The organism is Ktedonospora formicarum (assembly GCF_016587355.1).
GTDB lineage: Bacteria > Chloroflexota > Ktedonobacteria > Ktedonobacterales > Ktedonobacteraceae > Ktedonobacter > Ktedonobacter formicarum.
In genome coordinates this window covers 2,182,501-2,240,171 of sequence record NZ_BNJF01000001.1, presented here as the reverse complement: position 1 = coordinate 2,240,171, position 57,671 = coordinate 2,182,501, and the positions used below count along the sequence as shown (strand labels likewise).

Here is a 57,671-nt window from a genome sequence, read left to right as displayed (position 1 = left end):
ACCAGCATTGGTATCCGCGCGTATCAGAGCGGACGCATCCTCTACCAGCCCCGGTTATCTATGCGAGATCGCACACGCGCGTTTATTGATATCGAAGGTGATATCCATTCAAATATTGCGATTCCGGTAGGGGGCGAGGATGGCAATCCCCTGGCTTTGCTTTACGTGGCTTCGGATTATGAAGATGCCTTTTCACTGGCAGATCGTCAATTGCTCAGAATCATTGCTCGCTTTATTGAGAACATTATTATGACGTATAAGGTTCGCCTGCGTGCGACTAATGACCTTAAGAGCTTGATGCATATGCCTGATGTTGTGGATACACTCTATGGTGAGTTTCGTTCCGAAAGCGATTTTATGCGTGACGTGGAAATGCTGGTTACCGACGCTCGTTCATGGGGGGAAGAGAGCGAGCGATATGATGAAGAGAACACAAGTTATGATAACTTCCGAGAGAGGGCAACATGGGGCGGAAGCGACATCGTTTCTTTTATTGCACTTGATATTGATAACCAGATTCACCTTGCAAAGCAATATGGCGATCAAACCATGCGCCAGCTCAACAAAGCAATAGGCTTGCGCATCCAGGAGTTAATGGCATCTCTGACGACCAGGGCATCTCAATGCCAACTGTACTATATGTATGCGGATCGATTCTATATGCTGCTACGTGGCTATACACGTGACCAGGCGTGCGAAAAGGCTGAGCAAATCAGATTGAGCCTGGAAGGGAGTATCGCTATCCAGCAATCCGAGGCTGTAGATAGCACGCTTGTGATACCGGGCATCTCCGCGCATCTCGCCGTGACCTCTTATTCGCGCTCGAAATTGAGTGAGCTTTTAGAGGAGTATACATCTACAACCGAAATAAGTTCTATCATAAATCATACTCTGGATGTCATTCTTAAGTTGGGGGTAGATGAAGGCGGAAATGTGATTATGGCCTGGAACTCGCATGTAGGAAGTATCGGTGGGTATGCGCGCTGGCCTCATGCCGCATCACCTACGGCATAGCTTTCTCTTTACTAAAAACGATCTCATAACAAGAGTAGTATTCCGACTATTCTGCTCATAAGAAGTCACCCAAGAGGAGCAAAACAGGCTTTGTTGCATAAAGCCTGTTTTGCTCCTCTTGGGTGACTTCTTAGTGTTTAAGTACTATGTTCTCTCTAATTGATTTGTGATATTAAACTGCAACCTCGCGGCGTAGGCGTTTATAGGCAATGCTGAGTAGAGCGGCGTGTCGGTTTTTCTCCCCTGGCTCGGTTGGTAGAGGGTGATGATAATCTTTGAGTTCTACACCCGCCTCTGAGAGAGAGCGTTCGAGCAGAGTTGGGTTCTCGCCGAAATCAGTAATATTAGCGAGGTCGATAAGCAGGGCTGAGCGTTGTCCTGGCGGAAACTTGGCAAGGATGCGGGCCGCCAAAGCGATGATATTGGTGAGCATCATATGATCGACCGCAACTTGTGATGGATCAATCTTGCCCAGAGGTGAGACGCTTTCCAGATAGCTTTCGGGATGATCACTCTCTTGCGACGGACGAACAAGATTCCAGTCCTTCTTTCGCCGATCTCGAAAGTAGTTCTGCGCGATCGTCTGTCCGAGTGATTTTAAGGAGCCTATCGGACGAACTTCACCTTGCGCGGCTCGTTGACTGTAACGGAAGGTACGTAGAACCGCCTCCTGAGTGATATCTTCTGAGACTTCCCGTTGCTGTCCATACCAGGCATTGATATTGGCGTTGCGTACCCACTTTTCAACACGGGGAAAGAGCCAGGTATGGAGGTCATGCCAGGTGGCTTCATCATCGGGACAATAGCGAAGAGCGATGGTTTCGTCGGTTTGTGCCTTCACGTTCAATCTCCTCCCTGAGAAGGAATGGATGCCAATGTCCTTACATAAACCAGCCCTATGAGCGTATCTTACAGAGATTGTAGAGATGGATGCGTCGACTTAATAATCAACAAGAATTTGTTGATTCAAGGAGCATTTCTGCTCTTTCTTAAGTAAATACTACCTAAAAGGATGACATTTGTCAACACACTTAAGATTGTGATTTTATTGGTGATAAGAAAGTTAAGTGATATTGTATGGTTAGAGCGTAATTTTATATCTAGAATCTTGAGATTACGTATTGGTTCGTATAAGGCGTGCTTAAGAAAGTTCGGATTTTGTTTTGCTTATGAAGAAAGTTCGGATTTTGCTGGTGCACGTACTATACAAAAGGAGTTCTATATGGTACTATTACATAAGGTGAGAAATAATAAGTCAGGGTAATTGGCAGGGAAGAGGCAGGAGATGGAAATAATTCCTGACTGAAAGATGCTTGAATAGGACTCCCTGCATGGATGAGAGAACCCTGCATCGTATAAAAGAGCACCTTCGACTTGAAGAGGCACAACAGCGTATTCAACGCTCCATGGAGAAAGGTCACGCCGAAGCGACTGTAACCATTAGCCGCGCCGCTGAACTCTTCAACCTGAGTGAGAATCGCCTCCGCGATTGGGAAGAATATGGCCTACTCGCTCCTCTGAGACCTACCGGCCCTAAAGGCCGACGCCTCTACACCCCTTCCGAACTTGATAAGCTGGCAGTCATCCGAGAACTGATCGAGGCTGGCTATGCTCCCAGTGATATACCTCCTACTATCGACTTGCTCTGGAACTCTCTCCGTGTAGTTGGTTCTCCATCACCATCTCCTTCCTGGTCTACCCAACCTGTTTCCATACCTAGTGATTTACCTGTAAATCAGCGTGTGGAGCAGGCTCATGATGCTGGCTTCTGGCGTTTTTTCGCCTCAAATACCCTGCGTCTGGTACTGATGTTGATCTGTGAGGATCTGCCGCATACTAATGCCTGCCTGATTCTTCCCCTAAAACCAGGAGTAGATACAACATCTGAAGAAATGCGGCGCGTAGAGAATTTGGAACGTATGGGGGAAGCGCTGGTTGGCTTTCTCGATCAAAGCTATATGTCACATACATTGTGGACAGCGGCCCCTTGCTTTGAGTATGCTTCGGATTATCGGGCTTTACCCCTGGCGGTCATGATCGATGATAAAGTGGAGGGATGCCCACGCGATCAAACGCTTATCCTGCTCGATAGGCGTTCGCGCAAACTCACGTTAAGCGCTCCTCTTGTGGAGACCATCTCACGCCTACTTGCCCCACTTTATGAGGAGGCTGCGCGCTTCCGTGATTGCTTTGGTTTGGGGGCGCGTGATGTTATTGATTTTTCGACCGATCTGGATAATATGCTATTAGATGAAGATAGCAACCTCCATGGCGTGAATGAAATGGTTGTACGTCTGGGAGGGGTTACTGACGAAGGTAAGCCCCGCTGGCGTTATAGCTGCCTCTTCTTGCCCAACTATCCTACCTCCGTTCTCTCTTTACAGCAGCGCTCGTTGCTGTTGCGCTCACAGAGCGAACACGCTCCCTTTAAGATAGGAGTGACACGTTTTGGCCCACAACAGCTTTCTACCTCTCCCCTGGTACGTGCTTTCCAGGTTGGGCATATTCTTCAGCAACCGCTGATATCAGTCTCCGATGATCCAAATTTGCATATCCACGAAGGTGGAGAGGTTGTTCGTTCGGCAATCTCAATTCCCATTATGGGTCGCGATGCTATCCCTGTTGGTGTTCTTTATGTTGCCTCACTTGAAGCAGATGCGTTCAATGAGGCTGATTTGCGCGTGCTTCGAGTAATTGAGAATATGCTCGGTGTGTTGTTGGAGACCTATTATGCACGCCTTATGCCCTTGAGAGGTCTGCGCGACGCGATTGCCTTTCCTTCTGTGGTTGATCCACTCTTCCGCGATTTTTATTCAGAGAACGAGTTCGCGCTTCAGGTAGAGACGATGTTACGCGAGATCCAGCGCCGTGTTGACTTTGGGGCACGGGATATCGTTTCCTTTATTGCCCTGGACATCGACAATATGAGTAGCCTGGCGAATAAGTATGGTGATCGTATGGCGCGTGATCTGAGTCGGGCTGTGGGTATGCGTATTCAGGGCCAGTTGCGTGCCTTTAAAGATGATGCCCAGTGCGAACTTTATCGTATCAGTGCTGATCGCTTCTATATTATGCTTCAGGGGATGCCTCTGGAGCAGGCTCAGGCCAAGGCTGAACTTCTGCGGACCGTTCTCAGTGGCTCTTATCAGATTGATCCACAACGTGTTCCCTCCGGACAACCCACCTTGCCCGCGAATATGGTTACCTTAGGCTCGATTACTGTCCGCTTAGGAGTCTCCTTTTATGCATATAGTAAGTTGCGCGAGATCTTACAACGTTATGCTACACAGGATGCCCTGGTAGAGGTTCGCCTGCTGCTAGAGCGCTTCTTAGATGAGGTGCTCGATATCGGTAAGCGTGAAGGCGGTAATGTTGTGATGAGTTGGGACCCCCACCAGCGCAGTTATGCGCGTCTGACCCCTTCTGCTGGCACCTCTGCCCCGTCCGTTTCTACTACCAACGCCAAATAACTCTGATGCGAAACTTAAGCTCTAAAGCATTCTTCATTGCATAGTTTATAGAAGCGTGAGCAGCGCTTGCTTGTAGTATCTACATAGCCATTTTAGGTACAGTATTTGTCATCCAAGCATGCTTTGCTATGTGCCTTCTGTATACTTAACTTTAATACAAAGCTAACGAACATACCTCTCCGTATAAGAATTGCCTTTGAACGATTTTACCAGTTTGTAGATTTTACATGAAAACGAGCTCTCTCAAGAGGGCGCGGCGTTGTCGTCGCTAACACATTGGACTAGCAATCTTTCAGGCAATTAGCGGATGATAGGCATAGGGAATATGTCCGTTGTGGACGCTCCTTCTCTCTTCGGCCAAAGGGCTGGCATGGGCGTGGATGTAGAGTATCTTTTTACTACTCCACGTCCATCTCTCTTATTTGGAAGATTACATTCGGGAGCGAAAAATGCTAGGAGTGGACGTTAGCTACGGAAGGTGTTATATATGAGCGTAAAGGTATTTGTCCTGGGGCGTCCGGGCAGTGGAAAATCGACCGGAGCGCGTTACATCAGGCACCTGGTCCAGCAGGCAGGCTGGAATAGTCTCCATTGCAACGACTATCCTATCTTGAAAGAGATGTTTCTGGCTGATAGAGAACATAAGAAGTTTCGCCCTACAGAACATAACGGTTTCGATGCTATTGACTTGTCCGTTCTTGATAGTGCCTTACAGGAGTTAGAATCTACTGTCAACAGGTTGAGTGCGACAGCTGATATGGTGACCATTGAGTTCGCACGTGACGACTACCGGACAGCCTTGCAGCAATTTAGTCCGGCCTTCCTGCATGATGCTCATATCCTGTTCTTGCATGCTGACCTGGATACCTGCCTGCAACGTGTACATGAGCGTGTCGCCTGTTCTCTCTCGTCTGATGATCACCCTTCGTTCTCCGACGCCATTTTTAAGCGTTACTATGCTAATGATGCCAGTAGCTATATTGCCAATTCCTTGCGCGAAGAGTTTGGTATCTCGCGAGAGGTGTGTGTCATTAACAACATGGGGGCGTTGAACCAGTTTCAGTATGAACTAGAACAATTTATACAGGGTGTCCTCTTACATAACGAAGCCCTCTCGTTGACTGCATAAAATTAAGGTGTGATGGTTGTCTGCGTTTACATCTGTGGCACCAGGGTAAGGGGACTGATTTTCAGATACACCCCTTACCTTACTAGTCCGTGTAGCGGATAGAGGCAACCATCTGTATCTAGCTCACAGATAATAGCACTCTGGCTTTCTCATCCATTGACTCATGTGATACAGTTATGTTTAGATAACCTCCTGATGCGAAATCAGCTAGACCTGGCTGGTTCCCATCACTGATACTCGCTTCTAGGATCTTCTTGCCATTTGTACTATAATCTTATGCGAAAACCAATCCTCACCCGAGGGCACGGTGCCCCCAGCGCGGTTAGCGTTGACGTGCTCTGGTTTTCGGATAGGTAGTATTAGGAGGTCGAGATTTAGTGGCTTCTATACGTAACACCTTCGAGAAGCTCACACCAGTTCACCCACATCGTCGCATCACGCTAGAGACGGATGCGAAGCCCATCGCATCACGCGTGATAGATTTGCTGGTACCGCTAGGTTTTGGACAGCGCGCGCTTATCGTCGCGCCACCTCAGGCCGGTAAAACGACTATTCTGCGCCACGTGTCGACCGCCCTGTTGCAGAATTACCCCCAGGCTCGCCTCTTTCTATGCCTGGTTGACGAGCGTCCCGAAGAGGTGACTGAGTGGCGCTCGGATATTCGAGGCCCTCAGGTTAAACTCTATGCTTCTAGCTTCGATCAGCGTGCGAGTAAGCATGGCTATGTCGTTGAGCAAGCTTTGTTTGATGCTAAACGCGCGGTTGAGCAGGGTGATGATGTCATCATGATCCTGGATTCATTGACCCGCCTGGCTCGTGCGCACAATATGAACTCAGATATGTGGCGGCATGGACGTGGGGGGAATCGCACTCTCTCTGGTGGCATTGATGCTCAGGCCCTTGAGATCGGGCGTAGAGTCTTCGGAGCCGCGCGTGCTACCGAGGAGGGCGGTAGTCTGACCATTGTGGCAAGCTGCCTGGTGGAGACAGGGAGTCGTCTGGATGATGTGGTGTATGAGGAATTTAAGAGCACGGGCAACCTGGAGGTTCGCCTTTCGCGTGAGATGGCGGATCGGCGTATCTTCCCAGCCATAGATATTGCCTCCTCAAGCACACGTCAGGAAGAGCGCCTCTTGAATGAAGAGGAACTCAAGGCTGCGGCGTTTATTCGCAGGCGCATGGCGGACCTACCTCGCCGTGATGGTAATGAGCAAGCTATTCGTCTCTTCGAGAAGACAAATTCGAATTCTCAACTTGTGGGCGCGATTCTGAAGCAGTCCTGATTTGACTCCGTTGGCATTATTGCGTCTATCCAGGTAGATATTGTTGTATCCCGGCTCCTCTACTATGGCCTTATACGAAAACCTAACGCCGCTATCGTGGCTAGCGTTGAGACACTCAAGTTTTCGCATAGAGGTATATTCGACAAAAGGAAACTGGAGGAATCAGTATGCGTTGCCCATATTGTGGCGAACGAAATCCTGATACGATGCATTATTGTGTCCGCTGTGGCCGTGATTTGCGCATTGGTACTCAGGCCCGGCAAGGTCAGCGCCCGTTTCAACCTACTCAGGGCACACCAGTCCCCACTAATATGAGGCCACCTCAGCCTCCTCGTTATGTCAATGCGCCACCACCTCCACCACAGCAGCGACCCGCTCCCCAGAAGCAGCCTGCGCCAGCGCGTAATTCATCCAGGCGTCGTGTTCCATCCGCCAATAATGCCATGCCTGAGGCGATTCTTCCTCCTGCCGTTGCTGTGCGCGAGGGACCTGAGCCGCCTATTCCTTTTCCACCGCAGACGCTCGTGGAAATGAAGTCTTTGGAGAAAGAGGGGCTAGATTATACTGTTGTGCATGATGACCTGGGATATGGTCGCAAGAAGGTCGTTAAGATTTCTTTCACACTTAGCGTACCCTGGCTCCAAGTCGCGACTCTGCTTAAAGCATTGAGTGCGTATCGCTCGCCAGAATTTGATACAATTGTGATACAGGGAACCTCTTCGCAGGCCCCTGATGTTTATGACTTTACTAATGGACAACTACAATACGATCATCATACACGTCTGGGAAGCCAGTTAGTAGATCGCTATCTTATCGATAGCGGTACTGGTCTGGAGAGCGACGCTGTGCGCATCGTCTTCACCGAGCGCAGCTAGCCAGCATCAAACTTTTTGTATATCGCTTTCCCAGGCTCAATTATGATATTTATCATCTGGGGGGTGTATGCAAGCAGTTGAATTGATACGTAAGAAGCGGGACGGAGGAGTCCTGAGCACAGAAGAGATTGACTGGTTTATTGCTGGATATACGCGTGGTGAGATTCCTGATTATCAGGTGGCGTCCTGGCTGATGGCGGTCTGCTGGCGTGGTATGGATGCGCGGGAGACGCGTGATCTGACTCTGGCAATGGTCCATTCCGGCGCGCAATTGCGTATCAACGAGGTCGTTGCACCAGTTATTGATAAGCATAGTACAGGTGGTGTAGGCGACAAGGTTACATTAGCGGTGGCTCCCCTTGCTGCCGCCTGCGGAATCTCGGTTGGCAAGATGTCTGGTCGTGGCCTGGGCCATACTGGTGGAACAATTGATAAACTTGAATCTATTCAGGGCTTTCGTTCCGAACTGACGAGCGATGAGTTTGTGCGTGTGCTAGAGAGTGAAGGGCTGGTACTGGCTGGTCAATCAGCGGAACTTGCGCCCGCCGACGGCAAGATGTATGCCTTACGCAATGTCACCGGAACTGTTGAGAGTATTCCTCTGATCGCCGCCAGTATCATGAGTAAGAAGCTTGCCATTGGCTGCTCGCATCTCCTTCTTGATGTCAAATTTGGCGGTGGCGCGTTTATGAAGACGGTTGAACGGGCGCGCGAACTGGCGCAGACCATGGTTGATATCGGACGCCTCGCGGGTATGCACACCGTGGCGGCCCTGACCTCAATGGAGCAGCCTCTTGGACGTGCTGTTGGCAATGCCCTGGAGATGGCGGAGGCTATCGCCATCTTGCGCGGTGAGGGGCCTGAAGATGTGAGCGAACTCTGTTACCATGAGGTCGCGGAACTGCTCCTGATGACGGGAGTTGTTTCAACACAGGAGGTCGCTCAGGAGAGAGTGCGTGAAGCGGTGCGAAACGGCGCGGGAGTGGCGAAACTGGCGGCTGTCATCGCCGCGCAGGGCGGTGATCCTCGCCAGATTGAAGAACCTGAGCTATTGCCACGGGCCCCCTATCGCGCTATATTGAATGCGCCTCGTGACGGCTATATTTCCGCCATCGATGCTGAAGCCATTGGTCTTGCCAGTATGCATCTCGGTGCGGGTCGTTTCAAAAAGGGCGATCCTATCGATCACAGTACTGGCCTGGTGTTGCAAGCCAAGGTTGGCGATCATCTCCGGTCAGGTGAACCTCTGGTGGAGGTTCACGCGCGTGATCACGCAGAGGCTGAAGCGCTCTTCGCCGCGCTTCTTGCCTGCTATCAGTGGAGCGATGATTCTGTCACCACCGGCCCTCTAATCCACGAAATTATTCACCCTTAGTGTGAATCCCATGAGTATAAATATGACCCAGGTTGTTGGCATCGCCTTACAACCTGGGTCATATTTTATTTCCCAACTGGGATCGGTGTGGCAGTTGCCTGCTGTCCTGGTTGGGATGGTGGCGAACCCTGTCCCGATCCAGTCCCCGAGCCCGAAGAACTTCCAGAAGAGGAACCGGAGCTTTGCCCTGAGCCCGAAGAGCCTCCAGTCGACGAGCTTGAGCCCTGTCCCGAAGAGCTGCCAGAGCTAGATGGGTTTCCTGAAGAGGAGCCTTGCTCCCCAGTAGATGAAGGAGATGAGCCCTGTCCCGAAGAGGCCTGCGTTTCTTGTTGCTTTGGGGCTGTCGTGGGTGTTGTCTGCTGATTGGATGGTGTGGAAGTTGCTTTGCTGCCGGGTGTGGACTGAGCAACAGCGTCTGGTGTGCTAGTTTCTTGCGGAAGCTTGAGCGAGAGCTGGAGGAAGTCTGAAGTGGGCGTACCAGGCTCACGTGTACCGCGTAGCAAAAACGCATGGCCCTGAGCGTCGCATGCCGCCGCGCCAAGGAGTGATCCCCCTCCTGGAATATCTGGGAGCGCATGTGTGCTTAGCGTATTTATATCGAAGAGCCAAGCATGGGCCAGGCTGGCATTCTTCGCGGGATTGAAGCCACCGAAGATAGCGAGTTGGCCTTTTGTAGGTGAGCAACTCGCTGCTCCACTGAGTGGTATGGGGAGTGTGGCCTTCTCTTTACGCCAACTATCATGCGCGCTGTCATAGCGGTAGATGGCATTTGAGGGATGCTTCTGGGCAGCGTCGGTCGACCCGCCAAGCAGTAGGATGTCATTGTTCGAGTTGCGTGCGAGCATCACATAGCCCAGTCCCTGGGGCAGTGACGCCCGTGCCTGCCATTGCCCAGTCGCGGCATTATAGCGATACCAGCCCGTGCCTGCCAGAGCTAGCCCATCTCCCGCCTTGCTATATCCCTCCGTCGCGTAAATATTGCCTTGCTGATCGCTAATCATAGCCAGCCCGAAACCAGGAATGATACCTTGCGAGAGCGTCTGCTTATTCAGGCTACCATCGTCAAGGTGGTATTTGTGTATTTCAGGCGCTACAGTAAAGCTATCGGTCGAGTAGCCAGTCGCGAAGAGCAGGTTTCCTTTTGTATCGCTTGCGATGGCGTTGTTAAGCATTCCCGGAAAGGTGCTATTGTCTGTGGGAGCTGTCTCCCAGCGTGAAGTTACAATATCATAGCGGTACAGGTTATGGTCATATTTCGGATCTTGCGTCTCCCCTCGATACCCCCCTGTCATATAGATATACGAGCGCCCTTTTGATTCAGCGAATATGGCTGCGTTATCGGCTACCGGAACAGTGGGTGAGGTAAGCTGATGCCAGGTGGCGTCATGGGTTAGATCAACGTTTTCAGGTTCTGATAAGGTGCTATTGTCTATCGGAGCAAATGTAAAGGGCGAGATGTGAAAGTATGTCAGGCTGGCGGTCAGCAGCATAAATAGGAGTAGGACCAGAGCCAGGACGGTAAGAATGCGTAGCCCCTTATGCGCTTCCTTCGTATATGGATCTGCGACCGTGTACGAGAGCACCGCTGGAATGATATCAGGAATAGGGGATCGTGGTGCTGTTTGCGTGGGCGCTGGACTCACTGGCTGTGGGAGTGGCGTCGCCTGACAGTGGAGCTTTTGCAATTGATGACGTGTCTGGCGTCGTGTATCCATTACCTGTGAGAGCAGGGATTCAGATGGGAGCGCGCTCGCGAGTGAGAGGGGGGCAAGTGAGGAACTTACGCCATCTTCTTTCTGGTTGAGATCCTGGCGCGGACTCTCCTCACGAATTGTCGTATGTCCTGGTAGAGGTGTCGCTGTGGCCTTGATCGTGCTCAAGCGCTGCTCATAGGCCGCGCGCTCCTCAATCGCATAGACCCTTTCAAGTGCTTGGGCGAAGAGGGTCGCGTTTTGATAGCGGTGCGCTGGCTCCGGGCGTGTCACGAGATTGATGAGTCCCTTGAGTGCTGAGGAGGTCTTGTTCGAGATGGGGCGCGTCTCGTCCCTCATGAGTGCGGAGGGATTGAGGCGTAAGCCTGTAAGCATTTCGTGCAGGATCACGCCCAGGCTGAAAAGATCCGAGCGTCCATCTGTCTGTGAGCCGCCACTATACTGCTCAGGTGAGGCGTAGCCTGGTGAGCCAAAATCCGTCGTATCATTGCGCTGTTCTTCTTTATAATAGCGGGCGATTCCATAATCAATTAGCATCACGATTCCGTTGGGCATAAGCATGATGTTGGATGGCTTAAGGTCTCGGTAGATCACGGGTGGCTGCTGTTGATGGAGATAGGCGAGCACATCGCAGATCTGAATAGTATAGTTTAGAGCTTCGAGTGGTTGAAGGGGAGCATTCTGGTTCAAGTAGGCATTTAGAGGCGTGCCGGGCACAAAATCCATTACCAGATGCCAGTAACCATCCTCAAGGAAGTAGTCGTAGAGTGTTGGGATGGCGGGATGGTGCAGTCGTGCCAGGAGTAGTGCTTCGCGTATGAAGCGATCAGTATGCTCACCTCCACTGAGTGGGAAATGGCCTGGAGCAACCGCCTCTTGTAAATCGGTTGTCTCAATGTCATTGAGATGGAGCACTTGCTCAAGTTCGGCGACCACGCTCTCAGGCAGTGGACTATCCGCGATGGCGAGTTTGATGGCGAAGAGCGTGCCGAGAGTTGTATGTGTTGCGAGAAGCACCTGCCCCATGCCTCCCCGTCCAAGGATGCGCTGAACCTGGTACTCTCCATTATGCAAGGTTTTTGCGAGTGGTATCTGCGAGGGTGTGCGTAGATTTGAACTGCCTGGCATTGCTATGTACTTCTCCCTTCCAACTGTCGTCCACCAATAGACAGGCTAGAGTTGGTACCAAGCCGATACCTTCACCTCAATTCCTGTCACTCCGTACACTCTCTACATTGTAGCATACTGCCCGCCAATAAACACCGAGGCAGCAGCGTAGGTTTACATGGATCGCAAAAGTCATCATTCTCAATCTAAGCATGCGTAAGTGTGAGGGATCGCTGCATTGTGGGATGGATAGCGCTGAGTATTAGCCAGCGCCTACATATGAGATAGGTGTAGGGTTTGAGAGGTGTGAGAGATTGTTGCACTGGCTGCTTATGATTGTATAACTGGTTATACCTTATTCCTGGTTATCTGCTCTAACATTGTATGGCGGAGGTGGGAGTTGAAGGAGGAACGTAGTGTGCGGAGACCTGGGAGCAGAGCTGCGATTCTGCGTAAGAGTTTGTGAGTGTTCTGATAGAGCGTGAGGGTTATGGATTGGCGTCCTAGTTGGAGCCAGGCTGTAATCCAGCCAAGAATCTCAGTTGGTGTGAGGGTAGCAAGGGTTAGTTTATAGATCTGCGGATAGTATTTTGGTGTGTTCAGCACCAGGCGCGTGTAGTCAAGCCAGCCCACGCGGTCTTTGAAGAAGTCGTTTGTGATGCGTGGCCCAAGGTCGGCGAGGGCGCGGCAGAAGATGTTGAGTGTCTCATTGACCTGCCAAGGCTTGTCACTCTGGTTGGGTTGGGCGATCATGAATTTGCTAAAGGCACGTGCTACAGCTGGGATGGCCTCCGAGGCACGTATGCGATTAAGGTCGGAGGCATTGAGCAAGTTGTGCTCCAGCGCGTAAGCTAGAAGTGAGGTGATGCGGCGTAGATTGCGCACATAGGAACCAAAGCCGCAGAACGTCAGTGGTGATTGGAAGGCTGCGGCATCACCCAGTGAGATGACACGATCATAGGCCAGAACCTTCCGTTCTTTCTGCCAGGGCAGGGTAATATTATAGCCCGCAGGAATAAAGCCGTAGACAGGTCGTATGATCTCCACATTGCTCGTGTCCTTGTAACTGAGTAGGAGCGCGAAGAAGTCATCGAAGAGTTCCAGCAGGTCTACGGGCTGACCTGTTTCCGCATAATGAAAGAGATAGATTGCCACCTGATCATCATGCCCCGGGAAGGCTTCCCAGATAAGCTGGCGACCATTACGTGCATCTTCAGTCGTGACGAGAATTTCACCAAGTTCAGGATCGATGGCATCAGGCGTCGTTCCCACTTTGTAACCGTGTGCCACTGTTCCCACTGTTGGGCATACCAGTGAGAAAGGGCGACCGCAATTAAGCTGGCAAGCGATGGGTGAAGTTGAGCCCATGCCGTCCACCAGGAGCCGCGCGGCATACATGTATGCCTCTCCTTCCGTCGTTACCGAGACGTTGACGTTCTGTTGAGGCGCGACCTTACAGTGTTCAAAGCTGGTCCTATGCAGAATGCGATTAGGGAGCCCGCTACGCGGTTGATGGGCCTTGATTTTCTGCACACAGAGTTGAGTCAGGCGCTCGGCATCGACCGCTACATTCAGGACATCCTTGAGATGTAGTTCAGCGGGCGGTACCTGGATGTGGGCAGAGGCGAAGCACACCAGCCCGTCGGTATATTCACGCTGGATAACCTGTTCAAGTTCGTCTGGGGTGAGCAGTCCTACCGTTAGCAGTTCATTGAGCTCATCGCGTGAGATATTCCATTCTCGGTGGACCGCACCGACCGTAAAGCGGTCAAAGACGAGCACGCGCAGGCCATAGCATATCGTCATTACCGCCGCATTCAGAAGATTGAGGCCCCACCGGCATAAATGATGTCAAAAGTATCGGTCGCGGGGAGCTCTTGTGTGCTCTCACTCACAACCACTTCTGCGTACTTGCGAGTAGCACCTGAGCGTAGTATTCCCTGCCAGGACACATTAAGATCTTGAATGCGGCGTAAATGCTCTTCCGCCTGTGGTACATACGCGAAGGCTGCCGCCAGATGCGGATAATGTAGGGTAAGCTGATGCAGGTGCATCTCTTGCATGTAGGCTTCCTATAGTTCCTTTAAGAAGTGGTCCGCATGATGCATATAGTCATCGAAACGTTCGCGGCGGATGTTATGTCCAGCCTGCTCGATATTGATGATCTGGCAACGCGGATTCGCCTTTAAAATCTCGGAGATGGTCGCCTCACCCACAATCGCGCCTCGTTTCTGATCGGCGGTCACAATCAATGTGGGGCAAATAATGCGCGCTACGATGTCTATCCAGGGGGTCTGTCGCCAGGGAAGATATGAGCTATCGGGAATATGGGCGAAGATAGCCATGTCAAATTGATCCTGAGCACTCATCCAGGGGCCAAGGTCATCCGTTGACCAGAGTGGTTGCGCGAACTCTGCCTCATCCAGGCGCTCGGCATGAGAAAGTTCTTTCTGATTCGTGAGAAAAGCTTGCAGATATTGCAGCTCCATCTTATCTCGCTCTGGATCTTTCTCAGCGTTGGTTGGAGACCAGGCAGGTTCTTCGAGTACAAGCGCGCGAACCAGGTCAGGACGTTCAGCCGCGACAACTGCCGCAGTGTTCGCGCCCATTGAGTGTCCCATCAGGATTGGCTGATTGAGCTTTAGTTCCTCAATTAGTGCTATGGTGTCATTTGCCAGATCGGAGTAGGTAAAGGTTGCCTCGTCTGGTGTATGTGTCAGGCCATGAAAGCGCGCGTCAGGCAGGATGACGTCGTAGCTCGTCGCCAGAGCCTCTGCTACGCGTCGCCAGCAGAGGCCATTATCGTAGAAGCCATGAAGTAGTATGATAGGCGGCTTATCGCCACCTGTACGCAGGTAGTGTATTGTTAGGCCATGTGCTTCGATATATGCGGAAGGCCAGTGTACCATGAGTGAGTTCTCCTTCTCTATTACTGTTCTTTCTCCCCCATTGTAAGATACACTTCCCAACGGCGGCTACGAACGCGTTCTGAACGACGGCGTAAGTGGAAACGTTCTAATGGTATGAGGCGTCCGAAGTGCGCATCGGGTACTTCTTCGGTCACCAATTCTTCGCTCTCGGGTATACTCTCGCGCTTGCGCATCTCACGTAAACCTCGAGGACTATAGACAAAGATCTGGAGCAAGACGAGCAAGGGCTGTAGCAAGCCCACAGGTAACAGGTTCGCACCCTCTATGACGATCAGACGACCGCCAGGGCGGAGGACGCGCGAGACCTCCGCGATAGTGTTGGGATCATGAATATATTCGCTTGGAAAGGTGCTGACCACAGTATCGAACGAGGCATCGCTAAAGGGGAGGGCCTGGGATGTGCCTTGAATTACCAGGCTCTCCGAACCCACATGGCGTTTGCGTAAGGTGTCGCGGGCCGCAGCAACCATTTCGGGTGAGTGCTCGACCGCATGGCAAGCGTACCCTACCTCTAGCATATCAGCCAGCAGGTCGCCTAGTCCGCAACCAAGTTCCAGCACGTCATGTCCCTGGATGCGCGAGATTATCAGGCGTTGCCAGATGCGCCACTGCCCTGCGAAAGGAACTGTACTGGCGAAGCGGTAGAGATAGCGGTTTCGGTAGAGGGTCTCAAAGAGGGCTTTTTGTAAAGGTGCTCTCATGCTGTCACTCCTGTAAAGGTGTCTAATAGTTCACTCAGGCTGGAGATGACCAAATCAGGCTGAAGATATGTATTGTCGGGCTCCGTCAGATATTTTACTTTTCGGTAGTGCTCGATAGCAAAGGCGATGAGGTCAGCGTTAGTAAGCGAAGTTGCAGGCTCTTCTTGTGAGTTCGAGAGTTCCTGGCGAGCTAAGGCACGCAAGCGAGCGGTAGGCATCCAGACCGAATGCATCCCCAGCCGCTTCGCCCCCCTTACATCCGCAAGGAGTGAGTCACCAATCATTGCCGTTTCCTCTGGCGTCATTCCCAGACCATCGAGCGCGAAGCGAAAGATGCCTTCGGCTGGCTTACGTATGCCAAGATCAGCTGAAATCGCGATATGAGCTGGATCAAAATAGGTAAACAGGCCTAGTTCGCGTAAATTGTCCAGGAAGATTGGACCTCCATGTATCCGATTGGTGACCACACCAAGTGTATAGCCGCGTGCCTGTAGGGTTTCCAGCGTAGACAACGCATCCTCGAAGAGCATGCGCGAGCCTGGAATTTGTATGCGTAGGGCCTCCGCGATCTCAGTGCCTAGTTCTGGAGGAAGGCCTGGTAGACCCAGATCTGCGCAAGCTAGCACCACAGCTTGTCCCAGGTCTGGTTCATGTTCCCGGTCTTGCTGCATGAGTGTTCTGACGTGGGCGTGGAAGCGAGTGTGTAGGTGGGTTAGCACCTCCTCTTCAGAGAGCAACGCTACCTGCTGCGATGTCAGGTGCTTGCGTAGTAGTGCTTGTGCTCGCCGAGAAGCCCGTGCTACTCCTTCTTGCTCGTAAACTTGCATATTGAGTGCCCACAAGGTATCCCCTAGATCGAAGAGCAGGCAACGAACATGACGAAATGATGAATCTGACATGACATTCTCCCCTTTAAAAGATCAGTGTGAGAGGCACCAATTGTGTGAGTCCGAGAGAAAGAAACGCCGCACAGTCCTTCTGTGCGGCGTTGTTTGCTATGTTCCAAAGATTGGACCTGGCGCGAAGAGAATTACTCCTCATGTGAGGGGGTAAGTACCTCGTCGACCAGACCGTATTCAGCCGCTTGCTGCGCGCTGAGGTAGTAGTTGCGGTCCGAATCCTGCATGATGCGCTCGGTTGTCTGCCCGGTGTGCTTGGCGAGGATCTCATAGAGGCTGCGGCGCAAGCGTAGGATCTCGCGTGCTGTAATCTCGATATCGGCGGCCTGACCTTCCGCGCCACCAAGAGGCTGGTGGATCAGCACGGTGGAGTTAGGAAGGGCATAGCGCTTGCCCTTCTGGCCTGCGGCGAGTAGAACCGCACCCATGCTCATTGCCATACCCATGCAGAAGGTGGAAACTTCGGGGCGTAGGTACTGCATCGTGTCATAGATGGCGAGACCGGCATAGATCACTCCACCCGGGGAGTTGATGTACATCTGGATATCTTTGGTAGCATCCTCGCTCTGGAGGTACAGCAACTGCGCTACAACGCTATTGGCTACCTGGTCATCGATAGGCGTACCAACGAAGATGATGCGCTCTTTCAGCAGGCGGGAGTACAGGTCCCAACTGCGCTCGCCTCGCGGAGTTGACTCGACGACGGCGGGAATGATGCCGACCGGCTCCAGAAATTCACGGGACTCCTTGACCCATTTTGGATCGCGTGGATTGAAAACACTACCCATGTTAACTCCTCACTTATCTATCACGGTCGCTCTTTTCTTAAGAAGAGAGCGGATAACCTGTTACAAGAACTTCTGTGTGCGGAAGAAGCCCGCAATGCGGGGACGTTTACAGTTATGATAGCACCTGGATGTGTCAAACGCAAGGACAAAAATTACAGGCGCGAAAGTCACTCTTTCAGCACAAATGCGCGACGTAGAGAGGCTATTATCTCAACTGCTCCCGGCGATAGATAGGGAGTTGGAATGGTGTAATAAGCTCTTATGTTATTACACCATCCCCGCTATAGGGTTAGAAGCACGGTGTGGTCAGAACTCTGAGCCTACATATGCAGTGCTTAAGATTGCTTGTAGGCCTGAGCTATTCCTCATGACCTGGATGATTGGGACGATAATCACGTGCCTGATTCATATGTACTCTGCGTACAAGGCTGATGTCGCTCAAGCGTGAGCGAATGCGTTCATCCAGATCTTGCAGCCCGCGTGGGTTAGCTGTAATGACTGTGGGCATGCTCATATTGTAGCGGTAGTTGAGAAGCTCAAAGAGTTTCTCTTTGGCCCAGGGGGAGCTTTGTTCCGCGCCCAGGTCATCTAGAATAAGCACTCCTGCTTCGCACATCTTGGAGAAAAGCTGATCGTAGACCTCGGTGGCATTAGGCGCGAAGGTTGCTCTCAGGTGGCGTAGTAGATCGATCACCACGGAGAAGAGCACGACATCTCCAGCTTCGAGGCGATAATGCGCGATGGCGAGCGCCAGGTGCGTTTTGCCGCAGCCATTGGGTCCAACGAGCAGCAGCCAGCCTTGCGGATCTTCCGCGAAACCAAGGGCAGACTCAAAGGCTTCCCTCACGCCTTGGATATGAGACTTAAAGTTCTGGAACTTGCGATCCTGGTAGGCGTCCAGATTTGACAGCTCACGAAGCTGTGTGCGTCTCTTATCCTTCATCTCTGCTACTTTGCAGGAGCAGGGAATGGGCTTGCCAAAGTTGGGATGCCCGAAGTTGACATTGGCGCGCAGATAGCCAGCGCCTTTGCATCTGGGGCAGGTGGAGCGTACTGGGTGGTGTTCGTATTGGGCTTCTGGCTGCGGTAAGCGTGGGCGCAGAGCTATCTCTCGTGAGATGGATGCTTGATATGCCTCCGCTTCCAGACGCTTCTGACGCAGGTCATCAAGATTGCGTGGATCAAGTGGCTGGGTTGCACGAGAGCTACTCAGACGCGCAGTAGAAGTCTGGGGCGCAGGTGGCAATTGTGGATGATGGTTTCGCGCGGGCGGCAACTGTGGAGTTTGCCGCGTAGGTTGAACACGCTGCTGGTCGCTTGTTATATGAGCCGGGCGCGTATGCATGGGCGCGGGCATGCTCTGCTGTGGGGCATTTGGAGCCGGGTATGGCAGGCGCTGTGTATGATAATTGTGGTAAACAGGCGTGTTACGTGGTGTTTCTACACCGGGGCGTGTCGTATAGGAATAGTTCTCCCCCTCATCCTCATCGAGATAGCCTCCATAGACGAGGCCAGGACCATCCTCGTACTCTTCGCTGATTTCCTCTTCAATTACGTCAGCATGGAAGGTTTGCCCATAGTCGTCATGATGGTAGGGATACGTAGTACGTTGTGGCAAGGAGTAGGTGTCCTTGGGAGCTACGGGCGGCTGTGTATTACGCTGTGAGTGTGGATAATGTGTGACACTATTGAGTGGTGGATGAACCCCCGAAGCGCGTGGACGCAAGGGAGCGTCATATTCTCCCTGTTGATTATAGTCCTCGTAGTCTTCGGTATAGTTTACTTGTGGATCTTCCTGCTCATAGAGATAGCGCGTCTGAGGGATAGTCGGCATCTGTGGGCGCTGACCCTGAAAGTTTGATGGCATCCCTGCTGCGCGATTCTCGGGCTGAATTTTCTGATTGGGCAACGGATAACGTGGATACCCTGTCTGCGTTTGTGGTGCAGATTGATTGGTATCCGGGCGACGATTGCGGTTATCCGCGAATGGCCGACGTCTGACGATAATACGATTCAGGCTTTCCATTGTTGCCTGCCTTCCGTTTCCCAGCGCTTAAGAATAGCGCGAATATAGCTCCAACTGCGTTTATTATTCTCTACAGCTTCCCGGAATGCGTCTTCAATCCATTCAGGAGGTAAGCGTTCGGCGTATTCCTGCAACTGTTGCGCGATCATTGGTCCGAGAAGTCCGATGTTTTGCTCATAGAGCGCGAAAATGTTTGGGCGCTCAACCTGTACCTGTACGTATGAGCGCTCCTGGGCGGATGTCGGTGGTGCATGCCCTCTTGAAGAAGGATACTCTCCCGCGGCAATTACCTGCTTCTGTTCTAAGCTCTCATGTTCTTCCTCAATTTGGAGGAGGTGCCCAGGCATCATCTCGCCTCCCTCAATGGCAGCCACCAGCTTTCGACTGCGTGCCGTATTAAAGAAGTACCATGCGATCATATCGTTTCCCTCATTAACGAGGCGGAGATGAACGCAGAGTAGCGTACCACGTGCGACAGATTGCTCAAGCCCCTGGTGCAAGCGCTCTTCGGGCGCGCGTGGATCACCTCTGCGCCGTAGGCTATGCAGTAGTACCTGATCTTGTAAGAGTTGCCGATCACTTACGCAGCGCGGGTTGCCTTGCATCTTTGCCAGAGCCCAAAAGAGATGCAACGTCACTTTGATCTCGGCGCTGTCCTCGATTTCTGGCAGCAGTTGCGTAAAGAAGACCTCTGGAATGGGTACGTATGGATTATTTTTTCCAGCAGGGAAGCCTGCAAATGCAGTCATAGCAGTCGTCCTCCACCCTTATTCTTCCACACTAGATGAAACGTCAACCTCTAGATCAGCAAAGCGCGTCTGGCTCGCCTGGAAGAAGAGGCTTACTTCTCCTACAGGACCATTTCTATGCTTGGCAATAATGATATCTGCAATATTCTTGCGTTCGGTATCCGGGTTATATACTTCATCACGATAAATGAACATAACTATATCCGCATCTTGCTCGATAGATCCCGACTCTCTCAGGTCGGAGAGTTGGGGGACCTTGGATTGGCGGCTCTCAACGGTTCGCGAGAGCTGGGCTAGCGCGAGCACGGGCACATCGAGTTCGCGGGCCAGCCCTTTAAGATTGCGGCTGATCTCCGACACCTCCTGTACACGGTTCTCGCTGCGTTTGCCGCCAACCTGCGATTGCATAAGCTGAAGGTAATCAACAATAATCAGGTCGAGGCCTTGCTCGCTTGCCAGGCGGCGTGTTTTGCTACGCATCTCCATGGTGGAGATGCCAGCTGTATCGTCGATGTAGATCTTGGCCTGCGAGAGACGACTCATCGCCTCTTCGATGTTGGTCCAGTCCTCGTCCTCAATCCAACCAGTGCGTAGGCGCTGCTGGTCGATGCTAGCTTCCATAGAGAGAAAACGCTGAACAAGTTGCTCTTTACTCATTTCCAAGCTAAAGACAGCGACACTGCTCTGGTGGCGCACTGAGGCATTACGAGCCAGGCTGAGGGCGAATGATGTCTTGCCCACGGCTGGACGCGCGGCCAGAATAATCAGATCGGAGCGTTGAAGCCCGCCAGTCAGACGATCCAGATCCGTGAAGCCTGTGGGGACACCTACAATTGTGCCCCGGCGCTCGTGAAGTTGTTCTAGTTTGAGGAAGTAGTTTGTTAGAACGTCATTGATGGCGGAGAAGTCGGAGCGGGCATGGCCCTGGCTAATCTCGAAGATTAACTGTTCGGCCTTGTCCAGGGCCACATCTGAGTCGCTCTCGTCATAGGCCACAGCCGCGATCTGACCGGCGGCGTGGATGAGGCGGCGCAGGATGGCTGTTCGTGAGACGATGCGCCCATAGTGCTCAACATTCGCGCTGGTTGGAACAAGATTGACGAGAGAGGTAATATAGTCTGCTCCGCCAACTTCTTCTAGCTTGTTGCGGTGTTCCAGTTCATCGCAAATGGTGATAAAGTCCGCAGGCTCATGCTGCTCATAAAGCTGGACAATGACTTCGTAGATGATGCGGTGCGCGTCCCGGTAAAAGTCCTCAGCATGGAGAAAGTCCGCGACCTGAACGATAGCTTCAGGATCGATGATAATACTCCCAAGGACGCCACATTCGGCCTCAACATTTTGTGGTAATAGTTTTTCCACGTCGTCAACTCCAGCATCAGCGAGCAGTAATAGATATTAAGTGTGCCATGACAAACGATCAGGAAGTATCTGTTGGGTCTTCGTAGCAGATACACCTGGCAAAAGCATTATGGAATAAGGTATTTTGTCTTCAACCAGTAAAAACACGACGGCTCATATGCTATAGCGGAGCGACCGTTAACGAGTGTTTCTAATCGCGTGTTAACGGTATGTTGGCATTATAGCATACCATTCGAACAGGTGTCCGAAGTCTGGCTTGTGAACGCGCACCAGCCGTCGCTGCCATGCCCCGAATAGTGTTGGCGAATGCCTTTGGCTGCAAATTCAATTTCTAAAAAGCATTCGCCAACGCCGCCGCTCAGGCGGCGAAACTGGCCACCACACCACTTGTATTCAGGCTGAGTAGCTGTTGCGCGACATCTGAGCGTCGCAGGTGGCAACGCTCAGGCGAATGAAAGGCTTGCCATAGGTAAAGGCATGCGCGTCGAAAAAAGTGTGTGTTCAAAGTGTAACGAATCTTGCGCCCGAAATCAAATAGGTATATTACAAGGCTCTGTGGAAATGTGGATATCTCGGTGGCAAATTGGGTGATTTGGGCGGGCAAAAAGGCACTTATCCACCAGAGTAGGTGAGTTATCCCCAGTGAAAATGAGTTATCCCCGAAGTTTTCCACATAGTTATCCACAAAAATTGGCATGATTGTGGATAACTATGAATAGGAGAGATGGAGAGGAGAAGGGGGAAAGCTCTCCTATAACCATGCAATGAATATGTGGATATGTGAAAACGAGGAGCAAGGGAATAGAGAAAAAGGTTGAGGTAACGAGGGCTTGACCCAACCATGCAGGAGGGTTATTATAACACACAGAATTGCGCAAATAAGAAATCCTCGCGTAAGAAAAAAGGAGCATCGCTAAGAATTCATGCCGAAGACGACAAAACGTACAGAAACGAAACGGGCGGCGCGCATAGCGAAAGCGCACGCTACAGATCTGCCGAAGGTTGACAGAAAAGCGGCTCAGCAGTCACAGCAGCGTCCGCCCAGGCAGCAGCGGCCCGCGAGTGGCCTTGCGCGCTATCCATGGCTCACCGTACTTATTATATTTGTCATCGCAGCCAGTGTTGGGTTGCTATATGTGAACCATGTAGGCCCCTTTGCCCCGCCTCCGACCAAGTCCGCAAAGCCTGGCGTAACTCCTACCGCCACAGTATCTAATGAAGCCAAAGCCACGGCGACCGCAATTATAGGAGCGATGCCAACAGATCATCAGCAGGCGTTTACCAAGTCAAACTGCCTGAAGGATGATATCTTGAAGAAGATTACGAATACTTCGGCTCCTCTTAGTACCGCGGATAGGGATAAGATCAAGCGCAATTTTGGCGCGGCACCAACGATGAGCATCAATGCCAAGACTACGTATTGTGTAGGCCTCAATACGAGCCGGGGACTGGTCGTGCTCGAATTGATGCCCGATTGGGCACCTCAGACAGTCAATAACTTTGTCTATCTGGCGCAGAACAAGTTCTACGACGGCCTGACCTTCCATCGCGTGCTTAAGGATGCCAGTGGCATTCAGATTGCCCAGGGTGGTGATCCCAAGGGTGATGGCACAGGTGGTCCTGGTTATACACTTCCTGAAGAGAAGGCCAAAGATGGTGATTACTCCAGCGGTACCATTTCGATGGCGCGCAGCGATAAAGTGTCAGGTAGCCAGTTCTTTATTAATACTGGCGATAACTCCTCAAAGCTGAAGGGAACCAGTTATAATACTTTCGGCTGGATTGTCAAAGGGATGGATGTAGCCGTCTCACTTCAGGGACCGAGCGATAGCGATAAGAGCATTGCTCCCGATGTGATTAATTACGCACTTGTGGTCCCTGCTTCCTAAAGGTACAATGTAGTCAGTACAGGGTGTTGGTAGGGTTCCTACGAAACCCAACGCTGCTATCGCGGCTAGCGCACTCCTTGCATGAACATCTGAGCGCGGAGCGCTAGCTGTCGCGAAGGCAGAGCCGTGCCCTCGAATGAGGGTTGATGTTCGTCACAACAAGCGCGCTCAGGTTTTCGCATAAGGAATTATCTGTACACAACCCCCTGTTTTTGTTGTTAGTTTAGGAGGATGTTTTTCGTGGCAAAGCAGTATCGAACACCACCTGCGATGCAGATTGACCCGACGAAGAAGTATACCGCCGTCGTGCATACGAATCGAGGCGATATTCGTATCCGTTTGTTCGCCGACAAAGCGCCGACGACCGTTAATAATTTTGTCTTTCTGGCACGTGAAGGGTACTATAATAACACCACCTTCCACCGTGTTATCAGTGGCTTCATGGCCCAGGGCGGTGATCCGACCGGGACAGGTAGTGGTGGCCCAGGCTACAGCTTTGATGATGAGCGTGGCGCACTGGCACTCAAGCATGATAAAGCTGGAATTCTCTCTATGGCGAATGCTGGCCCAAATACGAATGGCTCTCAGTTCTTCCTCACGCATGGCCCTACTCCTCACCTGAATGGACGCCACGGTGTCTTTGGGGAAGTGGTAGATGGAATGGATGTGGTCATGGCTATTCGTGAGCGCGATCCAATGCGTGATCCTCGCCCCGGCGATACGCTGAACTCTGTTGATATCATCGAGGAATAGCTTGTTGCATTTCGCCTGATGTCACCAGATTAATACAGGCCAGTCATGCCTTCCCTGGAAGGCATGACTGGCCTGTATATTTTTCTCTAGAGAAAGGGGCGAAGCGGACGTAGGAGACACTCAGCACATTTGTGCGCGAATGGTCGGCGCTTCCATTCCCCCAACGTTAGCTCATGAGCATGGGCGGCATCGTTATGGAAGATGCGCTCCATCTGCTGTGCCATCCTGGTACTATAAATAGCCACGTTCATTTCATAATTGCCCAGCATGCTTAAGCGGTCGATGTTGGCGGTCCCTACGGTGGACCAGACGCCATCGACGGTCGCGGTCTTAGCGTGCACCATCGCATCCTGGTAGAGGAAGAGGCGAATTCCAGAGCGCAGGCAGCGTGTGTAAAAGCCGCGTGCCAGCCAGTCCGCGATGACATGGTTTGAGGTCGATGGAAGCAGGATACGCACATCTATTCCATGATGGGCGGCCTTCTCTAACAAGCGGAGAAAGAAACGGTTGGGGATAAAATAGGCCTGAGTAATATAGATATGCTTGCAGGCGCGGTCGATGGCATCGAAATAGGATGCGCGGATGGGAAATGTGAGTATAGATGGCTCGTTGCGGTAAAAATGGAGATATGGGTCCCAGTCACGGGCCTCGCAGGGAGGGAGTTTAGGATGTTGGGCTGTTCGAAAGGTATTCCAAAAATCGACGAAAGACGCTTCTACCTCCCAGGCATCGGGTCCTGAGATGCGCACATGGGTATCGCGCCAGTGGGTCGCGTAGAGACTGCCTATATTGTAGCCTCCTAGAAAGGCGATCTCATCATCGACGACCAGTACCTTTCGATGATCACGCGCGTATGTTGCCAGGCTGAAAGGATTGAATGGTCGCGCGAGAAGCGGATAGGCCAGAAGATGAATGCGCTTATCGAAGGTCCGAAAGAACGAGCGCGGAACAACGAGATTGGCGAAGGTATCGTAAATCGCATATACCTGCACACCCCTCGTGACCGCGCGGGTAAGTGCGTCCTTAAAGCGCCATCCAATGGCATCATCTTTCCAGATAAAGGTCTCCAGGTAAATATGCTTGTGCGCTTGCTCAATACTCTCCAACATGGCCTGATAGAGATCTTCGCCGTAGGTATATACTTGCACATCTGAGTGCATGACGCGTATAGGTGAGGTTGGGGTGCGTATAACGTGCCCCTGGAGCCGTGTTCGCTTGCGATGCTGGTCAATGAGTATGAGAAGACCACTGATAACGAAGGCCGGCGCGAAGAGTGCCAGCGGCAGCCAGAGCAGCAGAGCGATAAATGGGAGACCTGGCAGGTTTTGCCTTGCCACGTTAGCGTTTGCCGAGATCTTCATGGTTTTCCTCTTTCTGAGCCATTGTCGATCATCAGCGTTTCACTATATCGCATCAGCCTTCTAACGTCATCCACCAGAGGTAGCAATCGTTATTCACTCTTTCGAGTGGAAATTGTGGGTCCGTTATTTATAGGCATCAGAGTACGAACTGATGGATTGCAACCGATCAAGGGGCCAGTAGACAAAAGCAACTTTTCCAATGATATAGTCGCGGGGCACAAAGTCCCAGATACGCGAATCTTCGCTTGTGTCGCGATTATCGCCCAGCACAAAATATTGATGATCGGGTACTTGCCAGGTCTTCGCGAAGGGGTTTATAGGTGTCATACTGGCATATGGTTCATGGAGTTCATGCCCATTGACCCGGATGTGTTTCTCATCAATAAAGATTGTATCTCCGGGGAGCCCAATGATACGTTGCATATAAGCGACGCGAGTATCGCGTGGATAGTGGAAGATAACAATATCACCGCGTTGAGGATCACGCGTGGTATAAGCCAACTTATTGACAAGTACTAGCGAAGATTGAACAAGTGCCGGGCTCATGCTGGTGCTGGTCACCTGATAACTTTGGAGAACCATGCGGAAGGCAAAGAAGAGCACAGCCGCAAAGACCGCAATCTCGACAAATTCACGAACATATTGAGGATGTTTCAACCCACCCCTCCCTCTCCACAAACGCGGATGTGCCAGGTATCTAGCATGATACATAGGCCCTCGCGTATCAACCACACAGGGCACCATATACGCGCCCTCTACACAGTATACTAGCGCGTTTAATGTGGGTAGGACAGAGGTGCTATATGCGAAAGGCCAGCCGTGTTCAGAAAGTGAACACGGCTGGCCTTTCGCTGGGAAGTGAAGAGACTAATCCTCTTCACTTCCATAGTAGGGATGTCGTAGTGTCGCGCGTGTTGCGCCCCACTGTGAGAGAATGCCACCGATCAGACAGGCAATAACCAGGAAGAGTAGCGAGATAGCGATGCCTCCGATGGCTTGATTTCCGCTCTGCTGATTGAGATTTCCTGGATAGTTAGGGATGTAGCGCTCCACAAAGCCCGCGATATAGGTGATAGCGGAAATAATGACGCCAGTCCAGAAGGCGGGTCGACGCAGTATGATGCGTTTGCCGGCCATGAAGCCACCGACAAAGCAAAGCGCGCAATTGATCAGGAAGGTTAGACAGGCCAGACCAAGCGCAAGGTAGGTCAAGGGACCTGCGGTTGCCTCGCGCGCCTGGCCCGTTGTCGCAGGGACGCTCAGAAACGCGAGCGCGATATTGACAATGACCGCAATGATACCGAAGATCAGGCCAATTTTGAGCGCTTGTGAAGTGGCATTGGCAGGTGGAGCATAGTCATCGGCTATCAGGTCATCCCCGCCGTCGTCGTAGGAAGCTTTGTTAGGCATAGAAACGTTATTTCCTCTGATGTATTGATAGGTGTAGCGCCAGTGGCGTGGGCAGAGACCAGATTCGAGAGGTAACTCGCGTGTTATCTCGCCCACATTTGTTCTGTATGCTACTTGTTGCCAATACCTTTAAAGGTATCGGGATAAGTATTGATCAATTGCCACCTGTTGACAGGCCAATAGACAAACACAGCTTTGCCAACAACATCGTCTTTGGGCACAAAGCCCCAGTAGCGTGAATCATCGCTCACTGGTCGGTTATCGCCAAGAACGAAGTATTGATCAGGTGGCACTTTCCATATTTTAGCAAAAGGATTGAGGGGAGCACTAATATAGGCTTTTTCGTCGATTAGTTTGTCGTTTACCCAGACATTGGTGCGATCAATGCGAACTGTATCGCCTGGAAGACCAATAATACGTTTGATATAGTCAACACTCGTATTACGTGGATAGTGAAAGACAATAACATCGCCGCGTTCGGGTGCTTTAAATGTATACGCTACCTTGTTGATGAGCACATACTCATTCATCTTGAGAGAGGGCTCCATGCTTTGACCATCAACCTGATATGTTTGGACTACCAGGCGAATCAGAAAAAAGATCAGCAGCGTCAGGACAACGATCTCGACTATTTCGCGTACGAGATGGGAACGTGATTGTTTCAACGTTGAACCTCGCCTTTTCATTCTACTTTATGCATCTCAACTGAGGTATGCTCCAATGTTTTTCTACGACCTCAGGCCTATCAGGGGCGATGACCTCCAAAAAGAGGATATACCTTTGTGAATATGATACTCATATCAAGGAATGCCATCGGCAAACATTATAACTGAAAATGCATAGGTATGCTAGAAAACTTTGGGCTACGTACTGCAGACCTTGCACGATTTGATGTAAATGATATAGCCTGAGACGGTTGCGCGCTGGTAAAGTAAAGCGTGAGGCAAGTAGGTCTGGCTCTCGAAGGCGCGGGCCTGGGCTGAGTCCTGTATAAACACATATGCCGGAGCGGTGGCTTTCTGCACCTCTTCTGTATACAGAGGATAGCGGTTTTGTCCCGATTGAAGCTGTTCGTCCAGCACTGAGCAGGCGATCTGTTCTGTGGTCTGAAAGATTAAACGATTGCAGGTCCAGTAATCAGAATAGATGCGTGTCTTCTTGTGTGAAAGGAGATAATTAATTAAGTTCTCTTGTTTTTGAAATGTCTCCTGGGCATTGGGAACATCTTCAAAGGTGCGTACAGTTCCCACAACCAGCATACTCAAGATGAAGAGCAGTGTCGCGATGCGGAGAGTGAAGAGGGCGCGCGCGCGCCAGAGTGTGGGCCATGTGAGGGGAAGCAACCCACGCCAGAGCGGCCAGAGAAGTGCTGGTAGCGCAAGGCACATACTAAACAGGTAGCGCGACGTTGGGCCGGGATTGACCGCGGCCGAAGCGCTCAGCGTGTAAAGGGCCAGAATCGAACCCGCGCTCAGAAGTAAAGCCAAACGTGTGCATTCGATGACCAGATGGCGATAGTCTGAGGGGGCAAGCTCGGTGAGGGTTGTTTCTCGTGGTCTGAGTCGCCAGGCGGAGATGAGGGCTTGTGTGGTCGCGATTCCCCCTAATCCGAGATAGCCCAAAGACCAGAGGCCATGAGTGAGTGTACACGCCAACATCGTGGGAGTTGCGGGTCCAAAGAGTGGTAACTGATTGGGGGAGCAGAGTTGGTTGAAACCAGTTGCGGCGGGAAGGGCAAAGAGCAGTGAGCCAACAAAGCGTCGTACGGAGGGAATATTTTTAGCTGCCATCTCATTTGCCATAGCTCCATTGACATTTAGAATGGCGTTCAGTGAGTTATTTCCCAGGGGCGAGGTGAGGTTGGCATATATCATAGGCCCAATACCAATCAGGAGTCCCACCAGGAGGAGCCCAAGTCCCCAGCCTCGTAGTTCGCGACGGCAGAAAAGCGCCAGCAGGAGCAACGCGCATCCGACAAAGGGTAGGGTGATCTGATCTGTCCAGATCGCGATGCCGCTCAGCAACCCCATCAAGAAGAAAAGACCCCATCGTCGCGGAGCTGGCGAGGCCAGGGGTGAAGTCAGAGCCAGATGTGAAGCCAGGAGGAGTAAGAGGGTGTTCAGGACCAGAATGTCGGGATAGCGACCGAATGCCTTCAACTGCTGGAGGATCATATCGAGCGAGCCAAAGCTCAAGAGTAGTACTGAGAAGAGGGCCAGCTTACGTGTATAAAGCCTGCTAGCCAGATTATAAAGCAGTACCAGGAAGAGAGCGTAGAGTGCTATGAGCAGAAGGCGTACTGAGAAGACGGAAGGCCCAAATAGTAGCACAAAGGGAGCAGCCAGGTGTGCTTCAAGCGAGCCCAGGTATGCCTGTCCATAATAAAAAATTGGGTGCTCGCCGCGGTAGGCGATGTGGAGCGCCATCAGGTCAATCACGCCCTCGTCACTATTGGTTGTTGGCCAGTGATATGCAATGAGCAAGAAGCGGATAAGTGATGCTAGAATGACCAGCGCTAACAAGATGAGCCTGGACGCACCTATGCGAAATCTCTTTAAATATGCCATAGCTTTTCTAACGTAGGAGCATCCTCAGTGGTCGCATATAGGAAGCTCGGCGTTGTAATCTCCTTGTATTTCTTCCTTCGTAAAAAAGTGCCGCTATAGCTTGACGGGTCAGAGGTCCCTCAGCATTCAAGCGCTTCATGGGCCAAGGAGAGGTGGTAGGATTGTGGTTAGCAATCCTACCACCTCTCCTTTGACTCACCATAGGCGGTGAGGGGGCATCTTACCTATAAATATTCCAAGCTGCAAGGCTTATAAAGCATATGTTTCCCAGCAAGGATACGTTGTTGGGTTTAAGATGTCAATGGAAGACCAATTTCTTGTAGAGGTTAATCAAGTCATGGGCGTAGCGCCGCCAACTCGTCGAAGCATCAAGGGCCTGTAGTTCATCCGTTGTTGGGTGATAATGGCGGCGTGTTGCGGCATCAAGCGCCTCCGCTATTGACGAAGGACTTTCGGGCTGGTAGTAGATGCCGCCGTGTAGTGGTAGCAGACCATGATAGCGTGGTAATGTAGGAGCGATGACCAGGCGATCATATGACGCGGCATGGAGCGCGGCCCGAATATTTCCCACAATAGTACAAGCTCCATGTGGGAAAACCACGGCATCGGTAGCTCCCAGGTAAAGTGGTAGATCATTCTCACGTACCTTCGGGTAAATATGTATATGCTCGTCAACGGAGGCTATCTCTCGTAGCTTGTGTGAGAGCTTGCGTCCGCGTGGCTGACCTACCAGGAGCAAATGCAGCGCCCGTGGTGGATCTTGTAGGGCCATGTCTTGCTGAACTTCCTGGAAGCTCTGAATCAGGTGCAAAATCTCGGTTTCGGTATGGAGATAGGCATGACACAGATAGAGAAAATCATCGTCCGCCACGGCTAAGTTCAAGTGATTGCGTGCCTGATTGCGTAAGATCAACGGAGGATCGCTGCCCCGATAGCCGGGATGTGGTAAGCCACAGGTACGTTGGCGTAGCTCCTTTTCCACATAGAGATCCTGGGGCTTTCGTGAGAAGGCCTGGATCGCGTCACTGCGTGAGAGCACAAGATATTCAAAAGCGAGTCGTTTGCGAGCGCGCCGACCAGGGAAATTATGCCACCATCCGCCAGCATCTGTTGAGACAATGGCAATGCCTAGCTGACGCGCCAGCCAGAGAGTGAAGAGAAAGCGTTTTCGTGCCAGCAGGTGTAGTGTAAAGGCTCCTGGCTGATAGATATGGATAAGTCCGATAGCACGCTGCTGATAAGCCCGGTGTCGCCATAGCCAGCTCAGAGGGATGGCATGCTTTCTGACTATCATCGAGACATGTTCACCCCGTAGGTGTTCAATGACAGGTGGATGTTCGCGCTCATTCGCGCAGACAAACATCACTGAGGGGAGTGAAATCTCGGCTGGCGAGTGATAGAGCGCCTGAAGTAGCTGACGCAAGCGGCCAGCCGCGCGCGATTGCTCCATAGCGGCCTGCATATGCTCAGAGGTTGGTTTCCGAGCCAGGAAGACGAGCGGGCGTTGGACACAGGCAATGTAGAGTAGATAAATCCATTCGCGCAACGCCGTAAACAAAATCTGGTGTGTCGTAGATGGTGGAGGGGCATCGGGACGTGGCTGACAGGCATAGCGCGCCAGAATTTCGGCTCGACCTTGCCAGTACGCTCGTCCCAGAAAGAAAGGTTTCTTCAAGCGTGCTGTGGGCGCGCGATGGAAGACAAGCGCTCGTGGTTCATACCAGAGTTGATAGCCCTCTCGCCTCAAACGTTGGCAGAGTTCCTCTATCTCTAGATTGGTTGGGCTGTACAAGCGCTTGCTTATATAAGGCGAGAAGAGATCAATCTTGCGTAAGACACTGATCTTGGCGGAGAAGCAACAATTACTAAAAGCAAGTCCCAAGGGCATTGGTAGGCGTCTCATATCATTGCCGAAGGGTGAGAAATAGCCAAGCACATCGCGCATATTGTCCGAAAGCCAGTACGGGCGGTCACCTTCCCAGCGAATCTCGGTGCGACCCCCAATCGCGTCGGCATTGGTTTCATCGTAGGCAAATAAGAGTGATTCGAGTAAGTTGATATCTGCTATGCAATCATCATCGAGAAAGACCGCGATCTCGCCACGTGCATGAGCGATACCCGTATTACGAGCGTATGCTAATCCGTTCTGTTGTTCAGATATGCAGCGTGCCTGCCAGATCTGTTCAGGCAGTATAGCTTCACCATGCAACGATTGAATGTATTGCTCAATCGCTTCCATTGTACCGTCTTCAGAACCATTATCAACGATAATTACCTCATAGAGGTGGGGAGATAAGGTTTGGCGATGCAGACTAGAGAGTGCCGCCAGAACGAGATTACGGCGATTATAAGTGCAGAGTATAATGCTCAGGCGCGGTAATGGTGAGCGCCCCTGAGGCTGATTGCTAGGCACAGAGCGGATATGCGCATCTGTGTTGAGCGAATGGTGGAACTTCATCATACCTCCTTTGGTAGCAAGAGCGTCTGCTTTTTCAGCGAGAAATGGCAAAGCAACATTGATCCCAACACGGAGAATGCTTGCGCGCAGGCACTTGAGAGCGCGGCACCTATAAGGCCCATGCGAGGGATAAGGATGACTGCCAGAGCGATATTGACAAGTGCTGCGATGAACCCAAGGCGCAGGCGAGCTGTCTGGTGTGGAATCTGTACCAGATACGTAGTGCTTACCGAAGCGATACTTCCTAATGCGGCTGAAACCAGGAGAATGCGCAGAGGGGTTACCACTTCTAAGAAGTCCGCGCCAAGGCTGTAGCCGATCAGCCAGGGCGCGAGCAACATCAATAGTCCACAGAGCGGGAGTGCAAGCGTTGCCATCGCCCAGGAAGAGCGAATGAACTGCTGATGAGGTGTCCCACTGGTCCAACATATGCGGTGAAGCAGCAAGAGTCGTGTACTCAGAGGTACGATAAGAAAAGAGAAGAGCATCGGTATCAAGCGCATGAGCCAGCCGCTCAAGATTGCGCTGAGAGCGTAAAAGCCTACTAAAGCGGACCTTGACCAGAGTGCCAGAAAGAAGAGCTCGCTACGCTGCCAGACGATCATATCTATCAGGTACGGCCAGGGCATATTCTTTATCTTGCGTAGCAGAGAGGAGCGTACATACGAAGTCGGGGCGACCGCCTCGCGCACTGGCAAGAGACGTAGAACGCAGGCTACAGCCAGCACTAGTGTGAGAGTTTCTGCAATCGCACGAGCAAGCAAGAAGATACCTATGTGTTCGCCACTGATATGAGTGGCGGCGATAATTGTCAGAAAGCTTAAGAACGCTCCGAAGAATTGGAGCATAATCAGAAGATCTGAACGTCTTTGACTGCGGAGAGTAATACCCGCGATATTGCTGAATAGTAAGGGCAAACCCGATAGGCTTCCTAGAAGTAAGAGCGAACGGCTTGGCTGGTGAAAGAGCCAGGCAACAGGAGTTACTAATAGCAAGCATACAAATATGAATAGCAAGATATGGCGACATTGGCGGCACCAGAGGAGATAAAAGATTCCCGCGACCTGGCGTGGAGCCTCACGACCCTGCGCATTAGCGATATGTTGATTAGCAGGTGCCGACGCTCCTATCCCAATAAGTGGAATGGCAAAAGTTGCCAGCCATTGAATAAAAGCGAAGATACCGAAGTCATTGGGTCCAAGTGTACGTATAATGAGCACATGAGCGCAACAGTTAAGCAGTGCCGCATACAGAGCTATGCCGAGATGCCATGAACTTGGGATTAAGATTTCTCCCCGCTCACGATCTATGGACACGCCCAGAAAGCGCAGCCAGCGCAAATGGGAGCGAATAGTATGTGAATATGGTAAAAGCATCGTTCCTCCACCCCAACCGCATCACAAGACCCCTTGACCCCAAATGAGCCGATACTGGCTGTGGGGCCTGAGGTGTTACAAATATATGTCCCATTTCATTGTAACAAAGGGGCCATCTCTGGCTCGAAGAGTGCTGTTGTGTGTACCAGAATGTACCAGTGTGTTTTATGAATGTATATGGTTATGTCTATCAATCATGCTGAAGCAAGTGTCAAATGAGGGAGGAAGCAGCATATTTAGATAGGAGGAAGCGGTATTATGTAACATAGAGGTTCAGGTACTCTATTTTCTGACTTCTGAAGAGGTTGTGTATAATATGATAATACACAAGCCTGATGGCACTAAGGTAAGCGGCCGCGATTGGTTCAGGTGAGGGCTATCAGTTGTAGTTTTGTTGGTAGTGGGTGGTGAGGAGTGAGTAGATGAGAGAACAGATTGGCCTGGTCGAGTGTATAGCAAGCGTTGGCATAGGCGAGCCCTCTGCTATAATGCTTTATATGCAGGGAAGGGAACTACCATATCTAGCCCGAGTGAATAGTTATCCATCGCGTCGCCTGTTGGGCCTGTTCCCCTATGAGCTTTCCAGGCGCTATGGTTGTGTCCCTGTAGGAATAGAGCGTGATGCCGTGACTCTCGCGACCTGTCAGCGACTCGCCAGTGAGGTTATAGCTCAACTTCAAGAGTACACCCGTAAAGCTATTTTTCAGGTGCGTTGTGAAGAGATTCTTATAGAAGAGCTCTTGAACTACTGGCGAGATCTGCTGTTAGTCTAAACATACTTGCTCCGTGGTATGCCTCTACTTAATTGCTTATGTATCACGCATGCATGAGATCTATGTTCTGCTGTGTGTATAACGTACGGCGCAGATTATTCAGGGCAGCTTGAATACGCTTCTTCAGAGTATTTTCTGAAGTCTCAAGTGCTCGTGACATTTCTGGAAGTGTCATCCCGTTATAGTAATGCAGCACAATCACGATGCGTTGTTTTAGCGGAAGATCATTGATAGCCTGCGCGAGATCCCAGTTGCGCTCCATAAGCCCTTTATAGTCATCGGCGGCCCGAGCGATCATATCCGCTTCCTGGTCGAGTAATGTCTGGCGCATAAAGGCCGAACTGCGTGCTAAACGACGCTTGAAACTGATGCACTGGTTGACGACGATACGCATCAACCAGGGGCGAAGTGCGTCTGCTTTGCGTAGATCGGGAAGATGATGCCATGCGAGAATAAATGCATCTTGAACCACGTCCTCCGCAACGTCATAATCACCTACAATGAGGGTTGCTGTGCGTAGCATAAGGTTGCCAAATTGCTCTACTATACCTTCAAATGCCATATGATCCCCCTGAAGCGCGCGATTGACCAGTACAAACTGCTCTACTTGTTCTGACTCCAGTAGGTTTCTCCTGGTGGCTAGCTGTGTGTCTTTGGCTGGTATATTTGAAGGCAGCAATCTGAGTGAGCTTAATGCTGATGTGGGCTGGATAGCGAGCGTTACCATGCTAAATGTAACCTCCTCTTCACGTTATGGGCAATGCAAACTTTGTACAAAATAATAGCATGGATTCAAGGATTGTATAAGGTGTGCTAACTCACTAATTTTATAACGTGCAGTCTTTGTCTATGTTTTCATAATGCATGAGCAAAAATATAGGGTGCTGAGAGGGTATTGTTATGGGATTATTATTTTATGAATAATGTTTGTGTAATGTGTGAATCGACTTTGTTCAAGGTGTGTTGCAAGAAAGAAGTAGCGATGTTATCTCACACCTGAACATCGCTACTTCTCGTCTAAAGGAGATCAATGTTACTTTTCTGTTGCTTGACCTGATGGTCTTTCCGTTACACCCTCTTTGGTTTGGGTGAATTGCTCAGGATGGCGAGCGCGCCATTCTTGCCAGATTACAATACTAATGGCTTGAAGCACGCCTGCCACAGGTGAAGCGAAGAGCGTGCCCCAGATTCCAAAGAGCTCGCCGCCTGCGACAAGGGCAAAGAGTGAGACGATAGGATGGAGTCCAACGGATTGTCCAACAATGCGTGGTCCTACTAGCTCGCCCTCAATCACATGCACAAAGATGAAGTAGAGCAATACGAAGAGCGCGGTTAACCAACCATGTGTAAGTGCGATTACTACACAGACGGCACCGGAGATAAAGGTGCCCAGGATGGGAATAAAAGCCATGATAAAGGCTATCATGCCCAGGAGGAAGGCATAAGGCAAACGGAAAATGAAGCCCATGCCTAAGCCAACCAGGAGTGCTATGAGTAGTGCCAGGAGAAATTGACCGCGAATATATCCGCCTACAACCTTCTGTAGTGTATCCAGCACCAGGTTGGCGTGTGCCGCCTGAGGGGTATTTTGCCTCAACCAGTTTGCTACCCGCCCACCATCAATGAGCAGATAAATGCTCAGAATGGCGACGATTAAGACATCAAGCATAAACTCGAAGAAACTGCGTAGGAATGGGATTGCATCGCGACTGAACTCCTCGCCACGGGCGATCAAGAATTGCCGCCCTTGTAGAATCTGATCATGGGTCGCGCCAAGTGAGAGAAGAATATGTTCCAGACGTGTGGGCTGACCGTTATTTGAGGTTGTGAGATCTCGTACATACCTTATCAATTCATGTGTCTGATCTATTGTTGTACGAACGGCCGCATAGAAGAGCAGGCTAATCGCTGAAAGGACAATGAGATATACAATCAGGATGGCGACGATGCGAGGCACAAAACGTTGGATTAGCTTGACCAGGGGAGCAAGCGCGAAGGCGAAAAGCGCTGCGATGGCTAGCATCAATAGCGCTCTCGTAATATGTGAAGCCAGCCAGAAGAACAGGATAATCACACCGCTCCAGGCTAGAATTGAGAGTGGTATATCGCGCCTGATTCTCCATTTTTGCTGCCGTTGACGGTGGTAAGAGGCTGGTTGTGGGTTTTGAGTCTCTTTCTCCATAAAAGAAACATTCCCTTCTGCTGAAGATGAGCAAATTATGCGGGTGTCGAACGCTTTTCTGTTATTGTAGCAAAAGGGTAAGGGGGGAAAGACAAAAAAGGAGAGGCATCTTGCCTCTCCTCAAGGGCTGGGGTACAGGGACTCGAACCCCAATTAACTGATCCAGAGTCAGCCGTCCTACCATTGAACGATACCCCAATAATGAGCGTGTCTGGAAGCGTTGGAAGACAAAAAGTTGGGAGAGGAAAATACCTCTCCCAAGGGCTGGGGTACAGGGACTCGAACCCCAATCAACTGATCCAGAGTCAGCCGTCCTACCATTGAACGATACCCCATTATTTGTCAAAGCCGTAACGCTCTCGACGACAAGTATCATACCGTACCATTGCCGGATTGTCAATAGGTAACTGATGAATTTTCAGGCGATTGAAAAGTTACAATCTCTACAATCTCTTCCCACCTCTGATGATTATGGTGGAGGGTAGAAGAATTGAGCATTAACTAGCGCAGGCTAAAGCTCTATGCCTATATTATATATACTGTAAGGGATGCAGAGAGTATGAAGATGATCGAGGCTAGACTATAAAGTCTCGGTGAGGTGGGTGCGGATAATTGCCATAAGGTAGTGATAGAGCATACAATAGAGAGGAAGTGATAAAAAACAGGATTCCCTGTTGGGGCTTATGAGTCACTGCTGGTCTTGGCCTGCAATGGCTTATGTGTCCTGGCTTTTTACTTTTAGAGAACATCGTATTTGAAAGGACACGTCAATGCGAAGAAAGATTACCGTCGTAGGGGCCGGATTTGTGGGCAGCACCCTCGTTCAGCGCTTGGCGGAGCGTGACTACGCTGATGTAGTCATGTTTGATATTGTACCTAATATGCCTCAGGGAAAGGCGCTTGACATCCTTGAGTCGGGGCCAGTTCTGGGCTTTGATACGCAGGTTACAGGAACCAATGACTATGCCGATACTGTCGGCTCTGATATTGTCGTAATTACATCAGGCTTTCCGCGCAAGCCTGGCATGACGCGTGACGATCTTGTAAAGAAGAATCAGGAAATTGTGTCACAAGTCACTGAACAGGTCGTGAAGTATTCGCCAGAGTGCATCATTATTGTCGTTACCAACCCCTTGGATGCCATGGCTCAGATCGCGCTCAAGGTGAGCGGTTTCCCCCGTGAGCGTGTTCTTGGTATGGCGGGAGTCCTGGATACAGCCCGTTTCCGCACCTTTATCGCGCAAGAGGTTGGTGCGTCGGTGCGCGATGTACAGGCATATGTTCTGGGTGGACATGGCGATACTATGGTTCCTCTTGCTCGCATGTGTACGGTCGCAGGTGTGCCTATTGAGCAGCTTATCTCACCTGAGCGCATTGAGGAAATCGTACAACGTACACGCGATGGCGGAGCTGAAATCGTCAAACTGCTGGGTACAGGAAGTGCCTACTTCGCGCCGTCCGCCTCGGTTCTGCAAATGATCGATTCTATTATGCTCGATAAGAAGATGATCATGCCTTGCGCTATTTCTCTCCAGGGCGAATATGGGATTCATAACCTCTTTGTGGGTGTTCCTGCCCAACTTGGCGCGAACGGCCTGGAAAAGGTTATTGAAATTGAGCTTGATGCTCACGAACGAGAACAGCTCAACAAATCTGTTGACGCTGTCAGAGAACTTGTGGGCGTGATGGGAATCTAAGCTAAGGTCTTCTTATTCGCTATAGAGATGTGAGCAATGAGGGTGCGTGCCCATTGTTTGTGTAGAAGCAGGATGGGAGGCGCGCTCTCTTTGTTTATACATCTTCTGTGATATAATAACTTAACATTTAAGATCTTATGCGAAAATTAATGCCACCTCAACAGCGGCTAGCGCTCTGCGCTCAGGTTTTCGGATAAGGAGTAAGCTTACGCGTATGCTGAGTCGCCTTTCAGGAGTTGTTACCAGATGGTGATGGACTCCAGCCGTTGCCGAGATGGCACGGGAAATGGAGGCATCTGTATGATTTACTGTCCTAATTGCGCGGAGCAAACCAGCGCCAATGATGATTTCTGTAAACACTGTGGACAGCGTTTAAGGCCATTACACCCTCCCTCTAATCCTCTACTTCCTCAGCCTGCTTCAGGGCCACTTCCTCGCTCAACAGGGGAGATAACGGATCTGCATGCAGGAGCGTTCGAGCATTATGTCGCCTCACCTAAAGAAGGTTCTCAGCCGCAAGGAAATGTACCAGAAAGTGTTCAACCATCGAGTTTTTCACATCGCCAGGTATATAGGATACCAGGAGCTATCCTGCGCTCCCTTAATGAAGCTATGAGCGAGCATATCATTGATAAACCTGTAACCCTTATTGGACGCTCTTCGAAGAATGATATTGCTCTGACTAGTGATCGGCTGGTTTCGCGTCGACACGCGACGCTTCGTTTTGAAGGGAATGGATATGTGCTCATTGACGAGGCAAGCGCAAATGGAACCTACATTGGGGAATCTAGGTTAGCACCGCATAAGCCCTATCCACTTCATGACGGAGCGGAATTACGCATTGGCTCCAATACCTTTTACTTTGAGATGCGCCAGGCTGAGCCAGCAAAGATGGAAGAAATGCCTACAATGCTTGTTGTGGGGGAGACACAGAATGCACCTGTTCATGCGAATGCTGACTCAAGTTCGCCGCGTTCGCTCTGGCAGAGCAGTGTCTTTTATCCTAAATTGCTTGGTACTGGCTCATGGAATGCACTTCTAATTTATGCGCATCTCGCAGGTGCGATCTCTGCTGTGCGCCAGGATGCCATGCGTGCCTTGCAGGAAATTGATTATAGCTCCAATCAGTCCTCTGATGCTGGGGGACAGACATTGCTCCCTGATATAAATATCACCTTGATTCCCGAAGGCGAAGGCATGTTCTTTAATCCACGTCGTATAACTCTTAAAGGCATCAAGGATTGGCAACGCGCGATATTTCGTTTTGTTATTCGCCCAGAATTGGGCGCGAAGGTGCATGCCTGCATTATTTCTGTGTACATGGGGCCACTTTTGCTCAATAGAATCGAGATCCCGCTGGAGTTTGCCAGGCAGGAACCGGAGGAGTGGCCACGCGCAAGCGAGAACTGCACCCAGGTTACTATAGGGAGCTTTCAGAAAATCTATCTCGCCTATAACTATAGTGATCGGACAATTGCGATGGCATGTCAGCGGGCCGCGCGTTTGCTCGCCGCGGCTATGCCTTATCTAGGAGAGGTGGAGGCTTTACGATTGCGGCAGGTGAGGGGGCATGAACTGGAGCAAAAGATGGCTGAAGCCGATGTCTTTCAGCTTTTCTGGTCTGCCAGGACCGCGCGAACTCCCTACATGCAGTATGAGTGGGAGCATGCGTTGGCCCTGGCCCGGCCTCTTGTGCATCCGGTGTACTGGGAGGTGCCGCTCCCGAATCCACCCGCAACATTAGACCAGGCCAGTTTTTTTTACGTGCCGCTCTATACCTTTAGCTAGTCTGACGTATCCTCTTCATCGTTGTGATCCTCGATCTCGCGCCCCTTCCCAGCGATAACGATGATATATTCGCCGCGCGCCTTCTCTTCATTCATCGTCGTGAGTAAGGATGAGAGAGTTCCACGCTCAACCTTCTCAAACATCTTGGTCAGGTCATTGGCGATAGCGGCGGAACGGTCGCCCAATACCTCAAGCGCATCGCTCAGAAAGCTGGTGATGCGATAAGGACTTTCATAGAAGACCAGTGTATGAGGGGAGTCCTTATCGATCTCCATGAACTTGCGTCGCCCAACTGTCTTGCGTGGCGGGAAACCGCGAAAGGTAAAACTATGAGTGGGCAAGCCAGAGAGTACAACGGCCATGATACAGGCGGTTGGCCCTGGAAGCATTGTTACCTCAAGCCCGGCATCAATTGCGCGCCGAACCAGTGTATAGCCGGGATCAGAGATGCCGGGTGTACCTGCATCCGTCACGACGGCAACTGATTGTCCCTGGCGCAAGAGGTTTTCTATGCGATCACCAGCTCGCTGCTCGTTGAAGGCATGGAAAGCCATTTGCGGCTTTGAGATGTCGAAATGCTTCAATAATATGCCTGTCTTGCGTGTATCCTCGCTGGCGATAATGTCCACCGAACGTAGGATCTCTAGGGCACGAAGCGTGATATCATCTAAATTCCCAATAGGAGTAGCGACGAGATAGAGCATACTAGCTGATTTCTTGTTCCTTTCGCAGTGATGTCAGAGTTGCGAGCATGTCCTGACGTTTGACTTTTAGTGTATGTGTGCGTGGAAAGTCTTCTTCAGGCCAGATCGTAAAGCCTCGAATCTGCTGATGTGCTGCCAGGCGTTTGTTAGCCTGTTGAATAGCCGCTTTGGCTGTTGCTTGATCGGGATGTTCCATCAAGAGGATCGCGTGCACCTGGGGATCGTGCTCATCTCTCCCTAGTCCCATGACGACAGCATCCTTCAGATTTTTATTCTCTAGCAGAATATTCTCAAGGTCCTCTGGAAAGACGTTCATCCCGTTCGCTAGCACGATCAGGTTTTTTTTGCGTCCCTTGATGTATAGGCCACCCTTGGCATCGAGCAAGCCAAGGTCACCGGTACGATACCACTCGCCATCAAAGGCCGCCTTGGTTGCATCTTCGTTGTGCCAGTACCCGAGGGTAACATTGGGACCTCGCACCAGGATCTCTTTATCAGGCGCGATGCGTACCTCAACTCCTGGCAATGGAAGCCCTGTAGATTCCATATTATGGTCATGTGTACGGTTGACGCTAACGACAGGTGAGCACTCGGTTGTCCCATATCCCTGAAGCACACGCACTCCCATGTTCTCCCAACGCCGTCCCAGCACAGGAGGAAGATATGCGCCTCCACTTACGAAGAAACGAAAGTGTCCACCGAGCTTTTGATGTATTGTCCCAAATAGATAACGACGGAGCGAGAATGGCAAGCGAGCAGCGATAGTATGCAAGCGCTCCCAAATCTTCTCCTTTTTCTGGCGTCGTACCTCGCGATCAATCCCATTCATAAACAATTGCAGTGCCTGAGGAACCAGAACCATACAGGTGATGCGCTGTGATGTGAAGAGCTTGAAGAGGGTGTCAGGAGAGAGTGTACGTGCATAGATAACGCAGGCACCAATATGGAAGATGGCGACATCGATAGTCAGTTCCAACATATGGGAGAGGGGGAGAATTGAAAGTGCGCGATCACCGCGCCGAATATCGACAGCTTCCACAGAGGCTTTAGCGTTGGACACGATGTTGCTATGGCTCAGCATAACTCCCTTAGGCTGTCCGGTTGTACCAGAGGTGAAAACCAGTTGTGCCAGATCATCCTTCGAGATAGCGGGCAAGCGGTCAGCCATAAATGAACCCTGGGGGAGTTGGTCGATATCGATGAAAGGAAGCGAGATATGCTGGAGGGTAGCGTGCTGTTTTCGCGTGGTAATGAGGAAGCGTGCCTCTGTCTTCTCAATAAGACGAGCTATAAAGTCTTCCTTGCTATTAACGTCGACGGGAACCACAACCAAACCAAGCAAGACAGCGGCGAAATAAGCGATTAGCCAATCGGCTCGACTCGCCGACCAGATGAGAATGCGCTCACCTTTCTGGACCTCCTGTCCCTGGAGATAACCTGCGAATTGGTGAACGCGTTCACGCACCTGATAATAGGAGAGCACGGACAGCGAATTGTCCTCGGATGGCTCAATAAGTACGGGCTGGTTACGGTATTGTTCAACGGCGTAGTTGAACAATTGAGGAAGAGTTTCCATACACGCGAGCCTTTCTGAAATACTGAGAATACAACGCGACCATCGTCACTGCCACGAGTGGAAAAGAGCGAAATAAAACTATATTGGAATGGCTTGGTGAAGATCAGGACGCACTTGAACAAAGTGTACCATAAGATACGCATGAGAGATAGTGGTATTTCACTTATGCATCTAAGCAATGTGAGCTATATGGATAAGACGAGACAATAGAGCATGTGATTAACTTTTCTTAAGAAGTGTGAGCGGGTAAAGAAACTATGCAACTATATCTGCTCACTGGAGACGGTTGCTGTAATATCTGAGCGCCTTGCTTGTATACATACTCCAATTGTAGGCATGTCAGGATGCTGTCATAGAAACGGTATCAGAGGTGTCTTAACAAGAAGAGGCACAATTGATAATTATTTTTGATGAGCTGTTTGTAAGTACTATCCCTCTCCTTCTTTTGCTCAAAGCATTCTATATTTGACGGGAAAAGAGTACGCAAATAATCACTTATACACTGAAGCGCCAGAGCGCCTGTATAGCATGAAGCCAGGGGATTGAAGCTGTTATCTTGTGTTATAAAGTGAGGTGTTGTGAAATAATCTGAGAAATAGCAAGGGAACGCTTTATCTTAGATTGAGAGAGAAAGCTTACTAGTAGGCCATAATATAAATGTACAACACAGAGATTTTTAACTCAAAAAATATTTCATTATGTTCTAATGTACCGGTGTAAAAATTTTTGTAGTAACACTATGATAAAAGTGCAATATGGGTTGACTCAAATCATAAGTGTATGTTAGACTAGCAGAGAGAAAGCATTATCTAGCAAATCCTTCTCCTACGACAATGGACTTGTATGGAAGCGAGTTGTAAATTCTAGGAGTGCTAAAACAATTGTTACACCATGAACTCGCGTGAGACTCGTAGGAGAATGCTAGGTTGGTTCGATTGTATGTGCTGACGTGTTATCCAATGCAGTGCAATGCATCTAGTATGCTTGTGATTGCGGCCGGTGGTGGATGGACTACGGAATTTTCTTCGCCGGCTGAGAGGCATGCTTGACCGAGGTAGTCGGGAGCAAGGTGCGGCACAATTCTGCCTGGTCTGATGAGCGCGCAGCACTATTTGGGCCGCTTCAAATGGTGGTGCGATGTTCCCGACTGAAGGGATTTACTATTCGTTTGAAAGGAAACGTCTTCCATGCCATCCCTTGAAACTGCCAATGTTGGGAAGGCTGTCGCTGCGCGTGTAGGGACGAATATTCGAGAAGTACGCACGAAGCTGAATATGACCCAAGCGCAACTAGCAGCCCCTGAGTTTTCTATATCGTATATTTCAGCGATAGAGCGAGGAAAGATACGCCCATCGCTAAAGGCCCTCTCCATTCTCGCGCGTCGACTGGATGTACCTCTTACCTTCCTACTAGAGGGTTCGCCTGCCGGGGCGGCTGAAGCGCGAGCGGTTGGTTATTCGCCTGCTGATTCGGGACCTGACCAGCGTATTGATGTTGATTTAGTACAGGCGAGTGTGCTGGTTGAGCAAGGCTCTTATATCGAGGCTGAAGAATTGCTCGCTCCTATCCAGCCTGAGCGAATCACTACCGATCAGGTCTATCGCCTCTACCTCTTACGCGGTCAGATTCACCTGGGCTCAAATGAGTATCAGGAGGCGGTTGTTGATCTGCGCTCGGCCATTGCTCAGGGTGAAGCGCTCAATGATAGCGAATTTACTGAGCGCGCGCGCAATTTGCTTGGCAAAGCTTACTTCTCCCTCTATAACTATACGTTAGCAATGGAGAATCATCATCGTTGCTTTACCGCTATCGAGAATGGTCAGATTACCGATCCAGTCTTCTCGTTGGAAGTCTTTAGCAATCTTGCTAACGATTACTTCCGCCTGGGCGACCTTGACAAATCTATTGAGTTCTATAATCGCGCCCTTGAGATGCTTGACGCGATGAACCGTGATAGTAAGAGCTTCGCGCGCAAGTATATCGAGATTAGTCAGCATTACAAGACTGTTGGCAAGCTCTCTATGGCACGTGAGTATGCATTGCGTAGCCTTGCCATTTACGAAATGCGCGATGAACAGCGCCTGGTTGGCTTGACGCATCAGCGCCTGGGTAAAGCCCTGGAGAAGCGGAACGATCTAGAGAGCGCCGAAAAGGAGTACCGTCAGGCCATCACTATCGAGCGCGAATTGAACGATGAGGTAACGGCCTCGCTGTGTCATACCTCTCTGGCGGAGTTACTTCTTAAGCGCGGTGATGTTGATGAAGCATTGCATGAGGCGAGCCAGGCACTTGAGTTCGCACGCTCTAGTGGCGACGCCCAGACACAAGGCCAATCTCTGATTGCCCTGGCACAGATTCACCACCAGAAGGGGGATTATGCTAAGGCGGATGAGCACTTCTCACAAGCTCTGGAGCTACTGGACACCTCCAATGCTCACGAGATTGCAGCCAGCGCGTATTTCCGCTTCGCGAATTTGCTAGAGGAGCGTGGCGAGGTCCAGCGCAGCCTGTCTGCTATCAAAAAGGCATATGAGCATCAGCGACTTGGCAAGCGCGGCGATTTCGAGTAACGCTCGCAGCTCTCTTCGCATCTTAAATACAAGCGTTGCACCTCCGACTACTTATATATAAGTAGTCGGAGGTGCAATTTGTTGCGTTTGCTCATCAATCCTTGGTACAATGCAGGTGGCTGAGCCTAGCTGTCGCTAATTACACATAGGCTCAAAAAACAAATCCTACGGGCATTACAGAGGAGTATTCTACATGCCATTTACAGCAGATGACCTTCGGTATCGACCTGAGCAAAGCTACCCTCTCCTCTATGCGTACTTACATCGAAACGCACAACGCTTCCTTGGATCACTCAAGTATGATGCCTTTGAAGTAGATACCGTTGTGGGACATGTCGTCGAGCAACTTGTACGCCTTGGCCTGTTAGGTGGTGCGGATCATACGTCAAAGATGGCTCTTGATCAGATTACAGATGCGCAGTTTTACGCTTTTCTGAGTCGGAGTATCAGAAATAAAGCTATTGATCGCTTGCGTAAGCGCAGGCTCCAGGTAAGCACCTCCGCAGAACTAGAAACATTTGATAGTGAGGAGGGGGATGACAATCCTTTCGATGATGCCGTTGTTTCGGCCTGGGGCACAACACCTTTCTCTACCCCCGAAGAGATTGCGCTGCATCTGGCTTCACAGGATCACTTGCGCAATCTGCTCAAGCATTGCATTTATGTATTGAGTGCCGCCCCTAACCAGCTACAGGCTGTTGTGCAAGAGCTACATGAGATGGGAGCGGACGACTTACTTCAATCAATTATAGAGGAATTGCGCATTGACCCTGCCGCCAATGCTCCCGCGAATCCTCATATGAGCCAGCATAAGGATCATGCCCACCGTAAGTTGCGCCATTGTCTCCAACAACAAAGCACCAATTTGACAGTGCGAGTTGCCTTGCGTTTGATAGAGTGTAAGGTCCCGGTTCCCGGAAAGGCCGGTAGCGCAATAGCGCTTCAGGCGCTCATCTACGACGATATTTCCGAGGATGATGTACGTACTGCCCTACGTCAGCTAGCCACTGAAGGACTTCTGGATTGGGATGGAGCAGATATTGTACAGGTGTCTGCCTCCCAGTTGAAGCGCCTGGCCCGTTTCTACCGCGAGGGCGAAGAATAAAGGGACCGCAGTAGATAGGAATGAGACAGCGCACCCGCCCCAAAAGCGAGTGAGATGATAGAGCAGGCTTCTTGAGAGGAGTAGACACCTATGAATATGCGGTTTGAGGGAGACGAGGCGCAGCGCGATACTAATGCCAGGCTCGCTCAGTGGTTGTTGCAACTCATGCGTGAGACTGAGCGTGAGAGCTCTCCACCTGGAGAGGCGTTGGAAACACCTTCCATTGAGAAGAGTTCAAGGCGTGAGTCCCGATTGGAGACGCAGCTAGAATTACAGATGAATGAATCTTACCATCTGCGCTTCTATCAGCAATTACCTGATTTTGCCCTCGCCCAACTTCGTGGTGATGAGCATGCTACCATTCAATATGCTTCTCTACTCTATCACCTGGCGGGGTGTGCGGAGTGCCATCAGGCATATCTAGAGATCTACAATGCGCTGGGAGAAGCGCTTGGGGAGACCAAAGTTCACGCCTCGCATATGGTTTATGGGAGCCGAGCTACCAGCGTGACCCCTCAACGGATGCTTGGTCATCTATGCCGTGCTCTCATCAGTCAGGCCGAGGCTGTCTTGAAGCAGGCGCGACGTGAGCATAAGGATGAGGACCAGACCGCTCGCTCTCTACTTCAGACAGCGCTACGGGTGAGTGCGCGTATCAATCAAAGCTCTCTACGTCAGCACGCGACTCAGGATTTAGTGCGCGTGGCTTTGCTCTTTGGTGGCCCTGAGGCTCCACGTTCAACGACAGATCCCAATGTGTTCCAATATTCGCCTGTGCTGACAGGTGTGGGGACACGCACAAAGACGGTACGCCGTGCAGATATGCTCAATCGCCAAACGGAAGAGCCAACGATCCATCTTCAAGCGAAAGGCCTGAATGGCTCTATTAGTCAGATGGGACGCACGCTGGAACTGCGTCTTCAGCGACTCGCTCCTGAACTTATTGGGCATCATCTGTTAATTACAGTACTACTTGGCTCCCTAATTGAGCCGGTGCGCTGGCGCGGAGGCAATCCCCTGGCTATTCGAAGCGAGTCTGCTGTTGACGAGGATGGAACCCTGATCATGTCTCTTGGGGAGACAGATCTTGACCTGAGTGATCCAGAAGAGCATAACCTATTAGAGACCCTGTTTATGCTTCTAGAGGCACGTGTCTCTGAATAGGACATAAAATAGATTGTATGGTCACGACCGCTGTTCCGGTTTAAAAGTAACAGTGCCGCTTTTGCCTCCGCTTTTCTGGGCGATATAGGCCTGCTCAAGGGTAATAGTGGTGTCTACACCCTTACACATATCGTAGATTGTTAACGCGGCTACTGTCACAGCGGTTAGCGCTTCGACATCCACTCCGGTTTTATATGTTGTGCGTGTGCGTCCCTCGATAGTGATGATACCTTGTGTGCTATCGAGGGTAAAGTGTAAGTCAATATGGGTCATGGGTAGCGGGTGGCAGAGGGGAATGAGTTGTGGGGTCTGTTTGGCTGCCATAATGCCCGCGATCTTCGCTGTCTCCAGGACACTACCTTTAGCGACTTGATTATGCTCAATGGAACGGGTTGTCGCTGGTAACATGCGGACCTGAGCGTGGGCTATAGCCTCGCGCATCGTCTCTGGGCGTTCTGTCACATCAACCATATGTATATTACCCTGCTCATCCAGGTGCGTAAGTTGACTTTGTTTTTCGTCTTGTGTAGACATAGATAACTCCTCTCTTTCTCGACCTCCAGTATAGCGTATGAGACTGATGCGCGTATAGTCCACCGTTTCCTATCAAGATTTTATCTTTCACGCATTTTCTCCTTGCATCATGAGCGCTAAAGTCGCGACTTTGGCGTCTGGGGTCCAGCGTGGAAATGCTCCGCTTTACTGGGCATTCTTTTTAGAGATAGGGGGAGGGTCATTCTACTATAATAGATATGGAGGATAAGAGGTTGAGAGAAGCAAGGTTATGGGCATCTCTGAAGCTATATGGATTGCGGTCTATTAGCTTTGTTCAGGATGCCCGTGATGGCATATTGCAAAGGATGAGATGACGCTTCCCTGCATACTGTTGCCATTGCAGGCGCGACAAATTTCTTTTTGTGGCGAAACATGGGTGGAGGTTCGCCGCTATGAATAAGTGTGAATGTGCAGATGGTTCGACAGTGATTTGTATTTGTTACTCTACTTGCCTAATTCCTGGCGGCTCTGGAAGGCTCGTCTGAAGTAGACGAAGGCTTCGTGTTCTTTTCCATGCTCTTCAAGAAGTTGTGCGTATTGAACTGACTCATTCGCCAATTCTTCATGAAGTTCCAGGCGCTCAAACATACTCAAACCTGCCGCGAAGTAGGTATCTCCTTGAGCTTGTTGCCCTTGAGCGTAAGCGATGCGTCCGAGGAGAGTATATGTCTCAGCTCCAATGATGGTATCACCAAAGCTAGTGATGAGTTCCTGATTCTTTTGAGCTTCTGTAAGTGCGGTGTCAAAGGCATGTTGTTCGAAATGCCAGGCGGCATTGCACAGGTTGAGGCTCGCGAGTGAGAGTTTATCGAGGGTATGAAGGCTTGCCTCTTGCTGCACTATATTATCAAGGAAAGAGCGTGCTTGTTGTAGATCATTTTTGAGCATTGCCTGCCCTAGATAATAGTAGAGTTCGCTTCTGAGTTGAGAAATTTGAGTCTGCTCTGTGAGAAATTGGCTTTTGTAAGCGTAAAGAGTAGCAAGATCGTACTCTTTGTGATCGCTATGATGACGCACTATATCAATGTATGCTTGTTGATTCTGAGACGAATTGATTTGATAGCCAATAACATCGAGAGCCTTGCGGAAGGCTTCAATTGCCAATTCCAGGTTTTCTTGCTGTGTGTAATATTGCCCTATCTGCATATGTAGCTGTAGTGCGAACAAAGGGTCAAGAGGAATCGTGCTTAACTCAAGGGCACTGAGGCAGCGCTGAAAGGAGAGGTGAGCCTGACTGTGATTGCGCATAGAGGTATATGTGAGGGCGAGAAGGTAAAGGATGCGCAGAGTCAGGTAGTGATCATTAAGCTCCTTCGCGATTTGTAGTGCCTCATTTAACACATATTCAGCTTGCTGGAAATGACCATTCTTATAATGGGCCCAACCCATAAAAAAACGATGACGTAAAAGTTGAGAACGTTTAAGGCGTTTGAGAGGGATTTTTGCTAATTGCGTTAACGCCAGGGCTGCATCTCCCTCACGGAGAGAGACATTGATCTCGATAAGTGTAAGGTCGATTTCCTCTTCCTCGCGTTCTGGCAGAGGAAAGATACTGATATTGCGATCCTCGCCCTGGGAGCGATTGGGGAGCAATTGAGTTGAGGAGAGTCCCAGGCGTCCAGCTAGAATCTCAAGGGCGCGTAAAGAGGGATGAATTTGTCCGCGCTCAATGGCTGAGATGTAACTGACTGAGAAGTCTGGAGAGGCTAGCTGGCTCTGAGTAAGATGCTGAGCAATGCGTGCGGTACGCAGCTTTTCCCCCACCGACTTTCCAATTTTGCTTGATGTTTGTTCAGGCGACATCTTGCCTCCTAAGTAGGTTCTCACAAATCTTATCGATAAATACACAAAAGACTTGTTCAAATGTATTGTAAAGTACAAATGTGTTTCTGTCAATATGTCGTTTCAATAAACGTTATAAAAATAATTTTCCTCTTTGCTTGTGTTACAAGTAAAGTGTCTAACTTGCAAACTACATTAAGATCATACTATTAGCATTTCTGCTATTAGAGAAGATATTGTATGTAGCGAATACTCTGTGTTTATTTTTCTAGCCTGCATGAGTTGTAGAGTGTTGAAGTGTAGTTTGGTTGAAATGCTCGATAGTTTGATAGAGAGCTCTTCAGTTCGTTTTTTCGCGTCTATTCTTCTTCTGTTATGACATAAGATGCAGAAAAAATCGTTCTCTCCGTTCTCTTCTATAATGTGAACGGTGAGGCCAGCCGTTTTTGGTGTGGATTTTATGTGTCTTTTGTACGTTTATCTATTACACCTCTTCAAGTCGCAGACTCCTGGATAGAACGTTAGATCTTATAAGATGTCTTGTTGTCACAGGTGGAGGGAAAATCGAATATGACTGACCTGCGTACTCCAGATATGACAGAGCTCTTGCGATTTTGCTCCTCATGTTTCTAGTATCCATGTGTTTAGCGGGAGCACCATGTGAGGCATCGTAGGTGACAAGACGTTCTGATTTGCCAGAAAGGCAGGATACCTATAGAATAGGTTTACGCGAGTAGTGCTGACTGTCAGCCAGGATAAGAAAGGCCAGCAGAGGGCATCCAGGTTGGTGTCCGGGTGGTGTGTCGATGATGATGTGGCAGGCAGTTATATATAAGGAGTAAGTAAAGTCATGTTCCGTTTTTTGACTGCGGGTGAGTCGCATGGCCCATGTTTAACCATCGTTGTTGAGGGATTGCCCGCTGGCTTGCCTGTCGAAAAAGCATTGATAGATGCAGACCTGAGGAGGCGCCAGGGAGGATATGGACGGGGTGGTCGTATGAAGATCGAGAAGGACGAGATTCGCTTTCTCTCAGGTGTGCGGCATGGAAAAACGCTGGGCTCACCCATAACTATGCAGATCGAGAACCGAGATTGGGTAAACTGGGAAGAGCGCATGAGTGCGGCACCTGTGGACGCGGAAATGGAGCGTGTCTCGCGTGTACGACCTGGGCATGCGGATTTTACAGGCGCGATCAAGTATGGGCAGGACGACGTACGAAATGTGATTGAGCGCTCCAGTTCACGTGAGACGGCTTCCAGAGTCGCGGTTGGTGGCCTCTGCCGCCAATTCCTGGCCCAGTTTGGGATTGAGATTCATAGTCATGTGCTCTCCGTCGTTGAGGTTGGCTATGAAGAAGAGCGTGGTATGACGGCTGACGCATACTCTCAGGAAATGTGGGAAGCGGTAGAAGCCTCGCCTATGCGTTGCGCTCGCCCGGAACTGACAGAGAAGATGATTGAGCGTATTCTGGAAGCGAAACGCGCGGGTGATACGTGTGGTGGCGTTTTTGAGGTTGTCGCTTTTGGTGTACCGATTGGCCTGGGAAGTTATAGCCAATGGGATCGGCGCTTAAGCACCCGGATTGGGATGGCATTGATGAGTATTCCCTCAACCAAGGGTGTCGAGATTGGCGCAGGCTTTGGCGCAACGCGTCGAACTGGCTCGCAGGTACATGACGTCTTGCGGCGCTCAGAGGAGGGCCAATGGTCGCACCTGACCAATAACGCGGGTGGCATCGAGGGTGGTATCTCGAATGGAGAGCCAATTGTTGCGCGCGTGGGCATCAAGCCTATTCCTAGCCTGGCACGTCCTCTGCCATCTGTTGATCTGGCGACAGGTGAAAATATTGACCAGAGCCGCTATGAGCGGAGTGATGTGTGTGTCGTGCCCGCCGCTGGCGTGGTCGGTGAGGCTATGCTTGCTCCCGTGCTAACCGAGGCCCTGCTTGAGAAGTATGGTGGCGATAGTATGGATGAAATGCTCCGGCATTTCCGCTCATAGAAGGGGATTTTTGACTATCCCGGCTTCTGTGATGGTTGAGATCACGGGTGTTGATAACAACATCCGTGATCCCCATTCGGATGTAGCCATGCTTGTGACAACGCGACGGATGATATACAATGCACGGATAGAAGGAAAACATAGAATAAGTCACATATATAACCACAATTGCTCACTCAATTGAAATTTCTGCGTATAAATGTTAGAGTCCGATTGGATGCGTATATCAACATGCACTAAGGTCTTATGCGAAAACCAACGCCGCAGTCGCGGCTAGCGCAGCCGCGCTCAGGTTTTCTTGTAAGGAGAAGGTCTTATATGAAACCCGAGCGTGCTCAGGTGTTCTCATAAGGAGTAATAAAGGCAGTCGCGAACGCTGTCTGCACATTCGAGGATGTAAATGAACATAAGCAACGGCATTCGTCGTATAACGCAACTGTTTCTCGTCTTGTTCCTGGCCATGAGCGTTGGCCTGGTCTACTGGCAGGTTGCGGTCGCTGAGCAGGTCACGTCCACGCCGCGCAACCAGCGGAGTTGCATGCGCTCCAACGTGCCAGTGCGCGGTCGCATCTTCGACCGGAATGGGGTCTTGCTGGCTCAATCGGTGCCTGACTCTACGGCGTGTGGTGGTTATGTACGCCACTATTATGAGCCCTCGCTAGCGGGCTTGATTGGCTATTACGCTGGTCCCAACTTCCTGGCGACTGGTCTGGAAGAGACGTTTAATGACTACCTTTCAGGCCAGGTTGGCATGACAGCGTTGGATAATCAGGTGAACAAGACACTACATCGTGCGCCCGTTGGTGATGATATCTATCTGACCATCGATGTGCGGATCCAGCGCCTTGTCGCCAAACACTTTAAAGAGCCAGTGCCCATCGACAACAATATCACCTTCTCCTCAGATCGTGGTTCAGCTATCGTGATGAACCCACACACGGGTGAAGTGCTGGCGATGTATAGCAGCCCAGGTTATGACCCAAATAAGATGGCGGAGACGCTCTCTCACGGTATCCTCAAATACTACAATGAGGTTTTTGCTGATAAAGAGCATCCCCTGGTCTTCCGCCCCACACAGGGCCAGTATGTGCCAGGTTCAACCTATAAGGCCATGACTCTGATGGCAGGTATTGATTCTGGTGCGACCGCACTTCAGAAGACCTACGAGCCAAAATATTCGATGGGTCCGGTGATGCTGGGTCAGCACCTTTTCACTCCAGAGATGAGTCATATTCAAGACTATACCCCCAAGAATACAAACGTTTCGACGAATTATGGCTTCGCGCACTCCGATAACGTGCTCTTTGCTAAGATTGGCGAAGATATTGGTGTGGACCAGTGGCTTGCCTACAACAAAAAGTTCTATGTAGGCGAGAAGATTCCGTTTGAGGTCCCTGTGGCGACGAGTCGTGTGACCAAAACCGATGGTACGTTGGATGAGAATACCCTGGTCGATAATGCCTTTGGCCAGGGCGTTGACTTTGTGACACCACTCCAGGTTGCATTGATCAACAATATCGCCGCTAACGATGGACAATTAATGCAGCCAACTGTTTTGAGCAAGATTACCACGAATGAGAAGGCCATAATCAAGACACAGACGGCGCAGAATCTGGGTGATCAACAGATTAAGCAGGAGACGGCGAGAGATACACGCAAGGCGATGTATGGTGTTGTGCAGTGTGGTTCAGGTAATAACAGTTTTGTACCCGGTGCAATGCTCTCTACTTCGCCCTGGGGCATCGCCGTCAAGACTGGAACTGCTGAGTTAGGTGGTGATCAGGCCGCGCATGGGTGGCTGATAACGCAAGCCCCCTATAACTACCAGGACCCCGGTAAGATGCCCGCACTTACCATCCTGGCAATGAAGGAGAACGGTGGTGAGGGCGCGAACTCCGTTGGCCCGATGGTAACCGCAATGTATAACGACATCTTTAACAATAAGTATGTCAAAGCGGATATGCCGCCTGCGCCACCTGCGAACTATTGCACCAGTGAAAAACTACTCTATTAATGATCTGCTGATCTTGTAGAAGGCCGCGTTAGTCTCCGCCTGGAAGCGGAGACTAACGCGGCCTTCTAGCATATAGGCGTCATTTGGTATGAGCTTTTGATGGCGGTGCAATCCTTGCATTGCATGCGACTCAATGCTACACTTGCAGGGTAATTGACGTGTCATTGTGTATTATTGTGAGTGATGTGGAGGTTGGTGGTGTGAATATCCGTGAGAATATATACGCTCTATTTATGCTCCTTCTGGCGTGTTTCGTTGCCTTGAGTGGGGGATTAATGTACTGGCAGGTTGTGGTGGCGAGGCAGGTAGCGGAGAGTACACGCAATAGTCGACCCTGCCTGACCTCCAATGCTCCCCTGCGAGGTCGAATCTTTGACCGCAATGGTGTCCTGCTTGCCGAGTCGAAGCCCACAAACAGAGGGTGTGGTTATCTGCGCGTCTACTATGAGCCATCCCTGGCGAACGTCATTGGCATGTATATCAGTCCGCTGTACAACGTGACGGGGATTGAGAAACAATATGATGACTATTTGAGTGGGCGTGTAGGGAGTACAGGACTAAGTAATACCATGAATCAGTTGCTCCACCGCGCGCCAATGGGCAATGACATTTACCTCACCATTGATGTACGCATTCAACGCCTGGTGGACCAGCATTTCGATGATCCTGTTACGATTGATAATCGCGATACCTTCGCTACAAATCGCGGCTCAGTGATTGTAACAGATCCACACACAGGAGAGATCCTTGCGATGGTGAGCCGTCCGGGCTATGATCCAAATCAGGTGATTGATGGTATCTTCGATGGTAACATGGATTACTATAACCAGCTATTAAAGGATCAGGAGCATCCCCTGCGCGAGCGTAACCTGCAAGAGACCTATATCCCTGGCTCTGTCTACAAAATGGTTTCGCTTATGGCGGGTTTAGATTCGGGTAATGCACGCCTGAATGATCTATATAGCAAGCAGCAAGCTATTGGGCCAATTATCATCAATGGACAAGCCTTTGGCCCAACTGGAAATAACATCTCCGATTTCACTAAACGTTTTCCCGTTACCACTGAGTATGGCTTTGTGCACTCCGATAACATTATCTTCGCTCAGGTGGGTGTAAAGATGGGCACGGACACATGGCTAGATTACAATAAACGCTTTTATGTGGGCGAGAAGATTCCCTTTGACCTGCCAGTGACTCCGAGTACGACTCAGTTGAATGAGCAGACACTGGAAGTGAATGAACTAGCTTCCGATGCTTTTGGACAAGGCTTTAATGCTATGACACCGCTTCAGATGTCCCTTTTCACTAATGCCGTCAGCAATGATGGGCAACTGATGCGTCCCATGCTTTTAGCGCGAACTGCTGATCGGAAGGGAACAGTCTTACAGACCTTTACCCCTCAGGCGATGGGCGCGCAGCAAATCAGTGTTCAGACCGCCGCGCAGGTGCGACAGGCGATGTATGGTGTCGTGCAGTGCGGATCGGGTTCGGTGGTGCCACAACTGATTAATTCGGGTATGAGCATAATCGCGAAGACCGGAACGGCGCAGGTGAGTAATGATGGTAGTATTCCAGCCCATTCATGGATGGTGACCGCCGCGCCTTATTCCGTCAATCAGCCGTCTCAACTTCCCGCGCTGACAATTATTGCCATGAAGGAGAATGGCGGTGAAGGTGGCTCCGCCGTTGGACCTATGATTGCAGCGATGTACCGAGATATTTTCAACAATGGCTATGTCAAGGCAACATTGCCAGCGCCTATTAGCCCAACAACTTACTGCTGCCGAACACGCTTGCTTCAATGCTAGGCTAGTGTGGCAGGTGCTCCTGACTCTCTTGCGCAAAGTGTTGCTGGCAGGAAGGGCAACAGCCTGAGGCGAGCAGGTCGAGAGTGACATCATGGAAGCCATAGGCCTGTTGCAGTTGTTCATGCAGGCTGCCCAGGAGATCCATATCCAGGTGGATAGTTTGATGGCAATGACGGCAGACAAGGTGGTGATGGTGAGCATCCTCGGATACTGCCTCGTAGTAAGGCTGGTCGCCCGGTAGATGAGCTGTGCGAATCAGGCCGAGCTTCTGGAGCAGTTCCAGCGTGCGGTAAATGGTTGAGAGGCTAACATTCGGGTTGTGGGCTTGTACACGTCGAGCGATTTCATCTACTTGCAAATGTTCTCCGGCATCCTGTATAACGCTCAGAATCATATGCCTCTGAGGCGTCAGACGATAACCGCGTTTACGCAAGACTTGACTACCCTTTCGGACGTAGTGATGCATAGTCGTGCCCCCCGCTATGGAGTGAATGTATCAATGTGAGCCCTATCCTAGCATGCAGGTCCATTCCCGTCAATGCAAGGTGCTGTGTTGCCCAGAGTATTCCTGTTCCTAGCATTGGAGTGAGCCTCAGCCTGTTTTTACACTTTTTACCTTAGGATCAGCGAAGTGGGCCAATTCCCGCCTGCACCGCCCTGTTGGCCGCCAGAAAATATTGGTAGTGATCTCCTACAAGTACTATATGCCCCTTATCGGGCTTCTAGTGGGCATATATCAGTGAAACGGCATGTAATGTGCCTGCAAGATTACTGTAACACAAATTATGTACGGAATATGCGAAGGCAGACGTTCATTTTCATGTTGTGAGCTGAAGAAAGAGCTGGAAGCATATATGCTTGATAGCTAGAACAGAAATTGCAGTGGTAGGAAGGAACAAACAATCTATATGGTACACTGGGAACATCGATACCTATTAGGGACCATGATATTTACTATCGCGGGTGACGTTGTGCGCGATTTTGATGATGAGTATGAGGCGTGGCGTTGGTTGGAACTGGAAGGGTGGGGACTGGCGGCGATTGAACCACCGGACCCTGTACGTCCTGGTGCCTGCAAGTACTACTTCAGACGTCGGGTGCGTGAGGAGTATCAGGCGCCTGTAACTAATGAGCATCGTGTCCTGGATACAAAGAGTCGACCCAGATCAGAGCGATCACTGAGGCGTTAAAAGGCCGCGAGAGAAGCGGAGTGTCATATGGGTAAGCAGACTGAGATATGGCGTTCGGAATTGGATCCAGAGCGCATTGTACAGACTGTCGTGAGTCACTGGCAAGAAGCTGAGTATTGTGAGCGTGAAGATGTGCTAGCGGTCGAGGAGCCATTTGAAGTCAGGATAAATGGCGAGAGCCTGGCGGTCATTATGCGTACCCCAGGGCATGATAGAGAGTTAGCGTTAGGCTTTCTTTTTAGCGAGGGCGTGATATCAGCCTCTCGCGATGTGCTCAACATCGAAAGCGCGGTAGATGCTGATGGTCTGCCATTGGCGAATGCCGTGAACGTGCGCCTGCAAAATTCCGGGGGGATGGCCTGTGAGCATGAAAGCGGAGCCACTTTCACGCGCCACTTCGCCGTAGCGTCAAGTTGTGGGCTATGTGGCAAAAATAGTATTGCCTCACTCTTTCAAGCAAATGATCCCTTGGACAATGATGAGCTACGTGTGCCAATATCCATCCTCTATGATCTAGCGCGCCAGTTACGCGACCAGCAGGCCGTCTTTAGCCATACGGGAGGCTTACATGCCGCTGGCCTGTTCTCCTTAACGGGAGAATTACAACTCTTACGTGAGGATATTGGCAGGCATAACGCGGTAGATAAATTGATTGGGCATGGACTCTTGCATAACGATTTCCCCTATCGCGAACGCTTGTTACTGGTCAGCGGGCGTACCTCATTTGAAATTATTCAGAAAGCGTTGCAGGCACATATTCCCTACGTTATCGCCATCTCCGCGCCATCAAGTCTCGCGGTTGAACTGGCGGAGAAGAGTAATATTACCTTAGTTGGTTTTCTACGTGGTCATTCTCTTAACATCTACACCCATGCGGAACGTGTTATATAGTGGTTTTCTCTTGCGATGGCAGGAGGGCTGGAGTATAATCCAGCCATGCAGAATGACACAATAGCCGCGATCGCCACCCCGCAGGGAGTGGGTGGTGTAGGTGTGATTCGTGTGAGTGGAGGGGAGTCCTTTCAGCTTGTCGCGCCTTTGTTGCGTAGGCCTGGGAAGGAGAGCATTCCCTCCATTCCTCCCACACACCATTTAACATATAGGGTGATAACTGACCCACAAACCCAGGAAGTGCTCGATGAGGTCCTGGTCGCTTTTATGCGTGCCCCTCATACCTATACTTGTGAAGACGTTGTCGAGATTCAGGGGCACGGTGGTCCATTAATCCTTAGACGCATCTTGCGAGCAGTTCTGAGACAGGGCGCGCGCCTGGCGAATCCTGGCGAATTCACGCTTCGCTCCTTCCTCAATGGTCGTCTGGATCTGGCTCAAGCCGAAGCCGTCATGGACCTTATTGGTTCGCAAACCGAGGCTGGTCAGCGGCTAGCGATGCAGCAACTACGGGGAAAACTCTCTGAGCAAGTACAACAGGCCCGCACCTCTATGTTGGGTGCCATTGCACGCATTGAAGCTAGCATCGATTTTCCCGAAGATGATGTACCAACTCCTTTAGCAGAAGAACTACAA

At 50.7% G+C, this 57,671-nt stretch carries 44 protein-coding genes, 2 tRNA genes and 1 pseudogene (2 of these 47 only partly in view); 20 read left to right on the top strand and 27 right to left on the bottom strand.

Translation table 11 applies throughout. The annotated features are described in order from the left end of the window. On the top strand, window positions 1-1,014 hold the final stretch of the coding sequence (locus K3T82_RS09635; protein ID WP_220193256.1) for a MerR family transcriptional regulator. It extends 1,137 nt beyond the left edge of the window; 1,014 of the gene's 2,151 nt are visible here — the last part of the coding sequence; the start codon falls outside the window, past its left edge; it ends in the stop codon at window positions 1,012-1,014. 172 nt (window positions 1,015-1,186) lie between these two features. Here the strand turns inward: K3T82_RS09635 and K3T82_RS09630 are convergent, their stop codons facing one another. After that, a complete protein-coding gene (locus K3T82_RS09630) occupies window positions 1,187-1,855 on the bottom strand; it encodes an RNA polymerase sigma factor (protein ID WP_220193255.1) in 669 nt (222 codons plus the stop codon). 490 nt (window positions 1,856-2,345) lie between these two features. Here K3T82_RS09630 and K3T82_RS09625 point away from each other — a divergent pair, with 490 nt between their 5' ends. The 5 genes from K3T82_RS09625 to K3T82_RS09605 all read left to right on the top strand — a co-directional run bounded on the left by K3T82_RS09625 (window position 2,346) and on the right by K3T82_RS09605 (window position 9,146). Further along, entirely contained in the window at window positions 2,346-4,484 is a 2,139-nt protein-coding gene (locus K3T82_RS09625; RefSeq protein ID WP_220193254.1) for a MerR family transcriptional regulator, read from the top strand. Window positions 4,485-4,971: 487 nt separating this feature from the next. Next, entirely contained in the window at window positions 4,972-5,613 is a 642-nt protein-coding gene (locus K3T82_RS09620; RefSeq protein WP_220193253.1) for an AAA family ATPase, read from the top strand. A gap of 377 nt (window positions 5,614-5,990) precedes the next feature. Beyond that, window positions 5,991-6,896 carry a transcription termination factor Rho gene (gene rho, locus K3T82_RS09615; RefSeq protein WP_220193252.1) on the top strand — a complete coding sequence of 302 codons (906 nt, stop codon included), beginning with the start codon at window positions 5,991-5,993 and terminating at the stop codon, window positions 6,894-6,896. A 167-nt stretch (window positions 6,897-7,063) separates the two neighbouring features. Next, window positions 7,064-7,771, top strand: coding sequence for a zinc ribbon domain-containing protein (locus K3T82_RS09610; protein ID WP_220193251.1), 708 nt, complete (start codon window positions 7,064-7,066; stop codon window positions 7,769-7,771). Between the two features lie 67 nt (window positions 7,772-7,838). Further along, window positions 7,839-9,146, top strand: a complete 1,308-nt coding sequence (locus K3T82_RS09605; protein ID WP_220193250.1) for a thymidine phosphorylase — start codon at window positions 7,839-7,841, stop codon at window positions 9,144-9,146. A 65-nt stretch (window positions 9,147-9,211) separates the two neighbouring features. Here the strand turns inward: K3T82_RS09605 and K3T82_RS09600 are convergent, their stop codons facing one another. The 10 genes from K3T82_RS09600 to dnaB form a co-directional block, all read right to left on the bottom strand. Next, on the bottom strand, window positions 9,212-11,986 hold the full coding sequence (locus K3T82_RS09600; RefSeq protein ID WP_220193249.1) for a protein kinase domain-containing protein: 2,775 nt from the start codon (window positions 11,984-11,986) through the stop codon (window positions 9,212-9,214). Window positions 11,987-12,313: 327 nt separating this feature from the next. Continuing rightward, window positions 12,314-13,771 carry an NAD(P)/FAD-dependent oxidoreductase gene (locus K3T82_RS09595; RefSeq protein ID WP_220193248.1) on the bottom strand — a complete coding sequence of 486 codons (1,458 nt, stop codon included), beginning with the start codon at window positions 13,769-13,771 and terminating at the stop codon, window positions 12,314-12,316. An 11-nt stretch (window positions 13,772-13,782) separates the two neighbouring features. After that, complete coding sequence (locus K3T82_RS09590; protein ID WP_220193247.1) at window positions 13,783-14,028, bottom strand: hypothetical protein; 246 nt, start codon at window positions 14,026-14,028, stop codon at window positions 13,783-13,785. Window positions 14,029-14,037: 9 nt separating this feature from the next. Continuing rightward, entirely contained in the window at window positions 14,038-14,874 is an 837-nt protein-coding gene (locus tag K3T82_RS09585) for an alpha/beta fold hydrolase (RefSeq protein WP_220193246.1), read from the bottom strand. Between the two features lie 20 nt (window positions 14,875-14,894). Further along, complete coding sequence (locus K3T82_RS09580; RefSeq protein WP_220193245.1) at window positions 14,895-15,596, bottom strand: class I SAM-dependent methyltransferase; 702 nt, start codon at window positions 15,594-15,596, stop codon at window positions 14,895-14,897. Then, a complete protein-coding gene (locus K3T82_RS09575; protein WP_220193244.1) occupies window positions 15,593-16,495 on the bottom strand; it encodes an HAD family hydrolase in 903 nt (300 codons plus the stop codon). Before K3T82_RS09575 ends, K3T82_RS09580 begins: the two co-directional genes overlap by 4 nt. Before the next feature lie 131 nt (window positions 16,496-16,626). Beyond that, entirely contained in the window at window positions 16,627-17,283 is a 657-nt protein-coding gene (gene clpP, locus K3T82_RS09570) for an ATP-dependent Clp endopeptidase proteolytic subunit ClpP (RefSeq protein WP_307810894.1), read from the bottom strand. Window positions 17,284-17,641: 358 nt separating this feature from the next. Then, entirely contained in the window at window positions 17,642-19,309 is a 1,668-nt protein-coding gene (locus K3T82_RS09565; protein ID WP_220193243.1) for an ATP-binding protein, read from the bottom strand. Beyond that, window positions 19,297-20,058: a DnaD domain-containing protein gene (locus K3T82_RS09560; protein ID WP_220193242.1), complete on the bottom strand. Its 762-nt coding sequence runs from the start codon at window positions 20,056-20,058 to the stop codon at window positions 19,297-19,299. The genes K3T82_RS09565 and K3T82_RS09560 overlap by 13 nt, the downstream gene beginning before the upstream one ends. Before the next feature lie 18 nt (window positions 20,059-20,076). Beyond that, on the bottom strand, window positions 20,077-21,420 hold the full coding sequence (gene dnaB, locus K3T82_RS09555) for a replicative DNA helicase (protein ID WP_220193241.1): 1,344 nt from the start codon (window positions 21,418-21,420) through the stop codon (window positions 20,077-20,079). Between the two features lie 923 nt (window positions 21,421-22,343). Here dnaB and K3T82_RS09550 point away from each other — a divergent pair. Together K3T82_RS09550 and K3T82_RS09545 are read left to right on the top strand one after the other, a co-directional pair. After that, the gene (locus K3T82_RS09550; protein WP_220193240.1) at window positions 22,344-23,309 is read left to right on the top strand and encodes a peptidylprolyl isomerase; all 966 of its coding nucleotides are present in this window, start codon (window positions 22,344-22,346) and stop codon (window positions 23,307-23,309) included. A gap of 240 nt (window positions 23,310-23,549) precedes the next feature. Beyond that, a complete protein-coding gene (locus tag K3T82_RS09545; RefSeq protein ID WP_338001087.1) occupies window positions 23,550-24,062 on the top strand; it encodes a peptidylprolyl isomerase in 513 nt (170 codons plus the stop codon). An 86-nt stretch (window positions 24,063-24,148) separates the two neighbouring features. Here the strand turns inward: K3T82_RS09545 and K3T82_RS09540 are convergent, their stop codons facing one another. From K3T82_RS09540 to K3T82_RS09510, 7 genes are all read right to left on the bottom strand, one after another. Beyond that, entirely contained in the window at window positions 24,149-25,423 is a 1,275-nt protein-coding gene (locus K3T82_RS09540) for a phospholipase D-like domain-containing protein (RefSeq protein ID WP_220193239.1), read from the bottom strand. A gap of 123 nt (window positions 25,424-25,546) precedes the next feature. Continuing rightward, complete coding sequence (gene lepB, locus K3T82_RS09535) at window positions 25,547-26,080, bottom strand: signal peptidase I (protein ID WP_236031078.1); 534 nt, start codon at window positions 26,078-26,080, stop codon at window positions 25,547-25,549. Window positions 26,081-26,290: 210 nt separating this feature from the next. Continuing rightward, window positions 26,291-26,833: a hypothetical protein gene (locus tag K3T82_RS09530; protein ID WP_220193238.1), complete on the bottom strand. Its 543-nt coding sequence runs from the start codon at window positions 26,831-26,833 to the stop codon at window positions 26,291-26,293. 110 nt (window positions 26,834-26,943) lie between these two features. Beyond that, the gene (gene lepB / locus K3T82_RS09525; RefSeq protein ID WP_220193237.1) at window positions 26,944-27,498 is read right to left on the bottom strand and encodes a signal peptidase I; all 555 of its coding nucleotides are present in this window, start codon (window positions 27,496-27,498) and stop codon (window positions 26,944-26,946) included. Window positions 27,499-27,696: 198 nt separating this feature from the next. Continuing rightward, window positions 27,697-29,400, bottom strand: coding sequence for a glycosyltransferase family 39 protein (locus K3T82_RS09520; RefSeq protein WP_220193236.1), 1,704 nt, complete (start codon window positions 29,398-29,400; stop codon window positions 27,697-27,699). A gap of 298 nt (window positions 29,401-29,698) precedes the next feature. Beyond that, window positions 29,699-31,861, bottom strand: a complete 2,163-nt coding sequence (locus K3T82_RS09515; protein ID WP_220193235.1) for a glycosyltransferase — start codon at window positions 31,859-31,861, stop codon at window positions 29,699-29,701. Then, a complete protein-coding gene (locus K3T82_RS09510; RefSeq protein ID WP_220193234.1) occupies window positions 31,858-33,234 on the bottom strand; it encodes a lipopolysaccharide biosynthesis protein in 1,377 nt (458 codons plus the stop codon). The genes K3T82_RS09515 and K3T82_RS09510 overlap by 4 nt, the downstream gene beginning before the upstream one ends. A 422-nt stretch (window positions 33,235-33,656) precedes the next feature. Between K3T82_RS09510 and K3T82_RS09505 the strand changes: the two genes are divergently transcribed. Beyond that, on the top strand, window positions 33,657-34,007 hold the full coding sequence (locus tag K3T82_RS09505; RefSeq protein ID WP_220193233.1) for a GspE/PulE/PilB domain-containing protein: 351 nt from the start codon (window positions 33,657-33,659) through the stop codon (window positions 34,005-34,007). A 43-nt stretch (window positions 34,008-34,050) separates the two neighbouring features. Here K3T82_RS09505 and K3T82_RS09500 read toward each other — a convergent pair whose 3' ends face one another. From K3T82_RS09500 to K3T82_RS09485, 4 genes are all read right to left on the bottom strand, one after another. Further along, on the bottom strand, window positions 34,051-34,734 hold the full coding sequence (locus K3T82_RS09500; protein WP_220193232.1) for an RNA polymerase sigma factor: 684 nt from the start codon (window positions 34,732-34,734) through the stop codon (window positions 34,051-34,053). 306 nt (window positions 34,735-35,040) lie between these two features. Beyond that, entirely contained in the window at window positions 35,041-36,189 is a 1,149-nt protein-coding gene (locus K3T82_RS09495) for an AI-2E family transporter (protein WP_220193231.1), read from the bottom strand. A 127-nt stretch (window positions 36,190-36,316) separates the two neighbouring features. After that, window positions 36,317-36,387 (bottom strand) — tRNA-Gln (locus tag K3T82_RS09490). Between the two features lie 66 nt (window positions 36,388-36,453). Then, window positions 36,454-36,524: transfer RNA gene (locus tag K3T82_RS09485), tRNA-Gln, on the bottom strand. Between the two features lie 435 nt (window positions 36,525-36,959). On the opposite strand from K3T82_RS09485, the gene mdh reads away from it, so the two are divergent. Together mdh and K3T82_RS09475 are read left to right on the top strand one after the other, a co-directional pair. Then, window positions 36,960-37,886: a malate dehydrogenase gene (gene mdh / locus K3T82_RS09480; RefSeq protein ID WP_220193230.1), complete on the top strand. Its 927-nt coding sequence runs from the start codon at window positions 36,960-36,962 to the stop codon at window positions 37,884-37,886. A 300-nt stretch (window positions 37,887-38,186) separates the two neighbouring features. Further along, a complete protein-coding gene (locus K3T82_RS09475) occupies window positions 38,187-39,674 on the top strand; it encodes an FHA domain-containing protein (protein WP_220193229.1) in 1,488 nt (495 codons plus the stop codon). On the opposite strand, the gene rsmI is transcribed toward K3T82_RS09475, so the two are convergent. Further along, window positions 39,671-40,378 (bottom strand): 16S rRNA (cytidine(1402)-2'-O)-methyltransferase, encoded by a 708-nt coding sequence (gene rsmI, locus K3T82_RS09470; RefSeq protein ID WP_220193228.1) that lies wholly within the window; start codon window positions 40,376-40,378, stop codon window positions 39,671-39,673. The two genes, K3T82_RS09475 and rsmI, sit on opposite strands and share 4 nt — an antisense overlap. Window position 40,379: 1 nt before the next feature. Further along, window positions 40,380-41,954, bottom strand: a complete 1,575-nt coding sequence (locus K3T82_RS09465) for an AMP-dependent synthetase/ligase (RefSeq protein ID WP_220193227.1) — start codon at window positions 41,952-41,954, stop codon at window positions 40,380-40,382. A 1,187-nt stretch (window positions 41,955-43,141) separates the two neighbouring features. Between K3T82_RS09465 and K3T82_RS09460 the strand changes: the two genes are divergently transcribed. The 3 genes from K3T82_RS09460 to K3T82_RS09450 all read left to right on the top strand — a co-directional run bounded on the left by K3T82_RS09460 (window position 43,142) and on the right by K3T82_RS09450 (window position 46,793). Beyond that, window positions 43,142-44,524 carry a helix-turn-helix domain-containing protein gene (locus K3T82_RS09460; protein ID WP_220193226.1) on the top strand — a complete coding sequence of 461 codons (1,383 nt, stop codon included), beginning with the start codon at window positions 43,142-43,144 and terminating at the stop codon, window positions 44,522-44,524. Window positions 44,525-44,717: 193 nt separating this feature from the next. After that, window positions 44,718-45,629 carry an RNA polymerase sigma factor gene (locus K3T82_RS09455; protein ID WP_220193225.1) on the top strand — a complete coding sequence of 304 codons (912 nt, stop codon included), beginning with the start codon at window positions 44,718-44,720 and terminating at the stop codon, window positions 45,627-45,629. Window positions 45,630-45,719: 90 nt separating this feature from the next. Further along, a complete protein-coding gene (locus tag K3T82_RS09450) occupies window positions 45,720-46,793 on the top strand; it encodes a hypothetical protein (RefSeq protein ID WP_220193224.1) in 1,074 nt (357 codons plus the stop codon). Window positions 46,794-46,814: 21 nt separating this feature from the next. On the opposite strand, the gene moaC is transcribed toward K3T82_RS09450, so the two are convergent. Both moaC and K3T82_RS09440 read right to left on the bottom strand, forming a co-directional pair. Next, window positions 46,815-47,327: a cyclic pyranopterin monophosphate synthase MoaC gene (gene moaC, locus K3T82_RS09445; protein ID WP_220193223.1), complete on the bottom strand. Its 513-nt coding sequence runs from the start codon at window positions 47,325-47,327 to the stop codon at window positions 46,815-46,817. A 465-nt stretch (window positions 47,328-47,792) separates the two neighbouring features. Then, on the bottom strand, window positions 47,793-49,151 hold the full coding sequence (locus K3T82_RS09440) for a helix-turn-helix transcriptional regulator (RefSeq protein WP_220193222.1): 1,359 nt from the start codon (window positions 49,149-49,151) through the stop codon (window positions 47,793-47,795). Between the two features lie 829 nt (window positions 49,152-49,980). Here K3T82_RS09440 and aroC point away from each other — a divergent pair. From aroC to K3T82_RS09425, 3 genes are all read left to right on the top strand, one after another. Further along, window positions 49,981-51,132: a chorismate synthase gene (aroC, locus tag K3T82_RS09435; RefSeq protein WP_220193221.1), complete on the top strand. Its 1,152-nt coding sequence runs from the start codon at window positions 49,981-49,983 to the stop codon at window positions 51,130-51,132. A gap of 400 nt (window positions 51,133-51,532) precedes the next feature. Then, window positions 51,533-53,146 (top strand): penicillin-binding transpeptidase domain-containing protein, encoded by a 1,614-nt coding sequence (locus K3T82_RS09430; RefSeq protein ID WP_220193220.1) that lies wholly within the window; start codon window positions 51,533-51,535, stop codon window positions 53,144-53,146. Window positions 53,147-53,304: 158 nt separating this feature from the next. Next, entirely contained in the window at window positions 53,305-54,954 is a 1,650-nt protein-coding gene (locus tag K3T82_RS09425) for a peptidoglycan D,D-transpeptidase FtsI family protein (RefSeq protein ID WP_236031076.1), read from the top strand. A gap of 1 nt (window position 54,955) precedes the next feature. Here K3T82_RS09425 and K3T82_RS09420 read toward each other — a convergent pair whose 3' ends face one another. Continuing rightward, window positions 54,956-55,420 (bottom strand): Fur family transcriptional regulator, encoded by a 465-nt coding sequence (locus tag K3T82_RS09420; RefSeq protein WP_220193219.1) that lies wholly within the window; start codon window positions 55,418-55,420, stop codon window positions 54,956-54,958. A gap of 442 nt (window positions 55,421-55,862) precedes the next feature. On the opposite strand from K3T82_RS09420, the gene K3T82_RS09415 reads away from it, so the two are divergent. From K3T82_RS09415 to mnmE, 3 genes and pseudogenes are all read left to right on the top strand, one after another. Then, a complete protein-coding gene (locus K3T82_RS09415; RefSeq protein WP_220193218.1) occupies window positions 55,863-56,144 on the top strand; it encodes a hypothetical protein in 282 nt (93 codons plus the stop codon). Window positions 56,145-56,171: 27 nt separating this feature from the next. Then, window positions 56,172-57,035 (top strand): formate dehydrogenase accessory sulfurtransferase FdhD, encoded by an 864-nt coding sequence (fdhD, locus tag K3T82_RS09410; RefSeq protein WP_220193217.1) that lies wholly within the window; start codon window positions 56,172-56,174, stop codon window positions 57,033-57,035. 15 nt (window positions 57,036-57,050) lie between these two features. After that, window positions 57,051-57,671: pseudogene (gene mnmE / locus K3T82_RS09405) on the top strand (tRNA uridine-5-carboxymethylaminomethyl(34) synthesis GTPase MnmE) (it continues 818 nt past the right edge of the window).

Excerpts from the sequence above, each read along its gene's own strand:
- K3T82_RS09625 (WP_220193254.1), top strand. The coding sequence starts at position 2,346 with ATGGATGAGAGAACCCTGCATCGTATAAAAGAGCACCTTCGACTTGAA.
- K3T82_RS09620 (WP_220193253.1), top strand. The coding sequence starts at position 4,972 with ATGAGCGTAAAGGTATTTGTCCTGGGGCGTCCGGGCAGTGGAAAATCG.
- K3T82_RS09610 (WP_220193251.1), top strand. The coding sequence starts at position 7,064 with ATGCGTTGCCCATATTGTGGCGAACGAAATCCTGATACGATGCATTAT.
- K3T82_RS09605 (WP_220193250.1), top strand. The coding sequence starts at position 7,839 with ATGCAAGCAGTTGAATTGATACGTAAGAAGCGGGACGGAGGAGTCCTG.
- K3T82_RS09600 (WP_220193249.1), bottom strand. The coding sequence starts at position 11,986 with ATGCCAGGCAGTTCAAATCTACGCACACCCTCGCAGATACCACTCGCA.
- K3T82_RS09595 (WP_220193248.1), bottom strand. The coding sequence starts at position 13,771 with ATGACGATATGCTATGGCCTGCGCGTGCTCGTCTTTGACCGCTTTACG.
- K3T82_RS09590 (WP_220193247.1), bottom strand. The coding sequence starts at position 14,028 with ATGCAAGAGATGCACCTGCATCAGCTTACCCTACATTATCCGCATCTG.
- K3T82_RS09585 (WP_220193246.1), bottom strand. The coding sequence starts at position 14,874 with ATGGTACACTGGCCTTCCGCATATATCGAAGCACATGGCCTAACAATA.
- K3T82_RS09580 (WP_220193245.1), bottom strand. The coding sequence starts at position 15,596 with ATGAGAGCACCTTTACAAAAAGCCCTCTTTGAGACCCTCTACCGAAAC.
- K3T82_RS09575 (WP_220193244.1), bottom strand. The coding sequence starts at position 16,495 with ATGTCAGATTCATCATTTCGTCATGTTCGTTGCCTGCTCTTCGATCTA.
- clpP (WP_307810894.1), bottom strand. The coding sequence starts at position 17,283 with ATGGGTAGTGTTTTCAATCCACGCGATCCAAAATGGGTCAAGGAGTCC.
- K3T82_RS09565 (WP_220193243.1), bottom strand. The coding sequence starts at position 19,309 with ATGGAAAGCCTGAATCGTATTATCGTCAGACGTCGGCCATTCGCGGAT.
- K3T82_RS09560 (WP_220193242.1), bottom strand. The coding sequence starts at position 20,058 with ATGACTGCATTTGCAGGCTTCCCTGCTGGAAAAAATAATCCATACGTA.
- K3T82_RS09550 (WP_220193240.1), top strand. The coding sequence starts at position 22,344 with ATGCCGAAGACGACAAAACGTACAGAAACGAAACGGGCGGCGCGCATA.
- K3T82_RS09540 (WP_220193239.1), bottom strand. The coding sequence starts at position 25,423 with ATGAAGATCTCGGCAAACGCTAACGTGGCAAGGCAAAACCTGCCAGGT.
- K3T82_RS09530 (WP_220193238.1), bottom strand. The coding sequence starts at position 26,833 with ATGCCTAACAAAGCTTCCTACGACGACGGCGGGGATGACCTGATAGCC.
- K3T82_RS09520 (WP_220193236.1), bottom strand. The coding sequence starts at position 29,400 with ATGGCATATTTAAAGAGATTTCGCATAGGTGCGTCCAGGCTCATCTTG.
- K3T82_RS09515 (WP_220193235.1), bottom strand. The coding sequence starts at position 31,861 with ATGATGAAGTTCCACCATTCGCTCAACACAGATGCGCATATCCGCTCT.
- K3T82_RS09510 (WP_220193234.1), bottom strand. The coding sequence starts at position 33,234 with ATGCTTTTACCATATTCACATACTATTCGCTCCCATTTGCGCTGGCTG.
- K3T82_RS09505 (WP_220193233.1), top strand. The coding sequence starts at position 33,657 with ATGAGAGAACAGATTGGCCTGGTCGAGTGTATAGCAAGCGTTGGCATA.
- K3T82_RS09500 (WP_220193232.1), bottom strand. The coding sequence starts at position 34,734 with ATGGTAACGCTCGCTATCCAGCCCACATCAGCATTAAGCTCACTCAGA.
- K3T82_RS09495 (WP_220193231.1), bottom strand. The coding sequence starts at position 36,189 with ATGGAGAAAGAGACTCAAAACCCACAACCAGCCTCTTACCACCGTCAA.
- mdh (WP_220193230.1), top strand. The coding sequence starts at position 36,960 with ATGCGAAGAAAGATTACCGTCGTAGGGGCCGGATTTGTGGGCAGCACC.
- K3T82_RS09475 (WP_220193229.1), top strand. The coding sequence starts at position 38,187 with ATGATTTACTGTCCTAATTGCGCGGAGCAAACCAGCGCCAATGATGAT.
- rsmI (WP_220193228.1), bottom strand. The coding sequence starts at position 40,378 with ATGCTCTATCTCGTCGCTACTCCTATTGGGAATTTAGATGATATCACG.
- K3T82_RS09465 (WP_220193227.1), bottom strand. The coding sequence starts at position 41,954 with ATGGAAACTCTTCCTCAATTGTTCAACTACGCCGTTGAACAATACCGT.
- K3T82_RS09460 (WP_220193226.1), top strand. The coding sequence starts at position 43,142 with ATGCCATCCCTTGAAACTGCCAATGTTGGGAAGGCTGTCGCTGCGCGT.
- K3T82_RS09455 (WP_220193225.1), top strand. The coding sequence starts at position 44,718 with ATGCCATTTACAGCAGATGACCTTCGGTATCGACCTGAGCAAAGCTAC.
- K3T82_RS09450 (WP_220193224.1), top strand. The coding sequence starts at position 45,720 with ATGAATATGCGGTTTGAGGGAGACGAGGCGCAGCGCGATACTAATGCC.
- moaC (WP_220193223.1), bottom strand. The coding sequence starts at position 47,327 with ATGTCTACACAAGACGAAAAACAAAGTCAACTTACGCACCTGGATGAG.
- K3T82_RS09440 (WP_220193222.1), bottom strand. The coding sequence starts at position 49,151 with ATGTCGCCTGAACAAACATCAAGCAAAATTGGAAAGTCGGTGGGGGAA.
- aroC (WP_220193221.1), top strand. The coding sequence starts at position 49,981 with ATGTTCCGTTTTTTGACTGCGGGTGAGTCGCATGGCCCATGTTTAACC.
- K3T82_RS09430 (WP_220193220.1), top strand. The coding sequence starts at position 51,533 with ATGAACATAAGCAACGGCATTCGTCGTATAACGCAACTGTTTCTCGTC.
- K3T82_RS09420 (WP_220193219.1), bottom strand. The coding sequence starts at position 55,420 with ATGCATCACTACGTCCGAAAGGGTAGTCAAGTCTTGCGTAAACGCGGT.
- K3T82_RS09415 (WP_220193218.1), top strand. The coding sequence starts at position 55,863 with ATGGTACACTGGGAACATCGATACCTATTAGGGACCATGATATTTACT.
- fdhD (WP_220193217.1), top strand. The coding sequence starts at position 56,172 with ATGGGTAAGCAGACTGAGATATGGCGTTCGGAATTGGATCCAGAGCGC.